Source organism: Geomicrobium sp. JCM 19055 (assembly GCF_000698185.1).
In the GTDB taxonomy this organism is placed as follows: Bacteria; Bacillota; Bacilli; order Bacillales; family Marinococcaceae; genus Geomicrobium_A; species Geomicrobium_A sediminis.
In genome coordinates this window covers 1-46,460 of the sequence record NZ_BAXL01000028.1, presented here as the reverse complement: position 1 = coordinate 46,460, position 46,460 = coordinate 1, and the positions used below count along the sequence as shown (strand labels likewise).

Sequence of the window (46,460 nt, the reverse complement as noted above, 5' to 3'; positions counted from 1 at the left end):
TGGGTCACATGGTCCTGGTGAAATAACGAGACGACTTGGGCTTAGCTTCTCCATATCATGAAGCGTTATTTCATCATTGCGGTAAACAAGGCATTCTTCCCCGAGTTCACCAAAATATTGGACTAAATTATACGTAAATGAATCATAATTATCAATCATCAACAACATCTTCTCTTCCTCCTCAGCTCAGCTTAACTCAACTATTCTCTTTCTTCTTTTTTTAGTTTATCATCTACCTTTAAAAAACTAAAGCGACCTCTATAGAAGAGATCGCTTTTCGTTATTAGTCTTCAAATTGATAAAGTGGTGTACTTAAATACCTTTCGCCGTTCGAAGGTATAATTGCAACAACCTTCTTACCTTTGCCTAATTTCTTCGCTTCTTCTAGTGCGGCATAGATCGCAGCACCAGATGATATGCCTCCGAGTACTCCTTCTTCCCTTGCAGCACGTCTAGCAAATTCAAACGCTTGCTCGGTTGAAACTTGTGTAATCTCATCATAGATATCTGTGTTTAGAATTGCAGGAACAAAACCAGCCCCAATGCCTTGAATCTTATGTGGCCCTTTCTGTCCGCCAGATAATACTGGTGCGTCTGCCGGTTCAACAGCTACAATTTTTAGGTTCGGGAAGTTTTCCTTAAGAAATCCCCCAGCTCCAGTTATTGTACCGCCTGTTCCAACACCTGCAACAAACGAATCAAGTTTACCGTCAACTTGTTCAAGCAGTTCGCGACCCGTCGTCTCGCGATGGACATTTACGTTCGCATCATTCTCAAACTGCTGAGGCATAAAATAACCATTTTCATCTGCCAATTCCTGCGCTTTACGAATGGCTCCGCCCATTCCTTCAGGTCCTGGTGTTAAAACAAGTTCTGCGCCATATGCTTTTAACAAATTTCGTCGCTCTTGACTCATCGTCTCTGGCATGACAAGCTTCGTACGGTATCCTTTAGCTGCCGCAACCATCGCTAAGCCGATTCCCGTGTTCCCACTTGTTGGCTCAATGATTGTATCTTGCCCTGGCTTAATCTTACCTTCACGTTCTGCCTTTTCAATCATCGCAAGTCCAATCCGATCTTTTACTGAAGATCCTGGATTGAAATACTCAAGCTTCAGATAAACGTCTGCATCATTTTCCCCAGTTAGGCGGTTGAGCTTTACAAGAGGTGTATTCCCTATTAACTCCGTAACAGAATTCGCAACTCTACTCATTCAGTAGACCTCCTCAAGTTAATCCCAAGTAATTTTATTGGTATTATTAAATATTCTACTGGAACGACTAAATTCTGTCAATTAATATTTTCACTATTCCGCTTCTTGCTTTAGCTCCTCTAAATCCACTTCATTAAACGTGTACACTTCATTGCAAAAATGACATTGAGTCTCTGCACCTTTGTCTTCTTCAATCATCGATTGGATTTCTTCTTTGCCAAGACTTACAATTGCTCTTCCAATCCGTTCTTTTGAGCATTCACACTTAAACTGAACAGGCATCGTTTCCAACACCTTGTAATCATCACCCGTAACCGTCGCAATCATTTGTTCAGGTGTATCACCACGCTCAATTAACTTAGAAACTGGCGGCATGTTGCCAATTTGCTTTTCAAGTCGATCAATAGTGGCGTCATCCGTCCCAGGCATCACTTGTAAAATGAATCCGCCAGCAGCTTTAATGGAGTTATCTGTATCGACTAAAACACCAACACCAACGGAAGAAGGAATCTGCTCAGACGTTACGAAGTAATACGTAAAATCATCACCTAGTTCTCCTGAGACAATCGGAGAATGTCCTGTGAATTGTTCTTTCATGCCTAAGTTCTTCGTAACCGCAATTGAACCGCTCGTACCGACAGCACGAGCTACGTCTAACTTACCGTGTTGATTGAGTTCAAAGTGCACACTTGTTATATAAATACCCTCTAGAATTACCATGTGCATCACTATCAACAATGATCGGGCCTAGTGGACCATCGCCTTCAACTTTAATGGTTACTTTGTCTTCACCCTTAAGCATTGAGCCCATAATCGTCCCTGCGATCATCGTTCGTCCAAGTGCCGCAGCCGCTGTTGGCAACACATGGTGGCGTTGTACGACTTCATTGACCATATTTGTCGTTGTCGCCGCATACACTCTTACTTTTCCATCATATGCTGTTGCCTTCGCTAAATAGTCCGTCATCCTACATTACTCCTTTTATCCTTACAGTATATTTTTATCGTAAATCCGCTTTAATCCTTTTAACGTTAAAAAGGATCAATAACATCAATTGAAGTTGTCGCCTTTCCAATCAGCCTAGCCAGTCCTCCTGTTGCAATGACCTTAGGCTTTTTACTTCCTCGCTTCGACATCCTCATCACAATTCCGTCTACGAGCCCTGCATAACCATAATAAATACCTGACTGCATCGCATGGACAGTGTTTTTCCCAACGACAGATTGAGGTTCTTGAATCTCAATGTGAGGCAATTTGGACGCATGTGTATAAAGGGCATCGGTCGAGATTACAATTCCTGGAGCAATCGCGCCACCTTGATAGCGATCTTTCTCATCGATGTAGCAAAAGGTTGTCGCTGTACCAAAATCAACAATCACCAGAGGACTGCCATGTTCATGTATTCCAGCAACAGCATTTACGATGCGGTCTGCCCCTACATCCTTAGGATTGTCGTAAAGAATGTTCAATCCGGTTTTAATACCCGGTCCAACAACCATGGCTTTCTGATTGAAGTATTTCTCTGTCATATGCTCTAACGTAAACATCAATGACGGCACGACCGAAGAAACAATAACTCCTTTTACTTCAGATGATTGAACACCTTTGTTGTTTAGCATCGTCTGCATAGACATCCCGTATTCATCTTCTGTTCGTTCAAGGGACGTCGTCATTCGCCAATAATGGAGAAGTTCATTATCATCGTATACCCCAAATACAATATGGGTATTCCCAACATCGATTACGAGAATCATCGCTATTTACCCCCTTTTTACAACAAGTCCAACGCACTTAATCGTAACCAATTGCTATCAATTAAACAAACCATTTGCTTTTTAACATAAGAATGAAGGGAGCCTGTAATGGGCTCCCTTCACGTTTAATATCGTTACGATCTACGATCGTCCTTGTGATCTTCTTGATCATCGGTCGGTTCAGACTGCTCTTCTTTACGTTCTTCTTCCGATTCGTCTGTACGTTCCTCTGCTTGTTCAGCTTGATCTACTTGCTCGCTTTCTTCTTCACGATCTTCATCTTGCTTAGAATTGAAGTTCACCTTCACATCGTCAGATTCGATGTCTTTTCGATTGGAATGGTGATTATCCGGTAATTTACCGTCTTCAACGAGTGAATAAATTTGCTCAGCATCTAGTGTTTCAAGCTCAAGTAAGCTCTCTGCAACTAGCTCAAGCTTATCTTTATTCTCAGTAAGAATTTGTTTACAGCGATCATAACATTCTTTAATGATCGATTGGATCTCACGATCAATCTCAAATGCAATGGCATCGGAGTAATTTTGTTCATTTTGAATGTCGCGACCTAAGAATACTTGGCCTCCACTTGATGAGCCAAATTGTAATGGTCCGAGCTTCTCGCTCATTCCATATTCCGTAACCATCTTACGAGCAATACTTGTTGCTCGTTGGAAATCGTTGTGAGCTCCTGTACTTGCTTCCCCGAAAATAACGTCTTCAGCCACTCGGCCACCAAGTAACCCGACAATCTTATCAAGCAACTCTGGTTTTGTCATGAAGTAACGATCTTCTTTCGGTAACATCATTGCATAACCGCCTGCTTGCCCACGTGGAACAATCGTCACCTTGTGAACCATATCCGCATTCTGCAGTTTTACACCAACGACGGTGTGTCCCGCTTCATGGAACGCGACGATATTACGTTCTTTCTTCGAGATGACTCTTGTTTTCTTAGCAGGTCCAGCAATTACTCTGTCGATCGCTTCCTCAATATGAATCATGCGAATTTCTGTTTGATCAGCTCTAGCCGCAACGAGCGCTGCTTCATTGAGAAGGTTCTCAAGGTCTGCACCGGAGAATCCTGGCGTTCGTTGAGCAACGACTTCCAAATCTACATCATCGTTTAATGGCTTGTTTTTTGCATGTACAGCAAGAACTTCTGCACGGCCTTTTACGTCTGGAGCTCCTACTGTAATCTGGCGGTCAAAACGTCCTGGACGTAGTAATGCCGGGTCGAGAACGTCGGCACGGTTTGTCGCTGCGATAATGATAATTCCTTCATTACCGTCAAATCCATCCATTTCAACGAGTAGTTGGTTTAACGTTTGCTCACGCTCATCGTGGCCTCCGCCTACACCTGCGCCACGTTGACGACCAACCGCATCGATCTCATCAATAAAGATAATACACGGCGCATTGCTTTTCGCATTATTAAACAAGTCACGAACACGAGAAGCACCGACACCAACAAACATCTCAACAAAGTCGGAACCACTAATGGAGAAGAAAGGCACTCCTGCCTCACCTGCAACCGCTCGACCGAGTAGAGTCTTACCAGTACCCGGAGGACCAACAAGAAGTACACCTTTAGGAATACGCGCACCAATGTTTGAGAACTTACGAGGGTCTTTTAAGAAATCAACAACCTCTACAAGCTCTTGCTTCTCTTCTTCAGCACCGGCAACATCTTTAAAGCGTGCTTTCTTCTTATCTTCTTGGTACATCTTCGCCTTACTCTTACCGAAGTTCATGACTCGGCTACCGCCACCTTGCATTTGGCTAAGTAGGAAGAAGAAGAGAATGAAGATAATAATAAACGGAAGCATCGCTGTTAGGAATTGCAACCAACCACCAGACTCAGGTGCAGGTTCAGAATCACCTGATACGAGGTTAGGATTATTTTCAAATTCGCTAAGTAGCATATCTGTCATTTCTTGAGACTGGAGAACATGAACTTGGAACAAGTTCGGTTCTTCTTCTGTACCTCCAGTGAGTTCACCTTCAATATAGTAAACATCTAGCTCTGGTTGAACAGTCATCGAAACAATTTCATCATTATTTAATGCTTGTAAAAATTCCTGAGTCGTCATAACCTCTGAATCACCGGTGTCATTATTAAACATGTTAACAATACCGACGAGAATCAGGACTATTACACCCCAGAAAATCGTATATCTAACCGCCCGACTCATTCGAGACCTCCTCCCGCATGTCACACAATACAGGTAATATTATCACATTTACTTGAAAAGCCATAATTAAGAGCCTTGATACACCTCAGGTTTCAAAATACCGATATATGGGAGATTACGATATCGCTCAGCGAAATCAAGACCATACCCTACAACAAATTCATCTGGTACCGTAAATCCAACTAAATCTGGGACAATGTCTACCTTGCGTCCTTCAGGTTTGTCCAATAGCGTCACGATCTTTACAGAATTCGCTCCGCGGTGTCGAAGTAAATTGACGAGATAACTTAGTGTTAAGCCACTATCAATAATATCTTCAATAATTAATACATCACGGCCTTCTACAGAAGCATCAAGATCTTTTACAATCTTAACTTCTCCAGATGATCGCATTTTATTTCCGTAACTTGAAACATCCATAAAATCAATTTCAACGTGAGTATCAATTGCGCGCGTGAGGTCTGCCATAAATGGCAATGCTCCTTTTAGCACTCCAATGAGTAATGGGAACTTACCATCATACTCATTTGTAATTGTCGTTCCAAGTTCCCGGCACTTTTCACCAATTTGCTCAGCACTAATTAATACCTCTTGTATTTCACTTCTCATGTGAACTAAACACCCTCGTTTCCATACAAAAAAATTTCAGAAAAGACCTGCGTCCTTTAATGATCGCTGCAATGTTATTAACACATAGGAATCCGCACGTTCTGTCGTGAAGCGACTTTTCTTTAAAAGCGGTAGCCATAAGATGTTCCCTTTTGAATCCGTAACGACTGGCCATTGATCACGCGCTCTTCTTGTCACTTTCTGATCGATGAAGATTCTATTTAGCTTCTGCCTTCCGTCTAGACCTTTCGGTTCAATAACATCTCCTCGGTTTCTCGTTCTAACAATGAGCGGAAACGACGCGTCCTTCATTGGAATAAAACACTCGTGCTCACTCGCTTGACGTTGTTCCAAGCTTTTCTCAAACGTGAGAATGCCATATGACGTCGTAATCGCACTTGGAACTTCCTCAACTCTCTGGTTGAGTTCGAGCAAGTCAGTTGGCTCATCTTCTAAAAGAAAACATAACGATTCATAATCCCTTTTGCAAATATACCCATTAGATAGGGCAATCTCTGCAGAGGGATTCGAGGAGAAAACTAAACGCAAGCAGTCCTCAATATGTACTCTTGAAACATAGACAGCTTGGGATTGATATAGATAGTTCAATAGTAAGTGAATCGCCTGTCGTTGTAAAGGAATAGCGTGTTTACGAAATCGTGTCAATGCTACAATCGCTTGCCCTTGCTCATACACCACACAATCACGTAATAGATTTTCCGCTTCTTGAGTGACATATGCACGCAGTTCATCGTATTCTTCCACAAATTGTTGATACGATTGCACGTAACGCTCGTTCTCTTTTTGAATCTCCGGTAAGATCCGGCTTCGATAGCGGTTACGCGTATAGCTTTGATCTGCATTTGAAGCATCTTCAAACCAAGGCACGCTTTCTTCAGATGCGACTGCGACAATTTCTGCTTTTGTTAACCCGAGCAACGGTCTAACAACGACTCCTTCAGCTAACTTTCTTTTGGCTTTAATGCCAATACTGCCACCAACATGCCCTCTTGTAATCTTCATTAGTACCGTTTCAACTTGATCATCACCGTGGTGACCCGTTACAAGAGTAGCTGCGTTTTCTTTTTGCATCACTTCTGAGAAGAATGCATAGCGTATCGCCCTAGCATCATTTTGAATTGACTTAGAAGAAACACGATTCCCTTTTAGATCGATACGCTTAAAATAGAACTTTATGTTATAAGCTTCACAATATTGTTCAATCATTAGTCGCTCATCGTCCGATTGCTGTCGCAACCCGTGATGAACGTGCGCAACGATGACCCGGTGACTCGTATGATGAATCAACCAATGCAACATTAACATCGAGTCTACCCCACCAGAAACGGCAGCAACGACGACTTCGTCATGTTGTAACAAATGATGCCGCTTTACGAAGTTATCGATTTGTTTCATATCGTTGCCCGACTCCTCTACCGATTGAGAAAATAGAAAGTGCAAAAGCTAGTCCGCCTGCAATTGCACCTGCTTGCAATAAAGTTCCTGCTCCTTGAGACAGTCCTTCGATGTAATCACCTTGAACGAAGGCAAGCATCGTTTCATAAGCTCGGCCACCGGGCACGAGCGGAATAATTCCTGGAATCGTAAACGTTGTAACCGGAACTCTTTTCTTCCTCGCTGCAAAATGGCTAATTAACGCGGATGAAAACGCCGCAACCGCAGCTGCTGGAACGGGACCAACACCAGTGATTGGCAATAGACTATAAACAGACCATGAAAGCATTCCAATGAGTCCAATCATCCATAACAATCGATAAGGAATGTTGAAAATTATGGCAAAGGCAATCGTTGCAATGCCACAAATGATTAGCTCCCAAACCATAACACTCGCTCCTTATCTATAAAAATAACGACACTGCCGTCGCAACACCAGCGGCAATGGAAAGTGAAGTTAATGCGGCTTCCGCTCCCCGTGCAAGACCTGATATTAAATCGCCTGCCATAAGGTCACGAACGGAGTTCGTTAAAGGCACCCCAGGAACAAGCGGAATTAATGACCCGATAATAATTTGGTCAATGTTCGTCCCAAATCCACTATGAACAAGGATTAACGCCGTTACTCCTCCAAAAAAATGCCGCTAAGTATTCAGAGAAAAACTTCGCTTGTAAATAATGTTGAAAAAGTACAAGAGCAAGCGTTGACACAAGCCCACCAATTGAAGCTGGGATCATATCAAACAGTGAATCGCCAATAAGGTATGAGAATGCACCGCCACCGATAGCTGAAGCAATGTAAATCAACCATAACGGATAGTTCATCGGTTGCTTCTCAACCTCTTCAGTTCTTGCCTTGCATCTGTGATTGACATACGACCAGCGACGAACTCTCTTGATATGTGATTGACTTCCGTTACTTTGCTAAGGTCTTGGAAACGGTCAACAATCCGAATCATTTGCATAATATCATCATCGTCTTCTAATACACCGGATAAGAAAATGCCCGTCGTTGTCACAAAGCTATTCACATTGTCCATTCCACCAGCAATGGCCATTCGCTTCATTGTGTCTTCAACCCGATAGGTTTCCGCACCATACATGAGCATCAACTTACCCGCAAGTAGACACAAATCAATTAATTTGTCCTTTTTTTTGTGGTCATGTATCTTCGTCCTTTTATCGGGCTTTAAATCATCTGTCCTACCAAGTATAAGACAGAAGTGATTAAGAGAAAAGCGATGACTAGCACAAGATCTACAATGCCGACGAGCGCCGGCTGTTTTTGTGCCTTTTTCCTCATTTTCTTTCTTCGTTTTGGCCTAGCTGATTGATCGACTTTCCTATGACGATCTTCTCGTTTTGCAATAAATTTCATTAGATCTGTACGTGCAGCTTCTGCATCTTGAAACGAACCTTGGACCATTTTTTTTAACCAATGTCGATAAGGACGTAGCTGTTCATTTCGCTCTAAACAAGTCATTAACGTTTGCTTTCCGTCATTGCCTTTTTCAAAACGTTTCTTTTCGATGAGGTGGATAAAAATCATACCCGCTGCAAATAAATCATATTGTTCGTCTGCTTTTCGATCGCCCATCCCCCAATACCCTCGATCGTAAAACTCCGTATACTCTTTAATCGCCCGGCCTTTTATTGTCGTTCCACCAACATCTAACCAACGTACTCGGTACGGCGGGCCAGTAATGAGCAAGTTCTCGGGCTTTAAATCACCAAATACCCAGCCAGCGCGATGCAAACGCGATAAATCACCAAGCAATTGAACCATAAATACAGGCGCCCATTCGTTGCCATGCTCCTTTAAATGATCAAATACAGGCACACCTTGTAAATACTCCATCACATAAAATGGATGCTTTTGGCCTCTTACAATACAATCATCCGTATCGATAAAAGAAGGCCCAAGTATTTGTCCTTGGACCTTCCCAAAATGCTTTAGTACATTCACCTCAGACGTAATCGACATACTGTTATGTCCGATCTTTAATGCGACTTTTCCATGTTTCGAATCAGCGAGGTAAACGACCCCAGTTGCACCGCGCCTAACGGCTTTAGAATATGATAAACATTGCGGTTCCATTTCCCGAGCAATTTCGTCCCCCTCGGAAAGTTAGGAGCCTCGTTCCTCGAGTTCATATTCGTCTTCTCCATAAGAGATCATGCTCCTTCTTTTCCGAGACTGGAATTGTTGAATTGCTGCTTGGATCGCAGGCCCTGTCGGTGTAATGCCACCAACTGATATTTTATCGAATAAACCGCTCAACCCTGTAATTCCAGATGTCCACCCTTTAATAATGTCTGTATCGTTTCGCTTACCTGGGAACGTGAGCAACGTGTAGTAGTTGCTTCCCCCTCTAGAATCCATCGATATAGACAAATCGACAAGCGCCTCTTGTACAGTGCGTAATTTATTTCTCATACTTGCACTGGCGTCCACAAGAATGACGACTTCAAAATCAACACGTTCACCAAGATCATCAACGACTTCCATCACTTCTCCACGTTTCTCTGGAGAAAGGTCATCCCATTCTTGTTCTCTGCCAAGAATTTGGGACAACTCTTTATTAACGACCCCTTGTAGTGTTTGTGTCATCGCTTGTCTCGTTACCATCTGGACAGTTTTGGCGAGTTGTTTCATGTAAACAACTTGACTAATCCCTCCACCAGCAGTCGCAATCTTTTCAATTTCATCATAGGCGTCTTCGTTTAATGACCCTTCTTCAAGAACACCAATCACATTGACTGTTATGTTTTCTTCACGTGCAAGAGCTGCGATTGCAGCTGGATCACCGCCATCATTTGAACAACCATCGGTTAACAATAGAATCTGTTTTAGCGTTCCTTTACTCATGGCTTAGTCCTCCCTTAGTGAATCTTAAACTTTGTATCTAGCATTGTTGACGATTTCACTAAGAGATATACCAATTAAGCTTCTTTATAAATTTGTGGAACCCACTTTTGCATTGGGATCTTCGCCCAACGCGGAGTATTCCGACGAATCTTCGTTACAACAACGGTCATGTCATCATCTATCTTGCCGTCGCTAACACGAATGACTTCTTCTAATAATAAATCTGACATCGTCTGAGGATCTTCCGTCTCCATCTCAGAAATGATTCGTCTCATCCACCTTTCTTTGTTTTCCACATGCTTCACCCCATCGAACATTCCGTCACTCATCATAATTAATAAATCTTCATCTTGCATACTTCTTGATACGACATCAAAATTAGCTTCCGAAATAATGCCCATCGGCAAATTACCAGATTCAACAGAAGAAACTTGCCCACCTCGTTTAATGAAACTTGGCATAGAGCCGATTTTTATAAATGACGTATCTGCCGTTTGCAAATCAATAATCGTTAAATCCAGCGTTGAAAACATCTCTTCGTCTGCACGAAGTGAAAGTACAGATTCATGGATTGAATCGCTACTTTCTCATCGATGCCTGACTGTAATAAATTTTCTAATAACTTTAGTGTTGCCTTGCTCTCATCGTGTGCTTTTTTGCCGTTGCCCATGCCATCACTTATGGCAACTGCAAACTTCCCGAACCCAAGTTGCATCGCAGCATGATTGTCCCCCGATAACCACGCACCACCTTGTGCAACAGTTGCCGCTCCTGAGTCAACTGTATAGGTCTTTGCAGAAACGAAATTCATTACTTTGCCGTCCTCCACATCTTCGTCATTTTCCGGATCGACAATAATGTGATCATTTAAGATCCCTGATAACATCGGCGCAATTAGCTTTTCCGCTTCTTCCCTGCCTACATCTTCCCCAAGTTCAATTTCTACTCGCACGTCACGAGGCGTTAAGTTATAGACATCGACTTGACCGATATCAATCCCTGCTTCTTGAATCGCTTCGTGAATTTGTTCCTCTTGACTATCATGTGTTTCTTTTTCCTTTTGAATTTCTCGCGCAAATTCCCCCATTACTTGCGATACCCCTTGCAACTGATCAGCAACAAGCCTTCTGCTTTCTTCAAGTTGCTTAGCATACGTTTTTCGAAGCTCATGAGGTCCCCACTGTTCTTTCATCGTTTTAACAATTCGATCAGGATAAATACAATGCCGCTTTAGACGGTCATAAGAGCCTTTTTGAACATCTCCTTGTTCAATATCTGTCATAACGTCTTCCATGACATCATAGGTTGTATCAAAGCGCTCTGCCCAACACGTCTCTTTACGGAAACACTTTTGACATGTACTTGCTGTAATCGTCGCTAAGAACCGATCACCTTCAAGGTCTTTCTCATTTGTATACGTCGTTTCCCGATCATTTGTAAAACTAGAAGATAATGTCTGAAAAAGATCGGAAAACCGCTCAACACGCGCAGCTGTAACATCTCGAATTTTACGCATATACCGCTGTTGTTCCTTTGAATGTTCGGTCGTCCCAGGTACATACTTCGCCATATATTGAATGGCACTTTTTGGCGTCAGCAAAAATAACGCAATCGCTGCGACCGACTCCATGACAGTAATTCCTGCACTACTTAGCCCTTGTCCATATAAAGCAATTAACGCCGTACCGACAAGCAAACCTGCACTGACCCCAATTTTATTACCATCTTTAAGAAGCCCGCCAAGAAGGCCTGCAAATGCGAGTAAACTCATCTGATACAAGTTCACAACGGCGGCCAAACTCAAAACGAGACCTGTGACAACACCGACCGTTGCCCCAATCGTTGCGCCTCCTGCCAAAGCAAACAATAAAACTAAATACCGAGCAAGAATATGTTCTGCACCTAGCCGTAAATAACCCAGCCAATTGCCCCTGTCATGACCGATGCAATAAGAATGATAAAACAGATAATTTCTTCGCTTTTTAACGAGCGCTGTTTTCGTTTATGTGTAATAAGAGGCAGGCTTTGCAAAAAGATCATCGTAAGCATTAGTGCAAGACCTGCTTCGATCGCACCCATCATCCAATGGTATTGAGTGACCGTTCCCATGCTCACGTATGTGATTGCTATTCGTGCTAGAAACGAAGTAACCAATACAGCAACTGGCAATGCCCAACGCGTTTGTATCATTAATGTTTTAAATAGCTTGTACAAAACGAGAAAGCCTACCATCCCGATCAGTACATGAGGCAAGTTAAAGGTTAAGCCCCAAATCGTTCCGACAAGTATAGCAGTTGCAGCTAGTAATGCTCGATTCTTCTTTAGAACGAAGACGGCTGCGAAAAAGGGTAATGCAAACGGATATAAATCCGATAATATAGCAGCTCGACCGAGCATGACCCCAACGATAAATAACAAGACGCCCCATTTAAGAAAAACAAGTTCCGTTCCTTTTTCGAATTTACTCATGAGTTGCATCCATCTCTGTTTAAGAGGAATGAACCCGTCTGTTCCAACTGTGACTCTTGCAAATGTTCCCTGGCCCGTCTCTTTATGAATCATCTATGCCCACCACCGTTTTGTTTTTCTTGGTGATGAGTATATCGAGGTTTTGATGCAGTGTTTGTCAGAATGACGACGACGTAAAAAAAATCGTTCGACTCTTTCTTGAAAGAACAGAAATACTTGTCCCTTCGCCGTTTTGTAATCATAAGTGATTGTTATGCTCACAAAAATTCGCCATAATCATCAATCATTTTCCGACAGAAGCTACAAAAACAAACCGCTAAACCGTGCGAAATAAAGCGAACGACAAAAAAACCATGTTGCTCGTAAGCAACATGGTTGGATTATCATATAAATGGTAGCGGCGGAGGGAGTCGAACCCACGACCTCACGGGTATGAACCGTACGCTCTAGCCAGCTGAGCTACACCGCCATTTAACAAGACAAGAGTTATTATATCGACTACATAAAGCAAAGTCAATGGTTAACCGAAAAATCATGTAAGAATAAAATAGGCAGATCAGGAAAGCTCCTGTTCTGCCTTTATTTATACATCTATTTGAGACGAATCATCATGTCTCTGTTTGCAGAAGGGATCTAACTATTTACGGCCACCGCCTTTTCGGTTGTCGCTCTTCTTACGCAAGGTTGAGAGATTCTCCTCACTATCTTTTAAGAAGCGGCTCATCTTATCTTCAAATGAGAGTGTTTGCTCACGCTTCTTAAACCCGCCTCCTTGACTACGACGCGGTTTCTCTTCTTTTGGTCGCTCTGTTGCTTTACGAATCGAAAGTCCAATCTTCCCGTCACTTTCAATCTTTAGAACTTTAACCGTTACTTCATCGCCAACCTTAATAAATTCCTTGATGTCTTTCACATATTGATCAGCGACCTCACTAATGTGAACGAGTCCTGTTTGACCTCCTGGTAAATCTACAAAAGCGCCAAAGTTTGTTACACCGGTGACTTTCCCTTGATACTTGCTGCCAGCTTCAATCGACATTGATGAAACGTTCCTCCTCATATTTTCTTAAACCATACGTTAAACGTATGTAGATAAAGCTTACACGATTACTATTCTATGTTGCAAAGGTTACTTTGTGATTAGTCGTCTTCCTCATCTTCTTCTTGATCGTCATGACTCTCAGGTACCTTGAAGATCGTTTCACCTGGTTTAGTTAAGTATAAATCGCGCCTCGCAACTTCTGCAATATAATCAATATCATTATAATTGACAATATCTTGCTCGAGCTGCTTTTGTTCTTCCATTAACTCAGCGTATCGCTCTTCAAGTTGCTCTTGTTCTTGATCATTAGCGTCAATCATTGACTTTTGAGAGATAAGCCCAACCGCTGCAAACACGATCACAAACGCACCAACGATCCCAATAAAAATCAGTCTTCGCTTTAGTCCTCGACGACGTCTTTCTTCTCTCATTTGCAAACGCTTTTGTTCTTTGTCAAATGGCTTGTCCTTATGAATTGTCGTTACTTTTTCTCGATCGTTTGATTTCGGCATGTCGCACCTCTCTCTCATCATATGAGAAACGCAATGAGAGGATTGCTAGGAATCCTCATCATCACTTTTTTTTCGAGAACCAACGAATCACTCGTGAGTACATGGCTTTTACTTGTTTAACAATTTTCGGACCTTGTAAAAGTAAATACACAGGTCGAATAAAGAAAAACAGAAGTTTACTTAATTGAATCACACTCCACTGGACAATTGTCAAGAGAAAAATTGCTATTTTGGAAATTAGTTTATATAACCGAGGATGGGTGTGATGATTAAGACGTAAATCGTTTTCTTGATTGCCATGATCAACCATTGTACCATTTGAATGATTCGTTCGAGCAATCGCAAAAAGAAAGGACGTACCGTATGCCAATACGTTACAAACCCTAGAATAATCGCAATAAAAATGTAAATCCTAAGCTCTCCAAAATTCATATAAAACAGCAGATAGAAAACGAGTAGAGCCTGTACAATCCAGAAAGCTAAATCCATTACTGCCTGTGTCCACTTTGAACGCAAAAGTAAACATCGATGATACACATCTAGCTGTAACGCAATGGCAGAACCTGCAGCAATCATAGCGAAGAAGGTTTGGAACTGTACAACGAGTGTCACTTAAATAACTTCCCAAACAAGCCTTTTGGTTTTCCTGATCCACTGCTATCTACGTAAATCAAATCATCCACTTTCCCTACGATTGAAACAATGCCTTCTTCAACATTCAGATTCTTCATATGCAAGTCATGGCCTCGAACGGACAAGAAACCCATTACAGTCTCTAATAGAAACTCTTCACTATCAAAACTCTGGACTTCTTTTACTCCGCTAATTTCGAGGAGTTTACGACCTTTCATAATCACTTCATGATCACTATTCGTGTTGTTTTGATACCGTTGATTCGTGACATATTCAGACATATCAATTCCTCCTAACATAATCCACTCGTTGTCTTATCTTATGCCTCGCGGAGGCGAAAAAGAACAAGCCATTCCACACCACTAAAAAAAGAAGCCCTTTATTATAGGGCTTCTTTATGTGCACGTTTATCAATCATCGTGATAGACTTCTTCAATTGTCGTATACATCAGTGCGGCTTCATTCTTTTGGGCCGCACTGTTAACGGATTCAATCTTCACACGAAGTGTTTTTTTCCCGAAACGAATAGACACTTCATCTCCTGGATTCACTTCAGTTCCAGCCTTAGCAGCATGACCATTTACCGTAATACGGCCTGCACCTGCAACTTCCTTCGCTACAGTACGCCTTTTTATAATGCGTGATACCTTTAGAAATTTATCGATTCTCACTTATTCATCCTCACTTTCTCTCTCCAATTGTTTTGCCTCGTCCCAAAAGCGGTCCATCGTTTCTAGCGATACGTCATTCATCGTTTGTCCTTGTTCTAATAAACGCTTTTCAATGTGCATAAACCGCTTTTTAAATTTCGTATTCGTCATCTGCAAGGCTTCTTCAGGTTGTAATCGATAAAACCGAGCAAGGTTGACGACAATAAACAACACGTCACCTAATTCCTTCTTAATGTCTGATTCATCGTGTTGTTCACTAATCGCTTCTTTCCACTCACGAATCTCTTCTTCGAGCTTTTGCCACATTGGCGCTGCTGTTTCCCAACTGAATCCTACTTTTGCAGCTTTCTTTTGCAATTCATAAGAAACCATTAGTGCAGGCATCGATTTCGGAATTCCTGTCAGCTGCGATTGCTCGCTTTCTTTGCCTTGCTTTTCTTGCTTTTTAATTTCGTCCCAATTCGTAACGACGTCCTCGCTCGTTTCAGCCGTAGCTGTTGAGAAGACGTGTGGGTGTCTACGAATCATCTTATCTGTAAGTGTCTTAATTACATCATCAATCGTAAAGTACCCTTCATCTTCACCGATTTGGCTATGAAGCATGACTTGTAACAACACGTCCCCAAGCTCCTCAATAAGATGATCATCATCGTCTTCGTCGATCGCTTCTAGCACTTCATACGCTTCTTCTAGCAAATATTTTTTGAGCGATTGATGTGTCTGTTGACGATCCCACGGGCATCCGTCAGGGCTTCGTAATACGTGAATCACCTCTCGTAAACGACGGAACGTATGACGTGTTAGCTTTTCTTCGCGCACTGGTGGTACATAGACGACAGCTAAGTTCGAAGTTTCTTGAAACGCCCGGTCCAATTCATACAGAGGCAGTTCTACAACCGATTCCCCAGCTCCACCGGCTTCTTTTACGATTCTTATACGGTAATCATCTGGCAGCTGCTCCATTAACGAAAGTTTTACGTTAGAGGCTGTAAAGAAATCGTACACTTGTGTCAAAATCAAATGTTGGTTCAATGACCAGTCTGAGCTAGAAAAACTTGTCGCATCAAGAAGCTGAAAACCTTCACTAGGATCCATTCGTAATGCTGTAAAAACCGGATCAAGAAAGCTTTGCCCGCCCTCAATTTGAAGCTGAATCACACCTTGTCGTTCCTTTTCTAGTAATCGTTGCACAGTTTCTTCAGCAACAAGTGGGTGACCTGGCACAGCATATAAAACCGGTTCATCTTGACTTGATGCTTCGTTAACTAAACGCTCAACGATGGCTTCGTATACCGGTTGGAACGTATCATGTGCCTCATATACATCATCAAATGGGTGAATCGTCAGTCCTTCTAGCTCCAATTCCTCCATCACCGGGTGTGCTTTCGTTCTAACATACAATTTATTTGAATTTTTTTAATCGTTTATACGTTGAAAGTGTCATTTGGTCGAGCGTCCCCGCCCCTAAGCCAAATACACAAATTGTTGGTAAATTCACCAATGACAACTCCTCGTTTCTCTTGCTTGTCTATGTTATTATATCATAGGCAATACCTCTACAATCTAGAAGCTTTACACATCATTTATTAATGGGGGAATGAGTTTTGGCTAACTTAAAACGTTATGTCGCTGGCTTTGCAGGAGCCACAGTACTTCTTGCAGGTTGTTCATCAGATCCTGGTGCAGTTGAAGAAGGAAGCGACGGAAGTACATCAACAGGTAGTGCTGGAGGAGACCAATTTGTGTTAGCGCTCTCTTCAGACATTGTTTCTTTGGATCCTCAAGAAACAACAGATGTTCCATCATCTCAAGTTTCGACAAACATTTATGAAAACTTGCTAGAGCATGACAATAACATGGAACTTCAACCTGTACTTGCAGAATCGTACGAAATGGTTGACGATTTAACGTGGGAATTCCAAATTCGTGAAGGCGTTACGTTCCATGATGGTGAAGAGCTGAATGCAGATGCAGTTGTTAAGAACTTCGAGCGTCTATTAGATCCAGACAACGCGAAACCTCGTGCAAACATGTTTGAATTAGTGGAAGAAATTACAGCAATTGATGAGTATACAGTAGAATTTACAACGAGTGAACCATTTGCACCACTTGATGCACATCTTGCTCATAGTGCAGCAGCGATTATTAGTCCAGCAGCCATTGATGCAGATGAAAATGGAGATGCACTTTTGAGTGTTAATGCAGCAGGTACAGGTTCTTTTGAACTTGACGAGTGGGTTCAAGGTAATGAAATTCGTTTAAGCAAAAATGAAAATTATTGGGGCGAAGAAGCTCAAGTATCACAAGTAACAATGCGTGTTGTTCCTGAACAAAGCACGCGTATCGGGATGCTTGACCAAGGTGAAGTGCATTTTATTGATCAAGTAGAATCTGCGAATTCAGGCATTGTTGACGACATGCAAAACGCAAGTCTTCTTACACAAGAACAACTTGGATTTGAATACATCGGCTTTAACACAGATGTTGAGCCTTTTGATGACCCTGATGTTCGTCGTGCCATCGCAATGGCTATTGATTCAGAAGTGCTTCTGGAAGGCCTTTATGGTGGGTTTGGTTCAGTTGCAACAGGTCCATTAAGCGAGTACACATTCGGATATAGCGAAGATACACAAGGAATTGAATACGATCCTGAGGGCGCGAAAGAATTATTAGCAGAAGCGGGTTATGAAGATGGCTTCTCTGCATCGATTCTTACAAATGATGCAAACCCTACACGTATTCACATTGCAGAAGTTGCTCAAGACTACCTTCAAGAAGTTGGAGTAGATCTTTCAATTGAAATGATGGAGTGGGGAGCATTTTTAGATGCCACTGATCAAGGGAATACAGAAATGTTCGTTCTTGGATGGTCTACGGTAACAGCGGATGCAGACTATGCTTTACATCCTAATTTCTATTCTGGAAATCATGGTTCTCAAGGAAACTCAACATTTTACGATAACGAAGAAGTCGACGCATTATTAACAGAAGCTCGTAGTGAATCTGATAATGATGCTCGTGCAGACCTTTATGCACAAGCAGAGCAAATCATTATTGAAGAGGCTCCTATGATCTTTACTGTTCATAATGACTACATCACAGGTATTGCTGACTCTGTAGAAGGATTTAACCACCTAGCTACAGGCATTTATGACCTCAGTGAAGTATCAATCAACGAAGAAGAAGCAGGATATTAAGTCCGAGTTTTTGACCCATCTGTACTTTTGTATAGATGGGTTTATTGTGTTCTTTCGAACACTCCGATATAATCTGAATAAATAAAAACTGAGGTGTTTCCAATGTAAAACAATCACCCGACCGTTGAGAATTTAATGAAGGGGGTTATCCAATGTGACTCACTCCTTTTCTTCAGTAAATAACTGATCAGAAAAGGAGGCTTACGTTTTCGTGCATTGGAATTTTGTTTTTTTTAGTCGTGGGCAGAGCTTGTCAGCAATCGGGATTTGTACTATTTATCGTAGCTCTCATGCACGTGATTTATATGGAAACTGCATCAGCTTTATTCATGAGCTTTATCCCAGTTACGATTACTTTGGCCCGATTCGGTGCAAATCTTATCGCTCCGTTACTGTTTACTCGTTTCTCTTTAACGACAATCCTTATATTCGCTACGAGAACAAAAGTCTTACTTCTTGTGCTCGTCTTTGCATGCATATTCTATAATTTATTGTTTTTAGCCTATATTATTGTTTTTTTTGTATCGATGATGGACGCTTGGTTCGACCCGAGCAGCCAAGCGCTTGTACCGAGAATCGTTGACAAAGAAAAGCGCGTCCGTGCGAACAGTACGATCAGTCTCGTTAGCGAAGGAGTTGAATTTATTTGCTGGGCGCTAGGAGGTTTATTGCTTGCCTATGTTCATGCACCTTTTTTTATTCCTACTCGTTGTGCTTAACGCCGTGTTCACCGCCGCTTCCTGCACCTTGTTACATCAACGAGTGAACAAGACGTTCGCGAACGAAGGCGAACCAAAGAGCTGGCACACAGAGATGCGCCGCGGCTTCTCGGTAATGGTCTCGTCTCGCTGGCTATTGCATGCTGTATTGGCGTCATTTCTCACGTCAGTCGCAAATGTCGTATGGATTGCAGCAATCACGTACCTTTTTGTTGAACAAGTTCTTATGGTGAGTGAGGGCTGGTGGGGGTTTTTGAATGCAAGCCTGTTAATTGGGTTGCTCCTTGCGAGTCTCGTGCTAAGAACGCATCATTCCCTTATTCAACAAAACCAATCAAAGACGGTTTTTGTAGGGTTGGTTGGCACTGCATTGTTTACACTACTGTTTGCGTTAACCGTTGAGCTTTTTTGCGCTTCTTATCATTGCTTGTCTCGGGTTCTTTTTACAGCTAGAGGCCGTCGCTTCACAGACGCTGTATCAAGAGCGAATCGACGTAAACGTTCTTCCTTACGTCTATGCTGCAGAAGGTACTGTTGCCATGTTCGGGTTTGCACTAGGCTCCTTGCTCGTTGGCTTTGCTGCGGACCATTTGCATTTAATGTTGATCTACTTGATTTCAGCACTACTCATCGTTTTGGCTAGCTTTCTTTGGTTTAGAGCTTTTAAACAAGAATGGCAAAAATAAAATAAATAAATAAAACCCCTCCAAAAATTTGGAGGGGTTTTATTTATGATGTAAGTACTTCATGTAAGTGTTCTAAATCATGTTTGAGATGTTTCTCCATCATGGCGCTTGCTGTTTGCGCATCTCGTTCTTTTAAGGCTTTAAAGATTTGTCGATGTTCATCTTGAATATGCGTAGCACGCCCACGTCCTTCAAAGTTCATCACTCGACAGTAAAAGATTAAAGCTTCAATTGTATTGAGTTGACTCGCTAAGTATGGGTTATGACTACATTGAGCAATTTCTTGGTGGAACTTTTGATTCCAATCAATAATGCGTTCATCATCGGCTTTATCACGAATCAGTCGATCAACTTCATCTAGAATATCTGAAACAACCTCTAATTCTTGTTCACTTGCGTGTTGAACTGCCAATTCAACTGCTAATACTTCAAGCGCAATCCTAAGCTCATAAATGTGCTCTACGTCGGTTACCGTTAGCGAGTAGACGACAAATCCAAGCTTCTCATCGGCAACAAGCAAACCATCCTTCTCAAGCAATCGCATTGCTTCTCGAATCGGTGAACGACTAATGCCCATTTCTTTTGAGAGTTGACTCTCATTAATTCTATCACCAGCACGGTATGTGCGGTCATAAATGCGTTGTTTGATCTCTCGATATAATTGGAGATAATATGGAATTGGCTTATCAATCTTTGCAGCACACATGTCATTCACCTATCCTTCAATCGATCGACGATGCATTCGAGTCCGTTGTTCAACCCCATTATTACGTAACGTGTTCTAATCGTTTACGTTTAAATCTATAAAACCGGGAAAAGGTTATTTAACGTTAGAAAAGCAGACCACGATGACAATGGCCTGCTTTCCGTAGGTTATGATATTTGGGGTGAATCGATATGTTACTTACAATGATAAAGGAACAGCCGGAATCTGTAAAGGGATACCGGCTTATAAATTTAAATTAGTTCGGTATCATTGTTCCATTTGTCTTGCTAAGAAACCTGCCGCTGTTTCGATAAGCATTCGTGCCACGCTTTCTTCAGGTGGTTTTTCTTTTGAAATCATGACAACAGCTCCAATTGGATCCCCGTTTGCAATAATTGGCGCGACAACATAACCTTCCATCGTGTCACGATGATCACTTACTAAGTTATAATCACCGTGTTGAAACTCCGCTTTCGTTGTTCGCGTATTAATTGCATCCTCTACAATTTCCCCAATACTCTTGTTTGCAAAGTCTTTCTTCGATCCACCAGATACAGCAATGTATGAATCGCGATCTGCAACAAGAATAGGATGCCCTAAACTGTCATAAAGTGCTTCCGCATACTCCTTTGCAAAGTCCCCAAGCTCAGAGATTGGTGAATACTTCTTCAAAATGACTTCGCCATCTCGGTCTACGAAAATTTCTAATGGGTCTCCTTCACGAATCCGTAACGTACGTCTGATTTCTTTTGGGATGACCACTCTGCCTAGATCGTCAATTCGACGAACAATACCAGTAGCTTTCATTGGTGTGCCTCACTTTCATGTCGATGTACTATCTAATCAATGATGTTCCTTCTCTCATGACTGTTTTTAGTATCCGTAACCAAAAAAAGAACTATTCACCCATAATAAAAAAAAGTTTACCTTACACATCCTGATCCCGTAGATTACAGGGGTTAATTCCATAAAAAAAATGAAGCACTCCATTATAAAAGAGTGCTTCATTTACTAAGATACCGTTTTGGAAGCGGTTTTCTTTTTCACTTCTGGTATTCTTGACATTAGCTTCTCAAGTAACGTTACATAAACGAGAGAGCCCATACGTTTCTTTTGGATATTGAGCTTAATTTGACTACCCTCTGTCCCAACACCAACGTCTCGACCAAGCTCATTAACTAGGCGGAACAATTCAGCGCCATCGATGTTATTCGATGCTTCTTCAGTGAATAAGATTGTACATTTACCGCCTGTTTCTGAAATTGAAGCAACACCTTCTTGTAAGCTATACAATTTGATCGTTGCAATCGAGAAGAGCGCTCGCACTTCATCTGGATATTCGCTAAATCGATCCATCATCTCATCTTGTAGATCGGTTAGCTCATCAAACGTATTGATCCCTTTGAAACGCTTATACATTTCAATTTTTTGTTTTGGATCATGAATGTACGTCTCAGGAATGTACGCTTCAACTTTAATATCTAATGGAATGTCTTCAGCTTTTGGTTCACGTTCTTTCGTACTTCCTTTATATTTACGCTGCTCAATTGCATCTTTTAGCATTTGTGAATACATATCAAAGCCGACACTATCGATATAGCCATGTTGTTCAGCTCCAAGCAAGTTCCCCGCGCCTCGAATGGATAAGTCACGCATTGCGATCTTAAATCCTGAACCGAGCTCTGTAAACTCTTTAATCGCTTGTAGACGCTTTTCCGCCACTTCAGTTAGAACTTTATCACGTTTATACGTAAAGTATGCATATGCAACGCGATTTGAACGTCCAACTCGACCCCGGATTTGGTAAAGCTGACTTAATCCCATTTGATCGGCATTGTAAATGATGAGTGTATTTACATTCGGAATGTCTACACCCGTTTCAATAATTGTCGTCGTTACAAGAACATCTTTATGACCTTCTAAGAAATCAATCATCACTGACTCTAACTCACGTTCATTCATTTGGCCGTGTGCATAGGTGACGTCAGCATCTGGTACGAGCATTGAGATCTGCTCTGCCATCTGCTCAATGTTATCGACACGGTTGTACAAGAAGTACACTTGGCCACCACGACTGATTTCACGCTCAATTGCTTCTTTTACGAGAGAGGCATTGTATTCCAGTACATACGTCTGCACAGGGAAACGATTTTCTGGTGGCGTTTCAATAAGGGATAAATCCCGTACACCGAGCATCGACATGTGAAGCGTTCGCGGAATTGGTGTCGCAGTTAACGTTAGTACATCAATGTTCGAACGCAATTGCTTAATTTTTTTTCTTTATGCGTGACGCCAAATCGTTGTTCTTCATCGACAATCAGTAACCCTAAGTCTTTGAACTTTACGTCTTTCGATAAAATACGATGCGTTCCAATGACCATATCCAAGCCACCGGTCTCAAGGGAACGGACATTTTCATTGATCTCTTTACGTGTTCTAAAGCGATTAAGTACACCGACGTTGATTGGGTAATCGCCAAAACGCTCCAAGAATGTATCATAATGTTGCTGTGCAAGAATTGTTGTCGGAACGAGAAGTGCGACTTGTTTGCCTGACATGATGGCCTTAAACGCTGCACGGATTGCTACTTCTGTCTTCCCGTACCCTACGTCACCACATAGTAGGCGATCCATCGGACGCTCTTTCTCCATATCCTCTTTAATCTCTTCGATCGCTTTTACCTGATCTTCCGTTTCTTGATAAGGGAATGAGCTCTCAAACTCTCGCTGCTCCGTGCTATCTTCTGAGAACGCATGTCCTTTCGAACTTTCACGTTCAGCATACAATTTGATCAAATCATCAGCAATGTCTTCTACAGACGACTGTACTTTCCGTTTAACTTTCTTCCAGTCCTGACCACCCAACTTGTAGATCTTCGGGTCTTTATCTTCAGAACCAACATACTTTTGAATTTGGTCAATTTGCTCTACAGGAACGTACAACTTGTCATTTCCCGCATAAGAAATATGAACGTAGTCTTGATTCATGTTGTTTACAGACAACGTTTCAACGCCGAGATATTTACCGATCCCATGACTGACATGAACGACTAAATCACCGACATTAAGTTCAGAGTAACTTTTGATTCGCTCAGCGTTCGATAACTTCTGTCGACGTCTAGCTTTTGTTACTTTTTTCGTGAACGTTTCACGCTCTGTAATGACAGCAAGGTGCTCAAACGGCAACTCAAAGCCATTGTGCAAGTCTCCTTGTACAATGTAGGCCTTCCCTTGGTCTAGAGGTTCATCTCGAGAAACAGGAGTTGCTTCGATGTCATAATCTTGAAGAATCCCCTTTAGACGCTTCACACGATCGTCATCTGAAGCAATAAAGACGATGGTGAAGTTTGCTTTTGACCAGCGCTCCACCTCATTTTGCAACACAGGCATTTGACCATGGAATTGTTGCATCGCCTTACAATTAATACTTTCAACATTTGCAGCTGAACACCGGGTACGCCACGTAAAAAGATCGAGAAATAAATGACAGATTGGTCGATTGACTTAATAATATCTTCATAATGCTTTGATAAACGTAAGTCATGGGGAACTTCTCCTTGTTCAAGCATCGTCATGTGCCAATCCGACTCTTCTCGGTCCAAGCGAACGGCTGTTTCTTGCACCCGACTAATTTCGTCTACAAAAATTTTCGCTTCGCTCGGTAAATAATCAAGCAATGTTGCAGGTGTTTCATACATATACGAAATATACTTGTATAATCCTTGGAAACGAATTCTTTCGTTAATTTGGTCAAGTTCAAACGATAACGATTTCTCAAGCTTATCCCGTGCCTCTTCATCGTTTACTTTTTTTTGAGACTCTTTTGCATTTGTTCTGTGAGATTTTCAGCAGCTCGTTGCCATTCAGGCTCAGTTAAGATTGTCTCTTCAGCGGGTCCAATTGTAATTTGCTCAATTGGTTCAAGAGAACGTTGGTCTTCTGCATTGAAATAACGCATCGAATCAATTTCAGTATCAAATAAATCAATCCGTAACGGATGTTCTTCAGTTAAAGGATAAATATCTATAATTCCACCACGCACACTAAATTCACCCGGTGTGGACGCAAGGTCTGCACGCACGTATCCCATTGCTTGAAGCTCAGCTAAAAACGCCTCAACATCTAATTCTTGGCCAACACGCAATTCATATTGACTTTTTTTCCCAGCGTTCTTTCGGCGGCAGCAAGCGACGTAATCCTGCAATTGGGATAATAATAATTCCTTTGAAATCAGCAAAAAGCGCATTCATAACCTCAATGCGCTGAGATCTCATTTCTGGGCTCGCTACAGCGATTTCTGAAGAGATCAATTCGTTCACCGGGTAAAGATATACGTGATCCTCACCAATGAGATCACTTAAATCTTCCTGCCATTTTTGAGCTTGCAATAAATTGTACGTAACGAGAACTTGCGGCTTATGCCCCAATTCATAAAGACCAGACAATAATAATGTCTTAGCCGAACCGCTCAACCCCGTTAAAAGTTGCTCTTTTAATCCTTTCTCCAAACCATCTTTAATGCTTTGGATTTGCTGATTATTTAAGAGCTTATGCTCGATCGCTTTCATGAAGCCGATCCTCCCCTAATGATTCAAACTATTCTCCATTTATATGTCACTCGTTCATGTCCTTGTTCATCTTAATGATACCAATGGTCTTGTTCATGAACGTGCGGTGAAGCTTGACTCATCTCATAGCACGTATCACATAGCGCATGTACGTGTAAATTCCCTTGTTCATCGGTCTCTAGAACTTCTTTCTTCTCTTCTTGATTGAGTACCGAAAAACCTAAATCATAGTCCATTGCCTCTCGAGATGAGACTGTACCAAGTTCTGCGTTGCACTGCTTGCAATGATAATAAACGACCATATTCTCTCCTCACTTTCATACTACTAGTTTCAACGAGTAAGGAGAGCGCTATACCTCTTAATTGTGTTGATTCATGACGCGATCAAAATCATCGTGAACCCACGTCTCACATGCACGTACAACATTTTCACGGGCATCTTGAATGGCATCCATTTCCCGTTTATCAAACTTCGATAGGACGTAATCGACAACTGCTTTTCCTTCTGGCGGGCGATCAATGCCAATTCTTGCTCGGTTAAACTGTTTCGTCCCTAATTGATCAATTAAAGAACGGATTCCATTATGACCGCCATGACCACCAGATTTACGATATTTTACAGTACCTGTCGGTAAATCCAGGTCATCATAGACAACAAGAATGTCTTCTGAATCAAGATCGTAGTAATTAGCAACCGCTCGAACGGACTCTCCAGAAAGGTTCATGAATGTAAGCGGTTTTAACAGAATTAACTTCTCGCCATCACGAATCACTTCAGTATATTCAGCCCTAAAGTTAGTATGCTTTTTTAGCTTTTCTCCCCAGCTCTTTGCTAGATCATCGATCGCCATAAAGCCAACATTGTGTCTCGTTTTCGTATATTTTCTTCCAGGGTTACCTAGGCCTACAATTACCTTCAAGGATGTAACTTCCTTTCAGTTCATTTACTTAAACTGCGAAAAAGGCATAACCGAGGGGCTATGCCTTGTCCTTCATTCGCTTTTCATTATTGTTCGTTATCGTCAGACCCTTCATCAGAAGCCTCATCGTTCTCTACAAGCTCAGGCTCGTCCGAAGCTTCTTCTTCAGTGCCTTCGTCTTCAAGAGTTGGGGCAAGAACTGCAACAACCGTTTCTTCATCATCGTTGTTGAATTCAAAGTTCTTTCCTGATTTCAAGTCTGAAACTGAAATTGAATCACCAACACCTAATTGAGAGATATCAACTTCAATTGATTCTGGAATTTCTGTTGGTAGTGCACGAACGGAAATCGTGTAAAGCATATGAGAAAGTACGCCACCTTCTACTTCACCTGGTGCATCTCCAACAAGATTAACAGCAACATCTGCATCGAGCTCTGACTTCATATCGACTTCAAAGAAATCAATGTGTGTTGTGTTCCCTTTGAGAATATCATTTTGTAGATCGTGTACCATTACTTGATGCTTCTTACCATCGCCATCGACAAAAAGATCAATAATACCGTTACGTCCTGCTTCACGCAATGTCTTCATAAATTCGATGCTTGGTACAGAAACCGCAATGCTCTCGGTTTTCTTTCCGTAAAGAACAGCTGGAACAAACCCGTCAACTCTTAGCTTACGTGTTACTGAACGTCGTAAGTCATTTCTAGAATGTGCTTGTAATTTAGCCATTGTCTATAGTCACCTCATCGATTATTTTCACGTACATTACTGCTCATGCATCCTGTTAACGTTTGTACGTACGATAAACTCACCCTCTAAGGCTATATGCTAGCATGATTTAAACCCTCATGCAAATGATGCCCCTTTTCCTTAAAACAACGTACTCACTGATGTTTGCTCATGGACACGAATAATTGCATCTGCCATTAACGAGCCAATTGATAGTTGAACGAGCTTTGGAATCTTCTTCTCTTCAGGCAAAGCAATGGTGTTAGTAACGACAACTTCTTTAATTTGTGAGTTTCTAGCCTTGAAATTGCCGGTCCTGATAAAACAGGGTGAGTGGCACACGCGTACACTTCTTTTGCACCATGTTTCATAAGGGCATCGCCCGCTAGTTGAAGCGTACCTGCTGTATCAATGATGTCATCAATAATAATTGCCGTCTTGTTCTCAATATGACCAACAATGTTCATGACTTCAGCTTCATTAGGCGAGGTCGACGCTTATCAATGATTGCAATCGGTGCATCCATTAAGTCAGCCATTCTTCTTGCCCGCACAACACCACCATGATCCGGAGACACGATTACGAGATCTTCTAGGTTCTTCTCTAAGAAGTAAGAGGACAGAATTCTTGATCCGAGTAGTTGGTCAACTGGAATATCGAAGAAACCTTGGATTTGTGACGCATGCAAATCAAACGTTAATACGCGAGTCACGCCTGCCGTCTCTAAAAGATTTGCTACGAGCTTTGCTGTAATTGGCTCTCTTGAACGTGCCTTACGATCTTGTCTTGCATAGCCGTAGTAGGGAATAACCACGTTAATTGTTTTTGCAGAGGCACGTTTACAAGCATCGATCATAATTAATAGTTCCATCAAATGCTCATTTGCGGGTTCAGATGTTGATTGAATTAAGTAGACATCATCTCCACGAATACTCTCTTCAATGTTGATTTGTACTTCTCCATCGCTAAATCGTTTAACAGAACTCTTTCCCATTTCTACACCGATGTGAGAAGCAATCTCCTCAGCAAGTGCAGGATTTGAGTTCAATGTGAAAATCTTTAATGTTGAGTCAACATAGCTCATTGAACGAACCTCCTAAAGGTTATTTTTTTATCGTTTTTGTTCATATAGCCCGTTTTATTCGTTTGTCTCGCTCTTGCAAGCGCTAAAGAATCACCTGGCACATCATCTGTAATGGTGGAACCGGCAGCTACAAATGCACCTTTGCCGATCGTGACAGGCGCGACAAGGTTTGCATTACAGCCAATAAAAGCACCATCTTCAATCGTCGTTACGTGCTTTTCTTTCCCATCATAATTCACGGTTATTGAACCGCAACCAACATTGACGTTTTCCCCAATATTCGCATCGCCTAAATAACTTAAATGGTTAGCTTTTGATCCTTTGCCAATGGTCGATTTCTTCACCTCAACGAAGTTGCCGAGCTTTGCTTCATCATGAATTGTTGATTCTGGACGAACATGTGCAAAAGGACCGATGTTGACATCTCGACCAACTGTACTCTTTGTAACAACTGATTGTTTGATTGTTGAATAAGAACCAATTGTACTATCTTCAATCTCTGAGTTTGGTCCGATTTCACTTCCTTCATGAACAATTGATTTTCCACGAATAATCGTACCAGGGTGGAGGATCGTATCTGGGTGTAACTCTGCATCTGCCGAAACATACGTCTGATCAGGCGCAATAAACGTGACGCCTTGCTTCATCCAATGTTCATTAATCCGCTTTCGCATGACTTGCTCCGCCTGCGAGAGCGCTAAACGATCATTAACTCCCATTGCTTCTGCGCCATCATGGGTTTCAAATGCTGCAACCCGTTCGCCTTCATTCTTTAAGATTTCTAATACGTCAGGAAGGTAGTATTCGTTTTGAGCATTTTCATTCGTGACTTTTTCTAAAGCAGAAAATAAAGCTTCGTTATCAAAACAATACGTCGCTGTGTTAATCTCAGAAATTCCACGCTCTTTTAGTGTTGCATCTTTATGTTCAACAATACGTAAGACATCTCCACTTTCAGGATCACGGATAATTCTTCCGAGCCCCGTTGCGTCATCTACGCGCGCTGTAAGTACCGTTACTTTCGCCCCGCGATCTTCGTGATAATCACTCAGCGCTTTCATCGTCTCAGCAGAAATCATTGGCGTATCTGCACTAATGACTAGCGTCGTTCCTGAACGATCGGCTAAATGGGGTGCTGCTTGTTTCACAGCATGACCGGTTCCGAGCTGTTCATGCTGCCAAACAAACTGACAACGATCTCCTAGCATTTCTTTGACTTCTTCACCTTGATGACCGATGACGACAGTCGACTCTTCAAAACCAGCCGATTGCACTTGTTCTAAGACATGTGAAATCATTGGCTTCCCACAAACTTGGTGTAAAACTTTAGGCAGTTTTGACTTCATACGTGTACCTTGCCCAGCAGCAAGAATAATTGCGTATCGGTTACTCATTCAAAGACCTCCGATTGAATTCATTATCCAAAAAGTACAGACGTCTGCACTTTAGTAATGACTTATGATCTTGTATGAATATATCTTATCTCGAGGGGTTTTTCAATCACGAAAAAAGACCCTGCACATCGTTGTGCAGAGCCTTCATGATTAAGAAGCACCCGCTTCTTCATACTCAACATTTTCATATTGTCCTTGACGCTCGTACTCATCCAACACTGCTGTTGGATCTTCTCGCGTGTACGGGAAGAAATTGGGTGGGCGATGTCTCTAAATTCTCCATCAGGGGTACGCTTGCTTGGCATTGCCACGAACAACCCGTTGTTGCCGTCGATAACACGAATATCATGTACAACAAATTCCTGATCAAAGGTAATCGATGCAATGGCACGCATCCGACCAGCTGTATTGACCCTACGAAGTCTTACGTCTGTTACTTCCATCCTTTCACCACCTTCACTAACTCTTCACATCTTCATGTTGTGAGCGTTTTATTTTGGCTCTGGGGAATATTTTTCCACATTAAGATTGCATATTCCTGCTTAATTTCTAAAAATATTCAATATTTGTTCGTTTAATGTTCTGAATCAAATCTAGAACGTCGATTTTCACTTAGTGCTACGGATCACCCATGCAAAACATGGGCTTTTAGAAATACTTAGCGTGACAAACAAAAAAACGAACCGAAAGGTTCGTTTTAGGCTTGTACTAGCGCAATCACTTCGATTTCAATGAGGACGTCTTTAGGAAGACGTGCCACTTCTACGCACGAACGCGCAGGCTGGTGAGTATCAAAATACTGTCCGTACACTTCATTAATCTCAGGGAATTGATTCATATTTTTAATAAACACTGTCGTCTTCACTACCGATTCAAGCGTTGCACCCGCTTCTTGTAGCACGGCCTTAACGTTTGCCATCACTTGGTGTGTTTGCTCTTGAATACCCCCGTCAACAATCGTCATGTCTTTTGTAAGGGGGATCTGACCTGAACTATAAAACATGTTATTCACGATGATTCCTTGAGAATATGGGCCAATGGCTTCAGGTGCTTCTTTCGTAAATACCTTTTTCATTGCTTTTCCCTCCAAGATCAACCTAGAATTTGAGATGTTTTGAGTAATTCCCTGGAACGGCTTTGATTTGTTTCGTTTTCTCGTTCACTTCTTCAAGTCGAACGAGTGAAATGTAATCATCTATAACTCTTTCATCTGTTGCAGCTTCAACGAGTACGGCAATACCAACAAGGTTAGCCTTCACCTCTTTTAATAGCTCTGCCATCCCTTGAGCGGTGCCCCCGCCTTTCATGAAGTCATCAACAATGAGCATGTTCGCTCCTTCGGATATACTACGACGTCCAATTGACATCGTTTGAATCCGATTTGATGAGCCTGATGCATAATTGATACTTACGACAGAACCTTCGGTAACGCGATGGTCTTTTCGAACAATACTAACCGGAACATCAAGGTGATTACCAATCGCATAAGCGAGAGGAATTCCTTTCGTTGCAACGGTCATTACCCCGTCCACTTCCCTTGAACGATAAATACCAGCGAACAATCGTCCAATATCATTCATAAATCGGGGTTGTCCAAGAATATCCATAAGGTAAAGGTACCCACCTGGTAGCAGTCGACTAGCGTCCTCTAAACGTTCGCAAAGAGATTGAACAAGCCGCTCCCCTTCTTCAAGTGGAACCGCAGGCTCATAACGAACACCACCACTTGCGCCAGGGACCGTTGTCAAATAACCCATCTTCTCACTTTCAAAAATGGACTTAACGATCGTTAGATCTTCACTAATCGATGACTTAGCCGATTGGTAACGTTCTGCAAAGTACGTTAACGAGATCAATTGATTCGGATTTTGTAATAAAAAGTACGTCATATCAACAAGACGTCCACTTCTTTTTAGCTTTTTCATGACGACCTCCGAAAACACGAATATTTCAAGAGTATGATACCACTTTTATACGTATTTTCACAAGTAGCTTAGGAAATCGTTCGGACTGCATACACTTGATCACAAAATCCTCGCAACGCATTGTAAACACGGTGGACTTGCCCTTCGTTACGAATAAGGCCAAACACAGTTGGGCCACTACCGCTCATTAAGGAGGCATCTGCACCTGATTCAAGCATACGCTCTTTAATTTGTAGCACCTCATGATGCAACGACATCGTCACAGGCTCCAAGTCGTTATGAAGATGATGACAGATTTGGTTGTAATCTCCTGCAAGAATTGCTTGCTTAATCGTTTCACTTTTAGGAGCTACAGCATTTGATGACATTTGAACCTTTCCGTACACTTCTCCCGTCGACACGCCAATTGGAGGCTTTGCTAGGACGACCCAGCACGGGGGCGGAGCAGGTAGCCGTTCAATCTTCTCGCCTCTTCCCGTTGCTTTTGCCGTACCACCGTACACACAAAATGCAACATCTGAGCCGATTTCTGAACCTAGAGCAGCCAATTGTGCTTTCGACAACCCTAAATCCCACATTTGGTTTAATCCTCGTAACACTGCTGCTGCATCACTACTGCCTCCAGCAAGACCTGCAGCTACGGGTATGTTTTTTTGGATATAAATCGTTACACCGGCAGCAATTCGAAATCGATCCTTAATTAAACGTGCGGCTTGGTAAGCGAGGTTACGGCTATCAGCAGGAATGTATCCCGCTAATGTTTGTATAACAATTTGTTGGTCGTTTCGAATCGTTAAATCAATTCGATCAGCTAGATCAACTTCTGTCATAATCATTTCCACTTCGTGAAATCCATCCTCGCGTTTTGCCAGCACGTCTAACGAAAGATTAATCTTTGCTGGTGCTTTCAGCGAACATTTCAACAGCTTTCTCCTCTTTCTCGCAATCTACACGAATTGTATTCCTTTATTTTAGTCGAAATACTTACCTATGTACAGGATGCGGACCCATCGCTTCTAACGAGTGTTCTTATACAAAAAGAGACACCAGCAGATGAACTGCGGTGCCCCTTCTTTGTACGGCTATTACTTCTGGTACTTGCTGGCTAATTGCTCTTCTGCCATTTGCACGGCGCGTTTGACCATGTTCCCGGCATCTCTTGACTTAATGCCGCCCCAACCTTCTCGTTGGACCGTATCATAAAAGCCTAGTTCTTTTGCAATTTCTTCTTTGAGTGCATCTGACATTATACTTCGATGACGGCTCAACGGAACCAGCTCCCTATCTAAGCTTTACCGTACAACCTTTATGATGCTCTGCAGACAAAAAAATATAGCTGCCAGTCTTTACAGAACTAAGCAGCATAAGTAAGTTCAATCTATCATTCTCTGTTATATTACGCTAATTCTTGATCTTCGCAAACCGTAAGTTGTACGGTTTCCGTTAATACGTCCGTGTAACTGTAAGACACACGTTCTACTTTGTGTTTGTCTCGATCTAACTTCACAATAAATACTGAGGGGTACGTGCCTTCTAACATTCCTGAACGCTCCACAATCTTGCGGCGTCCGCCATTAGCTTTCAGTGTAATCCGCTTACCTACGTTCTCTTCAAGCGACTGCTTAATTTCTACTAACGTTTTACCCATCTTGTCACCCCACCTCACTAAGCTAATTTTATCACAAATCCAACAATTGGTCAATGAAATACAAAATATTAAATTTTAACAGCCAGAAGTATAGGCTGTCAACCATTAATAATGTCGAATCTGAAGATTTCTCCTTAGGATGCCTCATTTTGGTAAGACTATACATGTATGTTTTAACGTGTCGTTTACTATGAATTGAATACGGAATACATGAAAACCTGTCGAACGAACGTTCACGACAGGTTTTCTCATTACAAATCATCTTGGTTCTTTAGAGGAATCCCTCGACGTAGAACTCCTTTTGTATCAATTCCACCAAGGCCATCTTCACCAGTAATCGTATTACGCAACACTTCGCTTAGCTGTACCCGGTCCAAAAATGGCGTCATACTAACACGCGATGCAATATATACAGGGTCCAGGGCATGAATATTCACTCTCGAAGGAGAGCTTGCAAAATTTGCCCCAGCACGAATTAACCCTTCGAAGTACGACTGACAAGCACCAGCAAAAATAATAAGATCATCTAGGTTCGGGATTGCCTTTCGTGCCTCACGAACCGTTTGGGCAAACGCTTTGGAATGTCGGTACGCCTTTAAATCTTTATCCGTCCCTTTTGAACGAGTAAACGCATCATGCCCTGTAATGACTAGAATATCGGGTTGAACCATCTCAAGAAGAGAAGCAACTTGATGAGGCATATCTGTCTCACGCATGTGGGCGCCGTACACAGGAATTCCTAGCCGATCATACATGGCTGTGCATTTTTGCAAATAAGAAGCGTCTCCATCCATATGCAAAACACGACCCTCATCTCAAAATATTGGGGATTCGGGGTCGTATACGCTGAAGACAATTCATATTCATTTTTTTCTCTCATTAGCCGATAGTCTTGCCGAAACAATCGATAACATTGTTCTTCTTTTTTCTTTTGCTCTTGCTCGAATTCCGTCCGTTCATCATCATCTACTTTTTTTCAGATCAGAGAGCGGGGCATCTGCAACGAGGCGTAGCTCCTCACCCTTCAGTTCAATGTTCGCCTCATCATCAACCGATGTAACGCGAAACAATACGTCCTCCCCATAGGAAATCCGTGTAACCAAGTCGCCAACCTGTAGGGACATCGTGATTCCTCCTCTTATACCGTTACCTTATGCAACGATCCTTAGAGAGGTGAGGAGGTTCGTGCAATTTCCCAAGCATCTGCAAGCTTTGCAAACTCCTCAATCGTTAACGACTCAGCTCTTCTTCCGCCGTCTATGCCTGACATCTCAAATGCTTGAGCAACCGCTTCTTTATTTCCAGACCACGACTGCAAATTATTTCGAAGTGTTTTTCTCCGTTGTGTGAAGGAAGCACGAATGAGTTTAAAGAACGCATCTTCATTTTTTACTTGTACAGCTTTTTCACTTCGAATCGTGAACCGAATAATCGATGATTCAACATTCGGTTTTGGCACGAAAACATTGGCTGGTACGTGGCTAATTACTTCAGTTTCTGCATAATATTGTGTTGCAATTGATAAGGAACCATATGCTTTCGTAGAAGGCTTTGCTGCTAGACGATCACCGACTTCTTTTTGAATCAATACCGTTAACGTCTTAATCGGCAAGCGCTCTTCTAGAAAGCGCATGAGAATTGGCGTTGTCACATAATAAGGCAAGTTCCCAGCTGCATAAACGTGTTCTACTGACTGGAAATCTTCGCTAAACACTTGATCTAAATTGGCTTTTAAAAAGTCTTCATGGCGAATCTCCACATTGTCATATTGCTTCAACGTTTCATCTAACACAGGCAATAAGCGTTGATCAATTTCATATGCGATGACTTTCTTAGCACGTTTTGCTAATTGCTCAGTTAACGCACCAATACCAGGACCGACTTCAATGACTCCATCCTCAGAGGTCATTCCCGTCGCATCAACGAACTTATGCAAAATATTAACGTCAGTCATAAAGTTTTGACCGAGGCTTTTTTTTGCTTTTAAATCAAACTGTTCAACAATCTCCCTCGTTCTTGAGGGCGTTGCAATGTCTTTCATCATTTAAGACCAACTTTCTTCACAGCATCATAAAATTCACGCTTGGAGATTCTGAACTTGTGCATCCGTTTTAAAAACTGCTTACCGTTCGCATAACCAATACGGAGTTCATTTCCGATCAGCTCACGCCTTTTACGTGCTTCCGTTCCTGCCATTAAACCGACTGCATGGATGTCTTCAAGCAAAACCGGATCATACTCGTCTAAGACGCTACCATCTCTCACATTTTGCAACGCTTCACGAATGACTTCCGGAGAAGCATGTTCAACACCTACACTCTTCTTGTTCGCAGAAATCGCTAAATGCTTCGGTATAAACGCATGTTTAGCAGAGGGTACTGCTTCTGTAACAATTCTACGAATACGCTCTCCTGGATAGTCAGGATCTGTTAAGACAATAATTCCTCGTCGTTCGTCTGCCAATTTGATTTGTTCAATCACATACTTAGGAACTGATGAACCAATGGTTTCAATCGTTTCCGCATCAACTGCGCGCTTAATGGCTACCGTATCATCTCGACCTTCAACGACAATGCATTCTTTAATCTTCATGATGAGATCCTAAATAACCGCTTCGCATTCTCTGTCGTTATTTCACTTAATTCCTCAAGAGTTAGCCCTTTCAACTCCGCTAATTGCTCCGCAATAATACGTACACGCGCAGGTTCATTTCGCTTTCCACGGTACGGGTGTGGAGACAAGAATGGACAATCCGTTTCAATCAGTAATCGATCTAGAGGAACGATCTTTGCTACTTCCTTTGGCAACTTCGCATTTTTAAACGTAACAGGTCCACCGAATGAAATGTGCATCCCTTGAGCTAAGCATCGTTCTGCAGTTGCAACATCACCACTAAAGCAATGCATAATGCCCCCCGCTTCACCGACGCTTCCTCTTCTAACAATGTTGCAATGTCTTCTTGAGCATCACGACCATGAATAACGAGTGGCAAATTCACTCGTTTATGAAGATCAATTTGGTCTTTAAACACACGTTTTTGAACGTCAGCTGGGGATTTATCCCAATGGTAATCAAGGCCTGTTTCACCAATTGCGACAACCTTTTCATGAGTTGCAAGTGATTCAATCCATTCCAAGTCTTCTCGTTTCATATCAACACTATCCACTGGATGCCAGCCAATCGTTGCATACATGAATTCGTAACGTTCAATTAAATCCATTGCCTTTGTAATCGTCTCACGATCAAACCCGACAACATTCATCCACTTAACTCCGGCTTCCTTGGCGCGTTCAATGACTTCTTCAAGATCCTCATCAAACTGTTCAACATTCAAGTGTACATGTGTATCAAATAGTTCAACCATTTTGTACTCCTTCTATATCGTAAAATGAGTCAAGTCCCATACGTTAGTATGGAACTTGACCGTTTTTGTTTAAGAAATTAGCGTACCATTTGGAAGATCACCATCAACGGTTACGACTTTTAACGTACCCTCTGCTTTACCAGCAAGGATCATTCCTTCTGATTGCTCGCCTCGCAGTTTTACTGGCGTTAAGTTCGTTACACAAATAATCTTTTTGCCTGTGATTTCTTCAATTGAATAATCTTTTGCAATACCAGATACAACTTGACGTTTTTCGTCCCCGAGATCCAGTTGCAATTTCAACAGTCGATCTGCCTTCTTCACGGGCTCGGCTTGAACGACTTCTGCAACGCGTAGCTCAACTGCCTTGAAGTCATCAATCGTAATCAAATTCGCATCTTCTTCCTGCTCGTCATCATCTGCTTTTGGAGGAGCCATAAGCGCACTAATGGACTCAACTTCTTTTTCAATTTCTAAACGAGGGAAGATAGGTGTTCCTTTTTCAATGACCTTTGAACCGCCTTTAAGCTGACCAAATTGTTGAATCGACTCCCACGTTTTTAGTTCTTCATCGTCCACGAAACCGATCTGTTCAGCAATTGCCGCTGGAGTTTTCGTAAAGAACGGTTGCAACATCACCGAAATGTAGCGGAGTGACTCAGCAAGATGATACATCGCAGCTTGCAATTCCTCTGTTTGACCTTCTTTTGCAAGCATCCATGGTTGCGTCTCATCGATATACTTGTTCGTACGGCTTACAAATTGCCAAATGGCCGTAAGTGAAACCGAAAATTCCATTGACTCAATATGGGAACCGACTTTTTCAACGGTCGCTTCTGCCACGTCTAAGAGACTTGAATCGAAGCTCGTCCCGTCTTTAATGTACGCTGGGATTTCACCGTCAAAGTATTTATTAATCATAGCCACTGTACGATTTAATAAATTCCCTAAGTCGTTTGCGAGGTCATAATTAATTCGTTCAACAAAGGCTTCTGGTGTAAATACACCATCCGCGCCAAATGGCACTTCACGAAGCAAATAATAACGAACCGCATCAAGACCGTAACGCTCAATGAGTGCTTCTGGATAGATGACATTGCCTTTAGACTTCGACATCTTCTCGTTTTTCATTAACAAATGTCCATGACTAAATACTTTCTTCGGTAATGGCAAGTCCAAAGCCATCAACATGATCGGCCAATAAATCGTATGAAAACGAACAATCTCTTTACCTACAATATGAACGTCTGCTGGCCAATACTTGTTATACTTTTCATTTTCATCAGTGCCGTAACCGAGTGCTGTAATGTAGTTCATGAGCGCATCAATCCATACGTACACAACATGCTCAGGGTCACTCTTAATTGGAACTCCCCAAGAAAAAGCGGTACGTGAAATCGCTAAGTCTTCAAGTCCTGGTTTAATAAAGTTATTAATCATCTCGTTTTTACGAGCTTCTGGTTGAATAAAATCTGGATTTTCTTCATAAAAAGCAAGTAAACGGTCCGCGTAACGACTCATTTTGAAGAAGTATGACTTCTCTTTCACAAGCTCAACAGGGTGACCGCTGTCAGGGCTTTTTCCTCCGACAATCTTGCCGTTCTCTTTAATTGGATCCACGAGCTGCAATTCTGTGTAATACGTTTCGTCTGGTACGGAATACCAACCTTCGTATTCACTTAGATAAATGTCTCCTTGATCTTTAAGTTGCTCTACAACTTCTTGTACAGAACGCTTATGACGCTCTTCTGTCGTACGAATAAAATCGTCATACGAAATGTCCAAGTCATCCCAAAGCTTCTTAATTCCAGCGACAATATCATCAACAAATTGAATTGGCGTTACACCGTTTTCTTCTGCTTTACGCTCAATCTTCTGACCATGCTCATCTGTCCCTGTTAAGAACATGACGTCATAACCTTTCAAGCGTTTGTAACGAGCAAGTGTATCCGCTGCAACCGTCGTGTAAGCATGTCCAATATGGAGCTTTCCACTTGGATAATAAATGGGTGTTGTTACATAGAACGTAGGTTTCAAAACAATCTGCTCCTTCCAATCTCTAATAAAAAAAACCCCTCGCCCTTAATCGAAGGGACGAGAGGATTACTCACGTGGTACCACCCTGCTTCCTTCTTATCCGTAGCATCGCCAGAACATACTCGTTCCTACACCTACTTCTAAGAAGCTCAACAGCGCTAACATTAATCGTTAGCAACTTGTCATTAACGCTGACACACGTAATTCCCTTATGCACAATCATTGCACTCGAAAATTAAACCTCCAGGACCATATTCAACGACTCGTTTACGACCGGCTCCCAGCAACCCGGCTCTCTGAACATACGTGATCGTTTACTTATCCATTCATCAGTTTACATGATTATACAGACAAACTTAATTAATAATTATAATTTATAAGTAGTGAAAAGTCAATGATAAACCCTATGTCGAAGAGCATATCCAGTAGTGAAAACACGAAAAAAACCTGATATGACGCCCGTTTCCTTCATTTGAATTTTAAGATTATTATATTGACTTGATTTTACTATACTGGTATGATTGCACACATAGAGATAAAATGTGTCAAAAAAATGACACGAATATACAGTACACTCAAGGAGGAGATTCTAAGCAATGAAATCAACTGGAATCGTAAGAAAGGTTGACGAGCTTGGTCGGGTAGTTATCCCCATAGAACTAAGAAGGACTTTAGATATTGCAGAGAAAGATGCACTAGAGATCTATGTAGACCACGACCGAATCATTTTAAAGAAATACAAACCGAATATGACTTGCCAAGTCACTGGCGAGGTGTCCGACGATAACATCTCCATTGCAGATGGTAAAATTATTCTTAGCCCAGAAGGCGCTAAAGAAGTCGTCGAATCTCTTCAAGGTTATTTATCACAATCGAACCAAAAGGCTACAACGGTTTAATACCTTCTATATACTTATTCCAATAACTAGGGCTACCTTGTCAAAGTGACAGGTAGCCCTTTTCTTATTGCTGAAGTTCATGAAATGCTTTATAAATCTCGTTACGGCTAAGACCACGATCTTTAGCACACTGCTTGAGTGCTTTCTTATGGTCGTCCCCTTGCTCTTCATAATACTGAATATGCTCTTGTACCGTGTACGTTTGCCACCAAGCCTCTTCTTGACCTTTACCCGTGCCGCCTTCAACGATAAAACAAAGTTCTCCACGCCATTCATGGTCAAGATCGATTAATTCAGTGATGGTTCCACGGTAAAACGACTCATACCGTTTCGTCACTTCACGCCCAATGACAATTCGACGATCTCCCCACACAACTTGCAACCGCTCAAGCGTTTGTTTCATTCGATGAGGTGATTCATAAAAAAATCATTGGAACAGTAATAGCTTCCAGCGACTGTTGTACTTCTTCGATTTCTTTTTTTCTTACGAGGTAAAAACCCGTGAAAGTAAAACCGTCCCCCTTCAAACCCTGAGGCAATCCACGTCGTTACTGCTGCGTTTGCACCTGGCAATGGGATAACGGTAATTCCTTCTTCAATACACTTTTGAACGAACCACTCCCCAGGATCAGACACGAGTGGGGTTCCTGCATCACTTACGAGTGCCAGGTTCTTTCCATCATATAAGTCAGCCAACAACTGCTCTGAACGAGCTCGTTCGTTATGCTCATGTAAACTAATCATTCTCGTCGTAATTTCAAAATGATTGAGTAGCTTCACAGTCTGACGGGTATCTTCTGCACAAATAAGGTCGACTTCTTGTAGCGTTCTTACTGCGCGGTACGTCATATCCTCAAGATTGCCAATCGGTGTAGGAACCAGGTATAATGTGCCCGTTTGCATACACGCCCCGCCTCCTCTCTTTAATGTATTGGAGCTTTTCTACGCGAGAAAGCTGCTTTAATCGCCATTCCTCTTGTAACGCTTCACGCTTGGTTTCAAAGCCTTCCATATGGACAAGTGTAAACGGCCCTCGTCCTCTAGTATACTTTGCACCTTTCCCACTTTCATGTAACCGCAGTCTCTCCCACACGTTTCGCGCATATCCAGTGTAAAGCGTATTGTCCACACATTGAATCATATACACGTAATGATCGGTCTGCTCTTTTTCATTGACCCTGCGCTCATACGTGACCTGTTGTCCGTTGTAAGATCTTTGAAAGGCGTCGGTATGTTTCCCATCCTCACCGTATACGAAAATCGGCTCTTGTACAGTTAATCCTCGTTTGCCGCCTTTACTCGCTTCAAGCAGTACGATATTCGCTTGTACACCGGCCTTTGGATGAACAAACTGAAATCGTTTCGGTTCCAAATTCGCACGCGTACACGCTTCAAATAAATCATGAATTCGCTCAGGACGAAAAACAAACGCCGCTTTGCCTTTGTCCTTTAATAGCGCTGAGGCTACTTGAGCAATGTCATAAATCGTGAGTTCAGTTTCATGCCTCGCTAACGTTAACCGCTCGTTCTGATTTGTAAGAGACGAGTGATAATAAGGAGGATTGCATGTGACAACATCAAAGCTTGCACGACCGAATGCTTCAGGAGCTTCTTTAAGATCCCCACAATGCATTTGAATTTGATCTTTGCGATTGTTCAGCCTCATGCTTTTCTTAGCCATTTCTACAACATCGGGTTGGATTTCAATTCCTGTAATCGGCACTGTACTCCGCTCTGACATGACGAGAGGGATTACGCCATTTCCTGAACACAAATCGACCATTGTTCCTCTCGTTTTCTTAACCGACACAAACTGCCCCAAAAGAATAGAATCAATTGAAAAAGCCAAGCGTTCCCGACTTTGTATGATCTTTAATCGGTTTCTAAAAATATAATCGATCCGTTCTTCATCATGCAATAACAAAAGCCTTCACCTTCAACCTGCGTTCACCAAAGAAAAAACCCGACACCTTGGTGACGGGCTTCTAAGCAAACAACGATTATTTTGCCTGGAAAAATGAAAGACAAAACAAGCAATCTCCATCTGTACGCAAGCTACCGTAGTGCAAGTTACAAATGTGAAAGCCTTCGTGATACAGTCTTGCTAAATTATCATAGCCTTCACCAGGTGGGACCGTATCTTGTTTGTCTTGATTCGAATGGTCAGCATGCTCGTCCTTTTGTTCATGGAGTTCTTCTGCTTCCATTCGTTCTCGCAACAGACGGTTCTCTGTTACTAATGCTTGATTCTCCTCAATTAGCGAAGCAAGCTGCTCTTTTAATTCACGGAGTTCTTCGTGAAAAGCAAGGAGCTTCTTTTCCATATGAATCACTTGTGAAAACATTTCTTTCTTCGCCACGTTCGTCTCCCACCCTCTTGTGGCAGCTTTAGCCGATTAATGAACCTTGCTCAATCAATTCTTCTAATGAGTACTCAACCGTTCGCTCTTCATCAAACAACTCGACTTGAACAAGTCTTTCAAGCATGTTCAAACCAACGACACGACCTTTCCCTTCTGAGGTCACAATCTTTTCACCAACATCAGGAAGTTCTTTCTTGGCTTGTTCATACTCATCATTCTCGTATTTCAGACAACACATTAAACGACCACAAAGACCTGAGATTTTCGCTGGATTTAGCGATAAATTCTGATCTTTAGCCATCTTGATACTCACTGGTTCGAAATCGCCAAGGAACGTTGAGCAACAGAGGATTAACCCACACGGTCCTACACCACCGAGCATTTTAGCCTCGTCACGAACACCGATTTGCCTAAGTTCAATGCGCGTTCGAAATACCGCCGCTAGATCCTTGACCAATTCTCGAAAGTCAATTCTTCCATCAGCAGTAAAGTAAAACAACACTTTGTTACGATCAAATGTATATTCAACACTAACAAGCTTCATGTCCAATTTATGTTCTCTGATCTTCTCTGAACATACATCTTGTGCATTCTGTGCCATCGTTTCGTTCTCAAGCACTCTAGCTGTATCTTCGTCTGTCGCAATCCTAAGTACTTTCTTTAATGGAAGGACAACATCTTCTTCTTCCACATTCTTGACACCTAGGACAACGACTCCATATTCAACACCTCGCGCGGTTTCAACAATGACTGAATCGCCAACTTGTATGCTGTGACCTGCTGGGGAAAAATAATAGATCTTTCCTGCTTTCTTGAAACGAACCCCAATCACTTGGTGCAATTATGATCCCTCCTGAATTCGGAACAAAAGACGCTCCATGATCAGTTGTGGGTTAACGTTTGCGGACAAATATCGTTTCGCTTCTATAACAGCTTTCATATTTGCAGCAAGCATTAATTCTGAACGATGCAGACCCTCGGTGCGTAGTCGTTCCAACTGATCTGGATACGCAAGATCTTCTCTGTTCCACTTTGTATAAAGTACATCTCGGTACCAGAATAGGATAAGGTCTAGCCCCGTCTCAATATGGTTCCTATCTTTAAAATGGACGTGCCATTTTTCTTGTAAAAAAAGCCTTGCTTGACGAGGTCGTAATAAAACCTCTTCCGCCAATTGTATCACTACCTGGCGCCCGTGTACAATCCACGTTGACCGCTCTTCTTCAGGAATATCTGCTGGAATTTCACGAATCCTTGCTTTGATTGCAGCAAGCACTTCGGTTTCCCCTTCGTTTTGAAAAACTTTTTGGCGATCAACTTCAGACAATGGGGCAAATGTTAACACTTGAGACCTCGATACGATCGTAGGTAACAAAAAGTGTAAGTTTGACGTAATTAAAATTGCTAACGTTTCTCCTTCTGGTTCTTCAAGAAACGTAAGCAAGCTATTCGCCGCGCTTGCGGTCATTAAATCGGCTTCCTCAATGATGTAAACTTTTCGAACCGACTCCATTCCTTTGTACGTAAACTCTTTTTGAAGTCGTTCGACTTGATGCTTCTTAATCGATTGACCGTCAGGCTTAATCGATGTCACATCAGGGTGATTTCCAGATTCTACACGTCTGCAATCACTACACTCTCCACACGGCTTGTCAATCGCGTCTTTTTGGCATAAAAAGGCACGACAAAGCAGCGAAGCCGCTGATACTTGCTCAGAACGATCTTCGCCTTCAAATATATATGCGTGAGGAAGCCGCTCTCTTACGACCGCATGTCGGAGCAACTTAGCAACGACAGGTTGCCTCGTTTGCAGTTGTTCCCATTTCATTGATGAGCGCCCTCCTCTTAATCATTAAAACTGTTCAAATTGATCGACGTCCAATACGAATACTGTCGCTCCACCAACTTGTACTTCTACCGGATACGGAACATAAGAATCTGCATTGCCACCCATTGGAGAAACTGGTGCAACGAGCTGTTCACGACTTTCACAATTCTCTTTAATAATGTCTAATACGTCACTTACTTGTTCATCTTCAACTCCAATGAGGAACGTCGTATTCCCTGCCCGAAGAAATCCACCTGTTGACGCAAGTTTCGTAGCTCGATAATCGTTCTCTACAAGCGCTGTTGATAGTCGGTTGCTGTCTTTATCTTGAACAACGGATACAATTAATTTCACAGCCGTTTCCCCCTTTGCAATAGATCATTACGTATTTTTAACTGTCTTAATCATACTGGATGACGTCAACAAAAACTAGTCTCTGTTTTTATTGACGATAAAGTCCTCGATTACCTGAGTCACTTCTTCAATAACTGAACGAATAGGCGCTTCTGCATTTATGATACGATACCGTTCATTGTTTTGTGACGCAAGTTCAAGGTAAGCTTTTCTCACTGTTAAATGAAAATCAACCTTCTCATCATCTAAACGATTAGTCTCCCTTGCATTACCGTGAATCCTTGCTTGTCCAACTTCTACTGGTAAGTCAAACAGCAAAGTGATGTCAGGCATTCTTCCTTGTATAGCAAAATCGTTAATTTGTCGGACTTCTTCAACACCAATGCCACGTGCTGCACCTTGATACGCGATGCTACTATCAACAAAGCGATCACAAAGAACGATCTTCCCGTCTTTCAAACCTGGAAGTATACGCTCCACGAGGTGCTGTCGTCTTGCAGCCGCAAACAACAAGGCTTCCGTTCGTGCCTCAACTTCAATCGTTTGATCATCTAACAAATAATGCCGAATCTTCTCTGCAAGTGCGACGCCCCCAGGCTCTCGCGTTGTATCTACACAATGTCCCTTTAGCTGCAATTGTTCTGCAACCGCTTGAAGGACTGTAGATTTCCCTGCTCCTTCGCCACCCTCAAATGTAATAAATAAACCTGATTGATTCATCGTTCACCTCTATTTACGAACAAGAACTTGTCCGTTTCTAACATGTTCTTCATTTTGTAACTTACCACCATGATCGACCCATTCTAATAAATAACGCAATCGTTTAGCATCAATGGTTTCTCCAGCAATAAACAAAGGAATTCCAGGTGGATACGGAACAATGTTCTCTGCAATAATCTCACCTACTGAAGCTTCCATTGAACATAACTTAACGTCATGTTCAACCAAGAACACTTTCTCAATTGTTGCCCGTGTATACGTTGGATAATAAGGTAAGTGACGTTTTTTTTATCGCCACTCGTTGATCCGCATACGTTTGAATGAGACGGTTTTTTTAAATCCATCGCTTCTTCAGCTTCCAAGTGTAGAGGAAGAAAAAGTAAAACATAGTCATGGTCACTTAACTCAACATAGATTTGTTGTTTTTGAAGCACCTTTTCCCACTGTAGACCTGTAAGCTGTTCAGGTGCTCGTAATACGAGCTTTAAAGGGTCCTCATTTGGTACGTATGTATCTTTAGGCAGTCTTGCCTTTAATTCATCATGAAACGCCCACAATCTCCTTGCAGCTCTTTAGAACCAACCTCTGCAACATAAGCTCTTGCAGCATCTAACGACGCCATAATCACATAAGATGGGCTGCTTGATTGAAAACGTCGTAACCACGGTCGAATTCTTTGCTCATCATCTTTGTTTCGTACGTGTAAATACGCACCCATCGTTAATGCTGGTAACGTTTTATGTGCCGATTGCACAACAACATCCGCACCTGCTTTCAAAGATGATAATGGAAACTGTTCATCACTATGTAAATGAGCACCATGGGCTTCATCAACGAGGACTCTTTTGTTGTTCATTTTTGCATACTGAACAACACGTTCAATCTCGCCAACATTCCCAAAGTAGCTCGGTGATGAAAGAACAACAACCTCGGCCTCTTGATAAGCATCCATCGCTGCAGTGAGTGTTTGCAAAGACACCCCTTTAGAGAGTCCTGTTTGCTTATCAAACGTAGGACTAACAAATACAACGTCGACACCAATCATCTCTAATCCATGTATGATTGATTGGTGTACGTCTCGTTGCACAATGACAGGAACTTTTGGACGACAAAATGCTGACAACATCGCCAAATTCCCAACCGTAGAGCCTCCAACTAAAAACATTGACGCTCCCGTTTGGTAATGCTCTGCCGTCAGCTTTTCTGCTTGTTGGATCACACCGGTAGGTGCATGTAAATCATCAAACCCAGGCAACTCGGTTTGATCAAGCTTCATAATCGTCTCATAATACTTTTGGTAGGTCCCTTGTGTTAACTTACCATTTTTATGACCAGGCACATGCAAAGAAATCGGATCGATATTAGCATGTTGTACCAGATGATCAAGTAAAGGTGTAGACTTCGTATTCATCATTTCCTGGACATTCCCCTACAACGTTATCATTTTCATTATAACAAAGTTTAGAAGTGAGCTCATTAATGAGTCAACAGCAGGTTCATCTTGCTTTTACGTAACTGTTCCACATACCATTGATAACTCGCATCTTCAATCTCTAACTCTACAATTGCTCTTTCACAGTCTTTGCAAAGCCACATGGACATTAAGTACATCCCTTGAACGGACTCATGTTTACAAACCCCGCACTCTTGTCTTGAAATCCTCATCTCCATCTCTCCCTTTACGACCGTATTCGATCTTAGTGTTTCCTAAATTCATAGAAATATACTTAGTCAAAGGTATGAGAGTGCTGTTTATAATAAAAAGACGTTAAATCAGAGCCCATTAATTCAGTCTATGGTTAAAAATCAATAAAAGTGCCTGTATGGATAATAAAAAGAAGCTTCCCTTTAAAAAAACCAAAAAAACACGAAGTTCAAAAGAACTTCGTGTTCGA

46 protein-coding genes, 1 tRNA gene, 10 pseudogenes and 1 other annotated feature are annotated in these 46,460 nt (G+C 42.0%); of the genes and pseudogenes, 4 read left to right on the top strand and 53 right to left on the bottom strand.

Going from position 1 to position 46,460, the window contains the following annotated elements; all coding sequences use genetic code 11:
* From JCM19055_RS25905 to mazG, 22 genes and pseudogenes are all read right to left on the bottom strand, one after another.
* Positions 1 to 168, bottom strand: a pseudogene (locus JCM19055_RS25905) (anthranilate/aminodeoxychorismate synthase component II); the annotation flags it as partial.
* 115 nt (positions 169 to 283) lie between these two features.
* The gene (cysK, locus tag JCM19055_RS20000; protein WP_042361002.1) at positions 284 to 1,213 is read right to left on the bottom strand and encodes a cysteine synthase A; all 930 of its coding nucleotides are present in this window, start codon (positions 1,211 to 1,213) and stop codon (positions 284 to 286) included.
* A gap of 93 nt (positions 1,214 to 1,306) precedes the next feature.
* Positions 1,307 to 2,180, bottom strand: a pseudogene (hslO, locus tag JCM19055_RS19995) (Hsp33 family molecular chaperone HslO).
* A gap of 21 nt (positions 2,181 to 2,201) precedes the next feature.
* Positions 2,202 to 2,968: pseudogene (locus tag JCM19055_RS19990) on the bottom strand (type III pantothenate kinase).
* Positions 2,969 to 3,102: 134 nt separating this feature from the next.
* The gene (ftsH, locus tag JCM19055_RS19985; protein ID WP_042361001.1) at positions 3,103 to 5,160 is read right to left on the bottom strand and encodes an ATP-dependent zinc metalloprotease FtsH; all 2,058 of its coding nucleotides are present in this window, start codon (positions 5,158 to 5,160) and stop codon (positions 3,103 to 3,105) included.
* A gap of 66 nt (positions 5,161 to 5,226) precedes the next feature.
* On the bottom strand, positions 5,227 to 5,769 hold the full coding sequence (hpt, locus tag JCM19055_RS19980) for a hypoxanthine phosphoribosyltransferase (RefSeq protein WP_042361000.1): 543 nt from the start codon (positions 5,767 to 5,769) through the stop codon (positions 5,227 to 5,229).
* A gap of 36 nt (positions 5,770 to 5,805) precedes the next feature.
* A complete protein-coding gene (tilS, locus tag JCM19055_RS19975; protein WP_042360998.1) occupies positions 5,806 to 7,185 on the bottom strand; it encodes a tRNA lysidine(34) synthetase TilS in 1,380 nt (459 codons plus the stop codon).
* Positions 7,169 to 7,612 carry a threonine/serine exporter family protein gene (locus JCM19055_RS19970; protein ID WP_042360997.1) on the bottom strand — a complete coding sequence of 148 codons (444 nt, stop codon included), beginning with the start codon at positions 7,610 to 7,612 and terminating at the stop codon, positions 7,169 to 7,171. The genes tilS and JCM19055_RS19970 overlap by 17 nt, the downstream gene beginning before the upstream one ends.
* 16 nt (positions 7,613 to 7,628) lie before the next feature.
* Positions 7,629 to 7,808, bottom strand: coding sequence for a threonine/serine exporter family protein (locus JCM19055_RS32355; RefSeq protein WP_370543245.1), 180 nt, complete (start codon positions 7,806 to 7,808; stop codon positions 7,629 to 7,631).
* A 16-nt stretch (positions 7,809 to 7,824) separates the two neighbouring features.
* Positions 7,825 to 8,049: a threonine/serine exporter family protein gene (locus JCM19055_RS32350; RefSeq protein WP_370543244.1), complete on the bottom strand. Its 225-nt coding sequence runs from the start codon at positions 8,047 to 8,049 to the stop codon at positions 7,825 to 7,827.
* Positions 8,046 to 8,333 carry a threonine/serine exporter family protein gene (locus JCM19055_RS32345; protein ID WP_370543243.1) on the bottom strand — a complete coding sequence of 96 codons (288 nt, stop codon included), beginning with the start codon at positions 8,331 to 8,333 and terminating at the stop codon, positions 8,046 to 8,048. The genes JCM19055_RS32350 and JCM19055_RS32345 overlap by 4 nt, the downstream gene beginning before the upstream one ends.
* A gap of 80 nt (positions 8,334 to 8,413) precedes the next feature.
* The gene (locus JCM19055_RS19960; RefSeq protein WP_052366590.1) at positions 8,414 to 9,322 is read right to left on the bottom strand and encodes a hypothetical protein; all 909 of its coding nucleotides are present in this window, start codon (positions 9,320 to 9,322) and stop codon (positions 8,414 to 8,416) included.
* Positions 9,323 to 9,352: 30 nt separating this feature from the next.
* Positions 9,353 to 10,093, bottom strand: coding sequence for a VWA domain-containing protein (locus tag JCM19055_RS19955; protein WP_042360996.1), 741 nt, complete (start codon positions 10,091 to 10,093; stop codon positions 9,353 to 9,355).
* 74 nt (positions 10,094 to 10,167) lie between these two features.
* Positions 10,168 to 10,626, bottom strand: a complete 459-nt coding sequence (locus JCM19055_RS26775) for a SpoIIE family protein phosphatase (protein WP_052366589.1) — start codon at positions 10,624 to 10,626, stop codon at positions 10,168 to 10,170.
* Positions 10,605 to 12,562: pseudogene (gene spoIIE, locus JCM19055_RS26770) on the bottom strand (stage II sporulation protein E). The gene JCM19055_RS26775 and the pseudogene spoIIE overlap by 22 nt, the downstream one beginning before the upstream one ends.
* Positions 12,563 to 12,954: 392 nt before the next feature.
* A tRNA-Met gene (locus tag JCM19055_RS19945) sits at positions 12,955 to 13,031 on the bottom strand.
* A 168-nt stretch (positions 13,032 to 13,199) separates the two neighbouring features.
* Positions 13,200 to 13,601, bottom strand: a complete 402-nt coding sequence (locus JCM19055_RS19940) for a S1 domain-containing RNA-binding protein (RefSeq protein WP_042360994.1) — start codon at positions 13,599 to 13,601, stop codon at positions 13,200 to 13,202.
* 101 nt (positions 13,602 to 13,702) lie between these two features.
* A complete protein-coding gene (locus JCM19055_RS19935) occupies positions 13,703 to 14,116 on the bottom strand; it encodes a septum formation initiator family protein (protein WP_042360993.1) in 414 nt (137 codons plus the stop codon).
* 237 nt (positions 14,117 to 14,353) lie between these two features.
* Entirely contained in the window at positions 14,354 to 14,728 is a 375-nt protein-coding gene (gene yabQ / locus JCM19055_RS19930; protein WP_052366586.1) for a spore cortex biosynthesis protein YabQ, read from the bottom strand.
* Entirely contained in the window at positions 14,725 to 15,030 is a 306-nt protein-coding gene (gene yabP, locus JCM19055_RS19925) for a sporulation protein YabP (RefSeq protein WP_042361004.1), read from the bottom strand. The genes yabQ and yabP overlap by 4 nt, the downstream gene beginning before the upstream one ends.
* A 129-nt stretch (positions 15,031 to 15,159) precedes the next feature.
* Entirely contained in the window at positions 15,160 to 15,420 is a 261-nt protein-coding gene (locus tag JCM19055_RS19920; protein WP_042360990.1) for an RNA-binding S4 domain-containing protein, read from the bottom strand.
* A pseudogene (mazG, locus tag JCM19055_RS19915) lies at positions 15,421 to 16,864 on the bottom strand (nucleoside triphosphate pyrophosphohydrolase).
* 160 nt (positions 16,865 to 17,024) lie between these two features.
* On the opposite strand from mazG, the gene JCM19055_RS19910 reads away from it, so the two are divergent.
* From JCM19055_RS19910 to JCM19055_RS19900, 3 genes are all read left to right on the top strand, one after another.
* On the top strand, positions 17,025 to 18,617 hold the full coding sequence (locus JCM19055_RS19910) for a glutathione ABC transporter substrate-binding protein (protein WP_042360989.1): 1,593 nt from the start codon (positions 17,025 to 17,027) through the stop codon (positions 18,615 to 18,617).
* 290 nt (positions 18,618 to 18,907) lie between these two features.
* Entirely contained in the window at positions 18,908 to 19,336 is a 429-nt protein-coding gene (locus JCM19055_RS19905; protein ID WP_265182405.1) for a hypothetical protein, read from the top strand.
* 398 nt (positions 19,337 to 19,734) lie between these two features.
* Positions 19,735 to 20,022 carry a hypothetical protein gene (locus JCM19055_RS19900; protein ID WP_042360987.1) on the top strand — a complete coding sequence of 96 codons (288 nt, stop codon included), beginning with the start codon at positions 19,735 to 19,737 and terminating at the stop codon, positions 20,020 to 20,022.
* Between the two features lie 43 nt (positions 20,023 to 20,065).
* On the opposite strand, the gene JCM19055_RS19895 is transcribed toward JCM19055_RS19900, so the two are convergent.
* The 19 genes and pseudogenes from JCM19055_RS19895 to metG all read right to left on the bottom strand — a co-directional run bounded on the left by JCM19055_RS19895 (position 20,066) and on the right by metG (position 38,401).
* Positions 20,066 to 20,728 carry a GntR family transcriptional regulator gene (locus JCM19055_RS19895; RefSeq protein WP_042360986.1) on the bottom strand — a complete coding sequence of 221 codons (663 nt, stop codon included), beginning with the start codon at positions 20,726 to 20,728 and terminating at the stop codon, positions 20,066 to 20,068.
* A gap of 267 nt (positions 20,729 to 20,995) precedes the next feature.
* Positions 20,996 to 21,535 (bottom strand): stage V sporulation protein T, encoded by a 540-nt coding sequence (spoVT, locus tag JCM19055_RS19890; protein ID WP_042360985.1) that lies wholly within the window; start codon positions 21,533 to 21,535, stop codon positions 20,996 to 20,998.
* 204 nt (positions 21,536 to 21,739) lie between these two features.
* Positions 21,740 to 25,295 (bottom strand): annotated as a pseudogene (gene mfd, locus JCM19055_RS19885) (transcription-repair coupling factor).
* Between the two features lie 71 nt (positions 25,296 to 25,366).
* On the bottom strand, positions 25,367 to 25,597 hold the full coding sequence (locus JCM19055_RS19880; RefSeq protein ID WP_042360984.1) for an anti-sigma-F factor Fin: 231 nt from the start codon (positions 25,595 to 25,597) through the stop codon (positions 25,367 to 25,369).
* Positions 25,598 to 25,654: 57 nt separating this feature from the next.
* The gene (gene pth / locus JCM19055_RS19875; protein WP_042360983.1) at positions 25,655 to 26,215 is read right to left on the bottom strand and encodes an aminoacyl-tRNA hydrolase; all 561 of its coding nucleotides are present in this window, start codon (positions 26,213 to 26,215) and stop codon (positions 25,655 to 25,657) included.
* Between the two features lie 86 nt (positions 26,216 to 26,301).
* Positions 26,302 to 26,949 carry a 50S ribosomal protein L25/general stress protein Ctc gene (locus JCM19055_RS19870; protein WP_042360982.1) on the bottom strand — a complete coding sequence of 216 codons (648 nt, stop codon included), beginning with the start codon at positions 26,947 to 26,949 and terminating at the stop codon, positions 26,302 to 26,304.
* Between the two features lie 141 nt (positions 26,950 to 27,090).
* Positions 27,091 to 28,033: pseudogene (locus tag JCM19055_RS19865) on the bottom strand (ribose-phosphate diphosphokinase).
* Entirely contained in the window at positions 28,030 to 29,427 is a 1,398-nt protein-coding gene (glmU, locus tag JCM19055_RS19860; protein ID WP_042360981.1) for a bifunctional UDP-N-acetylglucosamine diphosphorylase/glucosamine-1-phosphate N-acetyltransferase GlmU, read from the bottom strand. Before glmU ends, JCM19055_RS19865 begins: the two are co-directional and overlap by 4 nt.
* 150 nt (positions 29,428 to 29,577) lie before the next feature.
* Positions 29,578 to 29,870 (bottom strand): annotated as a pseudogene (spoVG, locus tag JCM19055_RS19855) (septation regulator SpoVG).
* 254 nt (positions 29,871 to 30,124) lie between these two features.
* Positions 30,125 to 30,502: a RidA family protein gene (locus tag JCM19055_RS19850; RefSeq protein ID WP_042360980.1), complete on the bottom strand. Its 378-nt coding sequence runs from the start codon at positions 30,500 to 30,502 to the stop codon at positions 30,125 to 30,127.
* Positions 30,503 to 30,524: 22 nt separating this feature from the next.
* Positions 30,525 to 31,352 (bottom strand): pur operon repressor, encoded by an 828-nt coding sequence (gene purR, locus JCM19055_RS19845; protein ID WP_042360979.1) that lies wholly within the window; start codon positions 31,350 to 31,352, stop codon positions 30,525 to 30,527.
* 68 nt (positions 31,353 to 31,420) lie between these two features.
* The gene (gene ispE / locus JCM19055_RS19840) at positions 31,421 to 32,275 is read right to left on the bottom strand and encodes a 4-(cytidine 5'-diphospho)-2-C-methyl-D-erythritol kinase (protein ID WP_042360978.1); all 855 of its coding nucleotides are present in this window, start codon (positions 32,273 to 32,275) and stop codon (positions 31,421 to 31,423) included.
* 162 nt (positions 32,276 to 32,437) lie between these two features.
* Entirely contained in the window at positions 32,438 to 32,620 is a 183-nt protein-coding gene (locus JCM19055_RS19835; protein ID WP_081831894.1) for a small, acid-soluble spore protein, alpha/beta type, read from the bottom strand.
* Between the two features lie 128 nt (positions 32,621 to 32,748).
* Entirely contained in the window at positions 32,749 to 33,000 is a 252-nt protein-coding gene (gene veg, locus JCM19055_RS19830; protein WP_042360976.1) for a biofilm formation stimulator Veg, read from the bottom strand.
* A gap of 251 nt (positions 33,001 to 33,251) precedes the next feature.
* Positions 33,252 to 34,124, bottom strand: a pseudogene (gene yabG, locus JCM19055_RS19825) (sporulation peptidase YabG).
* A 41-nt stretch (positions 34,125 to 34,165) separates the two neighbouring features.
* Positions 34,166 to 35,041: a 16S rRNA (adenine(1518)-N(6)/adenine(1519)-N(6))-dimethyltransferase RsmA gene (rsmA, locus tag JCM19055_RS19820; protein ID WP_042361003.1), complete on the bottom strand. Its 876-nt coding sequence runs from the start codon at positions 35,039 to 35,041 to the stop codon at positions 34,166 to 34,168.
* Positions 35,041 to 35,592, bottom strand: a complete 552-nt coding sequence (gene rnmV, locus JCM19055_RS19815; protein ID WP_042360975.1) for a ribonuclease M5 — start codon at positions 35,590 to 35,592, stop codon at positions 35,041 to 35,043. The genes rsmA and rnmV overlap by 1 nt, the downstream gene beginning before the upstream one ends.
* Positions 35,589 to 36,364, bottom strand: a pseudogene (locus JCM19055_RS19810) (TatD family hydrolase). The gene rnmV and the pseudogene JCM19055_RS19810 overlap by 4 nt, the downstream one beginning before the upstream one ends.
* 69 nt (positions 36,365 to 36,433) lie before the next feature.
* Complete coding sequence (gene metG, locus JCM19055_RS19805; RefSeq protein ID WP_305047355.1) at positions 36,434 to 38,401, bottom strand: methionine--tRNA ligase; 1,968 nt, start codon at positions 38,399 to 38,401, stop codon at positions 36,434 to 36,436.
* Between the two features lie 50 nt (positions 38,402 to 38,451).
* Positions 38,452 to 38,740 (bottom strand) — a binding site (T-box leader).
* A 257-nt stretch (positions 38,741 to 38,997) separates the two neighbouring features.
* Here metG and JCM19055_RS19800 point away from each other — a divergent pair.
* The gene (locus JCM19055_RS19800; RefSeq protein ID WP_042360973.1) at positions 38,998 to 39,300 is read left to right on the top strand and encodes an AbrB/MazE/SpoVT family DNA-binding domain-containing protein; all 303 of its coding nucleotides are present in this window, start codon (positions 38,998 to 39,000) and stop codon (positions 39,298 to 39,300) included.
* Positions 39,301 to 39,364: 64 nt separating this feature from the next.
* Here JCM19055_RS19800 and JCM19055_RS32340 read toward each other — a convergent pair whose 3' ends face one another.
* From JCM19055_RS32340 to JCM19055_RS19750, 12 genes are all read right to left on the bottom strand, one after another.
* Positions 39,365 to 39,703, bottom strand: a complete 339-nt coding sequence (locus JCM19055_RS32340; RefSeq protein ID WP_370543242.1) for a hypothetical protein — start codon at positions 39,701 to 39,703, stop codon at positions 39,365 to 39,367.
* Positions 39,700 to 40,203 (bottom strand): 16S rRNA (cytidine(1402)-2'-O)-methyltransferase, encoded by a 504-nt coding sequence (rsmI, locus tag JCM19055_RS32335; RefSeq protein ID WP_370543241.1) that lies wholly within the window; start codon positions 40,201 to 40,203, stop codon positions 39,700 to 39,702. Before rsmI ends, JCM19055_RS32340 begins: the two co-directional genes overlap by 4 nt.
* The gene (locus JCM19055_RS19790; RefSeq protein WP_042360972.1) at positions 40,154 to 41,224 is read right to left on the bottom strand and encodes a GIY-YIG nuclease family protein; all 1,071 of its coding nucleotides are present in this window, start codon (positions 41,222 to 41,224) and stop codon (positions 40,154 to 40,156) included. Before JCM19055_RS19790 ends, rsmI begins: the two co-directional genes overlap by 50 nt.
* 76 nt (positions 41,225 to 41,300) lie before the next feature.
* Positions 41,301 to 41,660 carry a DNA replication initiation control protein YabA gene (gene yabA / locus JCM19055_RS19785; RefSeq protein WP_042360971.1) on the bottom strand — a complete coding sequence of 120 codons (360 nt, stop codon included), beginning with the start codon at positions 41,658 to 41,660 and terminating at the stop codon, positions 41,301 to 41,303.
* Between the two features lie 28 nt (positions 41,661 to 41,688).
* The gene (locus tag JCM19055_RS19780) at positions 41,689 to 42,504 is read right to left on the bottom strand and encodes a stage 0 sporulation family protein (protein WP_042360970.1); all 816 of its coding nucleotides are present in this window, start codon (positions 42,502 to 42,504) and stop codon (positions 41,689 to 41,691) included.
* Positions 42,505 to 43,491 carry a DNA polymerase III subunit delta' gene (gene holB, locus JCM19055_RS19775; protein WP_042360969.1) on the bottom strand — a complete coding sequence of 329 codons (987 nt, stop codon included), beginning with the start codon at positions 43,489 to 43,491 and terminating at the stop codon, positions 42,505 to 42,507.
* A gap of 24 nt (positions 43,492 to 43,515) precedes the next feature.
* A complete protein-coding gene (locus JCM19055_RS19770) occupies positions 43,516 to 43,845 on the bottom strand; it encodes a cyclic-di-AMP receptor (protein WP_042360968.1) in 330 nt (109 codons plus the stop codon).
* A 75-nt stretch (positions 43,846 to 43,920) separates the two neighbouring features.
* On the bottom strand, positions 43,921 to 44,565 hold the full coding sequence (gene tmk / locus JCM19055_RS19765) for a dTMP kinase (RefSeq protein WP_042360967.1): 645 nt from the start codon (positions 44,563 to 44,565) through the stop codon (positions 43,921 to 43,923).
* A gap of 9 nt (positions 44,566 to 44,574) precedes the next feature.
* Complete coding sequence (locus JCM19055_RS19760) at positions 44,575 to 44,763, bottom strand: hypothetical protein (RefSeq protein ID WP_042360966.1); 189 nt, start codon at positions 44,761 to 44,763, stop codon at positions 44,575 to 44,577.
* On the bottom strand, positions 44,748 to 45,122 hold the full coding sequence (locus JCM19055_RS24780; RefSeq protein ID WP_052366585.1) for a hypothetical protein: 375 nt from the start codon (positions 45,120 to 45,122) through the stop codon (positions 44,748 to 44,750). The genes JCM19055_RS19760 and JCM19055_RS24780 overlap by 16 nt, the downstream gene beginning before the upstream one ends.
* On the bottom strand, positions 45,098 to 45,979 hold the full coding sequence (locus JCM19055_RS19755; protein WP_052366584.1) for an aminotransferase class I/II-fold pyridoxal phosphate-dependent enzyme: 882 nt from the start codon (positions 45,977 to 45,979) through the stop codon (positions 45,098 to 45,100). The genes JCM19055_RS24780 and JCM19055_RS19755 overlap by 25 nt, the downstream gene beginning before the upstream one ends.
* A gap of 62 nt (positions 45,980 to 46,041) precedes the next feature.
* Complete coding sequence (locus JCM19055_RS19750) at positions 46,042 to 46,230, bottom strand: sigma factor G inhibitor Gin (protein WP_052361949.1); 189 nt, start codon at positions 46,228 to 46,230, stop codon at positions 46,042 to 46,044.
* Positions 46,231 to 46,460: the final 230 nt, after the last annotated feature.

What these genes read in the sequence shown, in the direction of transcription:
- cysK (WP_042361002.1), bottom strand. Translation starts at nt 1,213, where the DNA reads ATGAGTAGAGTTGCGAATTCTGTTACGGAGTTAATAGGGAATACACCT.
- ftsH (WP_042361001.1), bottom strand. Translation starts at nt 5,160, where the DNA reads ATGAGTCGGGCGGTTAGATATACGATTTTCTGGGGTGTAATAGTCCTG.
- hpt (WP_042361000.1), bottom strand. Translation starts at nt 5,769, where the DNA reads ATGAGAAGTGAAATACAAGAGGTATTAATTAGTGCTGAGCAAATTGGT.
- tilS (WP_042360998.1), bottom strand. Translation starts at nt 7,185, where the DNA reads ATGAAACAAATCGATAACTTCGTAAAGCGGCATCATTTGTTACAACAT.
- JCM19055_RS19970 (WP_042360997.1), bottom strand. Translation starts at nt 7,612, where the DNA reads ATGGTTTGGGAGCTAATCATTTGTGGCATTGCAACGATTGCCTTTGCC.
- JCM19055_RS32350 (WP_370543244.1), bottom strand. Translation starts at nt 8,049, where the DNA reads ATGAACTATCCGTTATGGTTGATTTACATTGCTTCAGCTATCGGTGGC.
- JCM19055_RS32345 (WP_370543243.1), bottom strand. Translation starts at nt 8,333, where the DNA reads ATGCTCATGTATGGTGCGGAAACCTATCGGGTTGAAGACACAATGAAG.
- JCM19055_RS19960 (WP_052366590.1), bottom strand. Translation starts at nt 9,322, where the DNA reads ATGGAACCGCAATGTTTATCATATTCTAAAGCCGTTAGGCGCGGTGCA.
- JCM19055_RS19955 (WP_042360996.1), bottom strand. Translation starts at nt 10,093, where the DNA reads ATGAGTAAAGGAACGCTAAAACAGATTCTATTGTTAACCGATGGTTGT.
- JCM19055_RS26775 (WP_052366589.1), bottom strand. Translation starts at nt 10,626, where the DNA reads ATGTTTTCAACGCTGGATTTAACGATTATTGATTTGCAAACGGCAGAT.
- JCM19055_RS19940 (WP_042360994.1), bottom strand. Translation starts at nt 13,601, where the DNA reads ATGTCGATTGAAGCTGGCAGCAAGTATCAAGGGAAAGTCACCGGTGTA.
- JCM19055_RS19935 (WP_042360993.1), bottom strand. Translation starts at nt 14,116, where the DNA reads ATGCCGAAATCAAACGATCGAGAAAAAGTAACGACAATTCATAAGGAC.
- yabP (WP_042361004.1), bottom strand. Translation starts at nt 15,030, where the DNA reads ATGTCTGAATATGTCACGAATCAACGGTATCAAAACAACACGAATAGT.
- JCM19055_RS19905 (WP_265182405.1), top strand. Translation starts at nt 18,908, where the DNA reads ATGCACGTGATTTATATGGAAACTGCATCAGCTTTATTCATGAGCTTT.
- JCM19055_RS19895 (WP_042360986.1), bottom strand. Translation starts at nt 20,728, where the DNA reads ATGTGTGCTGCAAAGATTGATAAGCCAATTCCATATTATCTCCAATTA.
- spoVT (WP_042360985.1), bottom strand. Translation starts at nt 21,535, where the DNA reads ATGAAAGCTACTGGTATTGTTCGTCGAATTGACGATCTAGGCAGAGTG.
- JCM19055_RS19880 (WP_042360984.1), bottom strand. Translation starts at nt 25,597, where the DNA reads ATGGTCGTTTATTATCATTGCAAGCAGTGCAACGCAGAACTTGGTACA.
- JCM19055_RS19870 (WP_042360982.1), bottom strand. Translation starts at nt 26,949, where the DNA reads ATGGCTAAATTACAAGCACATTCTAGAAATGACTTACGACGTTCAGTA.
- glmU (WP_042360981.1), bottom strand. Translation starts at nt 29,427, where the DNA reads ATGAGTAACCGATACGCAATTATTCTTGCTGCTGGGCAAGGTACACGT.
- JCM19055_RS19850 (WP_042360980.1), bottom strand. Translation starts at nt 30,502, where the DNA reads ATGAAAAAGGTATTTACGAAAGAAGCACCTGAAGCCATTGGCCCATAT.
- purR (WP_042360979.1), bottom strand. Translation starts at nt 31,352, where the DNA reads ATGAAAAAGCTAAAAAGAAGTGGACGTCTTGTTGATATGACGTACTTT.
- veg (WP_042360976.1), bottom strand. Translation starts at nt 33,000, where the DNA reads ATGGGTAAAACGTTAGTAGAAATTAAGCAGTCGCTTGAAGAGAACGTA.
- rsmA (WP_042361003.1), bottom strand. Translation starts at nt 35,041, where the DNA reads ATGAAAGACATTGCAACGCCCTCAAGAACGAGGGAGATTGTTGAACAG.
- rnmV (WP_042360975.1), bottom strand. Translation starts at nt 35,592, where the DNA reads ATGAAGATTAAAGAATGCATTGTCGTTGAAGGTCGAGATGATACGGTA.
- JCM19055_RS19800 (WP_042360973.1), top strand. Translation starts at nt 38,998, where the DNA reads ATGAAATCAACTGGAATCGTAAGAAAGGTTGACGAGCTTGGTCGGGTA.
- JCM19055_RS32340 (WP_370543242.1), bottom strand. Translation starts at nt 39,703, where the DNA reads ATGAAACAAACGCTTGAGCGGTTGCAAGTTGTGTGGGGAGATCGTCGA.
- rsmI (WP_370543241.1), bottom strand. Translation starts at nt 40,203, where the DNA reads ATGCAAACGGGCACATTATACCTGGTTCCTACACCGATTGGCAATCTT.
- holB (WP_042360969.1), bottom strand. Translation starts at nt 43,491, where the DNA reads ATGAAATGGGAACAACTGCAAACGAGGCAACCTGTCGTTGCTAAGTTG.
- tmk (WP_042360967.1), bottom strand. Translation starts at nt 44,565, where the DNA reads ATGAATCAATCAGGTTTATTTATTACATTTGAGGGTGGCGAAGGAGCA.
- JCM19055_RS19760 (WP_042360966.1), bottom strand. Translation starts at nt 44,763, where the DNA reads ATGGAAGCTTCAGTAGGTGAGATTATTGCAGAGAACATTGTTCCGTAT.
- JCM19055_RS19755 (WP_052366584.1), bottom strand. Translation starts at nt 45,979, where the DNA reads ATGATGAATACGAAGTCTACACCTTTACTTGATCATCTGGTACAACAT.
- JCM19055_RS19750 (WP_052361949.1), bottom strand. Translation starts at nt 46,230, where the DNA reads ATGAGGATTTCAAGACAAGAGTGCGGGGTTTGTAAACATGAGTCCGTT.